The organism is Vibrio sp. 10N.222.55.B11 (assembly GCF_041473705.1).
Taxonomy (GTDB): Bacteria; Pseudomonadota; Gammaproteobacteria; order Enterobacterales; family Vibrionaceae; genus Vibrio; species Vibrio crassostreae_C.
Map to the genome: position 1 here is coordinate 1 of NZ_JBFRST010000058.1, position 57,671 is coordinate 57,671.

At 44.0% G+C, this 57,671-nt stretch carries 44 protein-coding genes; 22 read left to right on the plus strand and 22 right to left on the minus strand.

The features are described 5' to 3' along the window. Positions 1 to 107: 107 nt before the first annotated feature. From AB4503_RS19845 to AB4503_RS19860, 4 genes are all read right to left on the minus strand, one after another. Positions 108 to 1,250: an amino acid permease gene (locus tag AB4503_RS19845; RefSeq protein ID WP_372115634.1), complete on the minus strand. Its 1,143-nt coding sequence runs from the start codon at positions 1,248 to 1,250 to the stop codon at positions 108 to 110. 81 nt (positions 1,251 to 1,331) lie between these two features. Continuing rightward, positions 1,332 to 1,529, minus strand: a complete 198-nt coding sequence (locus AB4503_RS19850) for a hypothetical protein (protein WP_133146581.1) — start codon at positions 1,527 to 1,529, stop codon at positions 1,332 to 1,334. A gap of 265 nt (positions 1,530 to 1,794) precedes the next feature. Beyond that, on the minus strand, positions 1,795 to 2,625 hold the full coding sequence (gene fdhD / locus AB4503_RS19855; RefSeq protein ID WP_017091017.1) for a formate dehydrogenase accessory sulfurtransferase FdhD: 831 nt from the start codon (positions 2,623 to 2,625) through the stop codon (positions 1,795 to 1,797). Positions 2,626 to 2,696: 71 nt separating this feature from the next. Continuing rightward, positions 2,697 to 3,581 (minus strand): LysR family transcriptional regulator, encoded by an 885-nt coding sequence (locus AB4503_RS19860; RefSeq protein ID WP_004734714.1) that lies wholly within the window; start codon positions 3,579 to 3,581, stop codon positions 2,697 to 2,699. 600 nt (positions 3,582 to 4,181) lie between these two features. Here AB4503_RS19860 and AB4503_RS19865 point away from each other — a divergent pair. Next, positions 4,182 to 6,506 carry an FdhF/YdeP family oxidoreductase gene (locus AB4503_RS19865; RefSeq protein WP_372115622.1) on the plus strand — a complete coding sequence of 775 codons (2,325 nt, stop codon included), beginning with the start codon at positions 4,182 to 4,184 and terminating at the stop codon, positions 6,504 to 6,506. A 108-nt stretch (positions 6,507 to 6,614) separates the two neighbouring features. Here the strand turns inward: AB4503_RS19865 and AB4503_RS19870 are convergent, their stop codons facing one another. Next, positions 6,615 to 7,508 (minus strand): LysR family transcriptional regulator, encoded by an 894-nt coding sequence (locus AB4503_RS19870; RefSeq protein WP_017086468.1) that lies wholly within the window; start codon positions 7,506 to 7,508, stop codon positions 6,615 to 6,617. A 114-nt stretch (positions 7,509 to 7,622) separates the two neighbouring features. Between AB4503_RS19870 and AB4503_RS19875 the strand changes: the two genes are divergently transcribed. The 3 genes from AB4503_RS19875 to AB4503_RS19885 all read left to right on the plus strand — a co-directional run bounded on the left by AB4503_RS19875 (position 7,623) and on the right by AB4503_RS19885 (position 11,342). After that, the gene (locus AB4503_RS19875) at positions 7,623 to 8,048 is read left to right on the plus strand and encodes an ester cyclase (RefSeq protein WP_372115623.1); all 426 of its coding nucleotides are present in this window, start codon (positions 7,623 to 7,625) and stop codon (positions 8,046 to 8,048) included. Between the two features lie 312 nt (positions 8,049 to 8,360). Further along, positions 8,361 to 9,995 carry a methyl-accepting chemotaxis protein gene (locus AB4503_RS19880; RefSeq protein ID WP_029222142.1) on the plus strand — a complete coding sequence of 545 codons (1,635 nt, stop codon included), beginning with the start codon at positions 8,361 to 8,363 and terminating at the stop codon, positions 9,993 to 9,995. 109 nt (positions 9,996 to 10,104) lie between these two features. After that, a protein-coding gene (locus AB4503_RS19885) for an IS3 family transposase (protein WP_372115624.1) occupies positions 10,105 to 11,342 on the plus strand; the annotation gives its coding sequence in 2 pieces (ribosomal slippage) (positions 10,105 to 10,477 and positions 10,477 to 11,342; 1,239 coding nt in all). A gap of 106 nt (positions 11,343 to 11,448) precedes the next feature. Here the strand turns inward: AB4503_RS19885 and AB4503_RS19890 are convergent. Beyond that, positions 11,449 to 12,939, minus strand: coding sequence for a SulP family inorganic anion transporter (locus AB4503_RS19890; RefSeq protein WP_372115625.1), 1,491 nt, complete (start codon positions 12,937 to 12,939; stop codon positions 11,449 to 11,451). Positions 12,940 to 13,496: 557 nt separating this feature from the next. Between AB4503_RS19890 and asnS the strand changes: the two genes are divergently transcribed. Beyond that, a complete protein-coding gene (gene asnS, locus AB4503_RS19895; RefSeq protein WP_372115626.1) occupies positions 13,497 to 14,897 on the plus strand; it encodes an asparagine--tRNA ligase in 1,401 nt (466 codons plus the stop codon). A gap of 133 nt (positions 14,898 to 15,030) precedes the next feature. Here asnS and AB4503_RS19900 read toward each other — a convergent pair whose 3' ends face one another. Together AB4503_RS19900 and AB4503_RS19905 are read right to left on the minus strand one after the other, a co-directional pair. After that, complete coding sequence (locus AB4503_RS19900; protein ID WP_004734707.1) at positions 15,031 to 15,237, minus strand: hypothetical protein; 207 nt, start codon at positions 15,235 to 15,237, stop codon at positions 15,031 to 15,033. 127 nt (positions 15,238 to 15,364) lie between these two features. Beyond that, entirely contained in the window at positions 15,365 to 16,768 is a 1,404-nt protein-coding gene (locus tag AB4503_RS19905; protein WP_372115627.1) for a PLP-dependent aminotransferase family protein, read from the minus strand. 218 nt (positions 16,769 to 16,986) lie between these two features. Between AB4503_RS19905 and AB4503_RS19910 the strand changes: the two genes are divergently transcribed. The 3 genes from AB4503_RS19910 to AB4503_RS19920 all read left to right on the plus strand — a co-directional run bounded on the left by AB4503_RS19910 (position 16,987) and on the right by AB4503_RS19920 (position 20,468). Then, complete coding sequence (locus AB4503_RS19910) at positions 16,987 to 17,286, plus strand: hypothetical protein (protein ID WP_017060414.1); 300 nt, start codon at positions 16,987 to 16,989, stop codon at positions 17,284 to 17,286. Between the two features lie 247 nt (positions 17,287 to 17,533). Further along, a complete protein-coding gene (locus AB4503_RS19915; RefSeq protein ID WP_371725315.1) occupies positions 17,534 to 19,075 on the plus strand; it encodes an HD-GYP domain-containing protein in 1,542 nt (513 codons plus the stop codon). A gap of 202 nt (positions 19,076 to 19,277) precedes the next feature. Continuing rightward, on the plus strand, positions 19,278 to 20,468 hold the full coding sequence (locus AB4503_RS19920; protein ID WP_017065416.1) for an amino acid aminotransferase: 1,191 nt from the start codon (positions 19,278 to 19,280) through the stop codon (positions 20,466 to 20,468). Between the two features lie 123 nt (positions 20,469 to 20,591). Here AB4503_RS19920 and AB4503_RS19925 read toward each other — a convergent pair whose 3' ends face one another. Further along, positions 20,592 to 21,233, minus strand: a complete 642-nt coding sequence (locus AB4503_RS19925) for an outer membrane beta-barrel protein (RefSeq protein WP_372104086.1) — start codon at positions 21,231 to 21,233, stop codon at positions 20,592 to 20,594. A gap of 150 nt (positions 21,234 to 21,383) precedes the next feature. Here AB4503_RS19925 and AB4503_RS19930 point away from each other — a divergent pair, with 150 nt between their 5' ends. Beyond that, the gene (locus tag AB4503_RS19930; protein ID WP_017066062.1) at positions 21,384 to 23,273 is read left to right on the plus strand and encodes a DUF294 nucleotidyltransferase-like domain-containing protein; all 1,890 of its coding nucleotides are present in this window, start codon (positions 21,384 to 21,386) and stop codon (positions 23,271 to 23,273) included. A 5-nt stretch (positions 23,274 to 23,278) separates the two neighbouring features. Beyond that, positions 23,279 to 23,995, plus strand: a complete 717-nt coding sequence (locus AB4503_RS19935; protein ID WP_017060409.1) for a 3'-5' exonuclease — start codon at positions 23,279 to 23,281, stop codon at positions 23,993 to 23,995. A gap of 210 nt (positions 23,996 to 24,205) precedes the next feature. On the opposite strand, the gene AB4503_RS19940 is transcribed toward AB4503_RS19935, so the two are convergent. From AB4503_RS19940 to AB4503_RS19955, 4 genes are all read right to left on the minus strand, one after another. Further along, positions 24,206 to 26,095: a diguanylate cyclase gene (locus AB4503_RS19940; protein ID WP_372115635.1), complete on the minus strand. Its 1,890-nt coding sequence runs from the start codon at positions 26,093 to 26,095 to the stop codon at positions 24,206 to 24,208. A gap of 20 nt (positions 26,096 to 26,115) precedes the next feature. Continuing rightward, positions 26,116 to 27,264: an extracellular solute-binding protein gene (locus AB4503_RS19945; RefSeq protein WP_029235305.1), complete on the minus strand. Its 1,149-nt coding sequence runs from the start codon at positions 27,262 to 27,264 to the stop codon at positions 26,116 to 26,118. Between the two features lie 351 nt (positions 27,265 to 27,615). Next, positions 27,616 to 28,710, minus strand: a complete 1,095-nt coding sequence (serC, locus tag AB4503_RS19950) for a 3-phosphoserine/phosphohydroxythreonine transaminase (protein WP_017065411.1) — start codon at positions 28,708 to 28,710, stop codon at positions 27,616 to 27,618. 163 nt (positions 28,711 to 28,873) lie between these two features. Next, positions 28,874 to 30,136, minus strand: coding sequence for a DUF945 family protein (locus tag AB4503_RS19955; RefSeq protein ID WP_372115628.1), 1,263 nt, complete (start codon positions 30,134 to 30,136; stop codon positions 28,874 to 28,876). Positions 30,137 to 30,319: 183 nt separating this feature from the next. Between AB4503_RS19955 and AB4503_RS19960 the strand changes: the two genes are divergently transcribed. The 3 genes from AB4503_RS19960 to AB4503_RS19970 all read left to right on the plus strand — a co-directional run bounded on the left by AB4503_RS19960 (position 30,320) and on the right by AB4503_RS19970 (position 33,582). Further along, complete coding sequence (locus AB4503_RS19960) at positions 30,320 to 32,263, plus strand: ATP-binding protein (RefSeq protein WP_017060404.1); 1,944 nt, start codon at positions 30,320 to 30,322, stop codon at positions 32,261 to 32,263. After that, a complete protein-coding gene (locus AB4503_RS19965; RefSeq protein ID WP_017065410.1) occupies positions 32,256 to 32,753 on the plus strand; it encodes a response regulator in 498 nt (165 codons plus the stop codon). Before AB4503_RS19960 ends, AB4503_RS19965 begins: the two co-directional genes overlap by 8 nt. Before the next feature lie 286 nt (positions 32,754 to 33,039). Further along, positions 33,040 to 33,582: a hypothetical protein gene (locus AB4503_RS19970; protein WP_017065409.1), complete on the plus strand. Its 543-nt coding sequence runs from the start codon at positions 33,040 to 33,042 to the stop codon at positions 33,580 to 33,582. Positions 33,583 to 33,743: 161 nt separating this feature from the next. Here AB4503_RS19970 and AB4503_RS19975 read toward each other — a convergent pair whose 3' ends face one another. After that, positions 33,744 to 34,325, minus strand: a complete 582-nt coding sequence (locus AB4503_RS19975) for a TfoX/Sxy family DNA transformation protein (RefSeq protein ID WP_372115629.1) — start codon at positions 34,323 to 34,325, stop codon at positions 33,744 to 33,746. Positions 34,326 to 34,683: 358 nt separating this feature from the next. On the opposite strand from AB4503_RS19975, the gene AB4503_RS19980 reads away from it, so the two are divergent. The 5 genes from AB4503_RS19980 (at position 34,684) to AB4503_RS20000 (ending at position 40,240) form a co-directional block, all read left to right on the plus strand. Then, on the plus strand, positions 34,684 to 35,604 hold the full coding sequence (locus AB4503_RS19980) for an HDOD domain-containing protein (protein WP_017066065.1): 921 nt from the start codon (positions 34,684 to 34,686) through the stop codon (positions 35,602 to 35,604). A 54-nt stretch (positions 35,605 to 35,658) separates the two neighbouring features. Further along, a complete protein-coding gene (locus AB4503_RS19985) occupies positions 35,659 to 36,564 on the plus strand; it encodes a lysine exporter LysO family protein (RefSeq protein WP_017071961.1) in 906 nt (301 codons plus the stop codon). A 173-nt stretch (positions 36,565 to 36,737) separates the two neighbouring features. Then, complete coding sequence (locus AB4503_RS19990) at positions 36,738 to 37,265, plus strand: hypothetical protein (RefSeq protein ID WP_017065407.1); 528 nt, start codon at positions 36,738 to 36,740, stop codon at positions 37,263 to 37,265. A gap of 118 nt (positions 37,266 to 37,383) precedes the next feature. Next, on the plus strand, positions 37,384 to 39,027 hold the full coding sequence (gene panP, locus AB4503_RS19995) for a pyridoxal-dependent aspartate 1-decarboxylase PanP (protein WP_017060397.1): 1,644 nt from the start codon (positions 37,384 to 37,386) through the stop codon (positions 39,025 to 39,027). A 358-nt stretch (positions 39,028 to 39,385) separates the two neighbouring features. Next, complete coding sequence (locus AB4503_RS20000) at positions 39,386 to 40,240, plus strand: MurR/RpiR family transcriptional regulator (RefSeq protein WP_004734686.1); 855 nt, start codon at positions 39,386 to 39,388, stop codon at positions 40,238 to 40,240. 124 nt (positions 40,241 to 40,364) lie between these two features. Here AB4503_RS20000 and AB4503_RS20005 read toward each other — a convergent pair whose 3' ends face one another. Then, entirely contained in the window at positions 40,365 to 41,657 is a 1,293-nt protein-coding gene (locus AB4503_RS20005) for an iron-containing alcohol dehydrogenase (protein WP_372115630.1), read from the minus strand. A 406-nt stretch (positions 41,658 to 42,063) separates the two neighbouring features. Between AB4503_RS20005 and AB4503_RS20010 the strand changes: the two genes are divergently transcribed. Beyond that, positions 42,064 to 42,327: a GrxA family glutaredoxin gene (locus AB4503_RS20010; RefSeq protein WP_009847069.1), complete on the plus strand. Its 264-nt coding sequence runs from the start codon at positions 42,064 to 42,066 to the stop codon at positions 42,325 to 42,327. 249 nt (positions 42,328 to 42,576) lie between these two features. Continuing rightward, on the plus strand, positions 42,577 to 44,259 hold the full coding sequence (locus tag AB4503_RS20015; RefSeq protein WP_017060395.1) for an aspartate:alanine antiporter: 1,683 nt from the start codon (positions 42,577 to 42,579) through the stop codon (positions 44,257 to 44,259). A 306-nt stretch (positions 44,260 to 44,565) separates the two neighbouring features. Here AB4503_RS20015 and fabV read toward each other — a convergent pair whose 3' ends face one another. The 3 genes from fabV to AB4503_RS20030 form a co-directional block, all read right to left on the minus strand. Beyond that, positions 44,566 to 45,768 carry an enoyl-ACP reductase FabV gene (gene fabV, locus AB4503_RS20020; protein WP_017065406.1) on the minus strand — a complete coding sequence of 401 codons (1,203 nt, stop codon included), beginning with the start codon at positions 45,766 to 45,768 and terminating at the stop codon, positions 44,566 to 44,568. A 210-nt stretch (positions 45,769 to 45,978) separates the two neighbouring features. Then, on the minus strand, positions 45,979 to 48,261 hold the full coding sequence (locus tag AB4503_RS20025; protein ID WP_017071963.1) for an acyl-CoA dehydrogenase: 2,283 nt from the start codon (positions 48,259 to 48,261) through the stop codon (positions 45,979 to 45,981). A gap of 55 nt (positions 48,262 to 48,316) precedes the next feature. Further along, a complete protein-coding gene (locus AB4503_RS20030; RefSeq protein ID WP_017065403.1) occupies positions 48,317 to 48,946 on the minus strand; it encodes a TetR/AcrR family transcriptional regulator in 630 nt (209 codons plus the stop codon). Between the two features lie 755 nt (positions 48,947 to 49,701). On the opposite strand from AB4503_RS20030, the gene AB4503_RS20035 reads away from it, so the two are divergent. Next, positions 49,702 to 51,009 carry a TolC family outer membrane protein gene (locus tag AB4503_RS20035; RefSeq protein ID WP_010441480.1) on the plus strand — a complete coding sequence of 436 codons (1,308 nt, stop codon included), beginning with the start codon at positions 49,702 to 49,704 and terminating at the stop codon, positions 51,007 to 51,009. Continuing rightward, on the plus strand, positions 51,009 to 51,620 hold the full coding sequence (locus tag AB4503_RS20040; protein ID WP_010441482.1) for an OmpA family protein: 612 nt from the start codon (positions 51,009 to 51,011) through the stop codon (positions 51,618 to 51,620). Before AB4503_RS20035 ends, AB4503_RS20040 begins: the two co-directional genes overlap by 1 nt. Positions 51,621 to 51,895: 275 nt before the next feature. Here AB4503_RS20040 and nhaA read toward each other — a convergent pair whose 3' ends face one another. From nhaA to AB4503_RS20060, 4 genes are all read right to left on the minus strand, one after another. Next, positions 51,896 to 53,062: a Na+/H+ antiporter NhaA gene (nhaA, locus tag AB4503_RS20045; protein WP_010441484.1), complete on the minus strand. Its 1,167-nt coding sequence runs from the start codon at positions 53,060 to 53,062 to the stop codon at positions 51,896 to 51,898. A 275-nt stretch (positions 53,063 to 53,337) separates the two neighbouring features. Beyond that, the gene (locus tag AB4503_RS20050; protein ID WP_017068753.1) at positions 53,338 to 54,486 is read right to left on the minus strand and encodes a lipocalin-like domain-containing protein; all 1,149 of its coding nucleotides are present in this window, start codon (positions 54,484 to 54,486) and stop codon (positions 53,338 to 53,340) included. Further along, positions 54,476 to 56,929 carry an ABC transporter permease gene (locus AB4503_RS20055; protein WP_137001714.1) on the minus strand — a complete coding sequence of 818 codons (2,454 nt, stop codon included), beginning with the start codon at positions 56,927 to 56,929 and terminating at the stop codon, positions 54,476 to 54,478. The genes AB4503_RS20050 and AB4503_RS20055 overlap by 11 nt, the downstream gene beginning before the upstream one ends. Then, complete coding sequence (locus AB4503_RS20060) at positions 56,910 to 57,581, minus strand: ABC transporter ATP-binding protein (protein WP_017060385.1); 672 nt, start codon at positions 57,579 to 57,581, stop codon at positions 56,910 to 56,912. The genes AB4503_RS20055 and AB4503_RS20060 overlap by 20 nt, the downstream gene beginning before the upstream one ends. Between the last annotated feature and the right edge of the window lie 90 nt (positions 57,582 to 57,671).

The following is a 57,671-nucleotide window of genomic DNA, read 5'->3' on the forward strand; positions in this document are numbered from 1 at the left end:
CTCTTAAGTGAACGGCATTAACGCCGATGCGTTCCTTTTTTGTATCTGAATTCCGGCCACTTATATCTAAGATGCTCGATTCGCATCTTAGATAATGGACCAAAGAACTAGATCACTTGTGAGATAAGCAAGAAGCAACCAAATAGCAATGAGAACAACATCATTGGTCGGCCACCTTCAGCGCTGTATCTGTCTTCCGCTACTTTCATGAAGCGCTGCTTGTGAACCATAACCAGAGGAACAAACACAGCTAGGAACACTAAGATGATACCTGCGTAGTTCAACACTTGTAGGAACTTGTCAGCTGCAAGCAATGAACCCGCCAACGGCAAGATAAAGCTAATGCAGTACGTTACTGTGGTGTTTTGGTTGAACATGTCCTTGTTCTGGTTGAATAAAGACATCGCCACACCAAAGAAAGAGGTCAGCAACGCCAAGCCAGTGAAGGTAGACAGAACGTTACCCACCCAAGGAGACTGAGCCTCAAACGCCGCCATCAAATCTGATACGTTCTTGAAGCTTCTGAATTGCTCTTCGCTCAAGTTGCCCACTACCGCAAACAACCAACATAAGTAACACACTAATGGGATCAGAGAACCGACGATCACCATGTTACGCAGCTGTTTGTCTGTCGCTTCGTGGTTGTAAGAAACCAAGGTTGGAATCACAACCATAAAGCCAAAGCTCGTAAACAGGATGGCACTGGTTTTGATTAGATCAACGTGGTCATGGCTGGTTACCTGCATCAAGTTTACTTGAGTCATGCTCGGCGCTAAGAACACCATGGTTGCAAACAAGCTTGCTAGCATCACAAAGAACAATGCGCGGTTGAGCTTATCAATCACTCCTGTGCCACTCGCGACAACTGCACCCGCAAGTAACGTAAACACGACTTGGCTCGTGGTCGCGGTGAGTTCAACGCCAAAGTTAGACAGTAACTTACTCAGCAAATCACCTGCGCCTAGAATGTAGGCCATCAATAGGCAAATCAATAACGCGTAAAGTAGGCCGTTAGTCAGTAACTGACCTTGTTTACCCAAGGTTTTTCGGGCAATTGAGTTTAGTCCTAGACCACCACCCGCTTTGATGGTCGCTTCTAGAAGTAATAATGCTGCGTAAGTCGTACCGAAGCAGATCAGTACCATCAGCAGTGTGCCGTAAAGCAATCCGAATTGAGCTAATACCATTGGGATCGCAAGCATACCAGCACCGAGAGCGGTACCAGCGATAATTAGGGAGCTACCCATCATTTTAATATTCATTGTTTTTAACTTATTTGTTTAGTTTTTATAGATATGAGTCTTCGTACATCGAGCGGATGACAAAGGAGTTCAGATAGAAATAGAGTTATAAAACGAATAACAATAGGAGCGATAAACGGTAAAGAAGCGTGCAGAGGCGTGGTCGAACAAGGTGTTCAAAGGGGAGCTTGTCTTAAAAGAGGTAAAACGAGAAGCGTGAGTTTGCGTTAACTGATGTGGTGAACCTTCCGTAGGTTCAATAATCGGTGATGTAATCTTGAATTTCATGTATGTGTCCAATAATTAAGTCACATTCCATAGTATTTGAAGTAGCGTATCCGTTGCTGCCCTACCTCTGTCGTTAGAGGTGTTTTCATCTTATCGAATGAGCTTTGAAACACAACGCTATAACCACATTTTTTGCTATTAAATTGAACAAAATAGCCATTTGGATACAAATTAACCACCAAACCGCGTAAAACAATAATCATTTATAATAAAAACCAAAGAGAGACACAATGGTCTCTCTTCTTATCCAAACGAAAACATGACATTAAGGCGCAGGGCTATATAGACGAGGTGGACTGCTGTTGGGTAAGTGAATCAGATTTAAGCGATTACGTCTTGCCCATTCGACCGTCAATGAGGTCGGAGCCGACAAACAAACCAAGGTTGCGATTTCGGCACGCACGGCTTTATGGATAAGCTCTAAACTGCAACGGCTCGTCATAATCACGAACCCTGACTTAGGGTTGATCTCGTTCACAGCCATCGCCCCTATTAGTTTATCCAGTGCGTTATGGCGGCCAATGTCTTCACGACAAAGTGAAATTTCACCTTTCGAATTCGCAAACAAAGCGGCATGTAAAGCACCGGATATTTTGGCTGCTTTTTGATGTTCAGCAATTCGCCCTCTCAACCCCTGAAAAACCAGTGGACTGGGTGGTAATGACGATGGCAATGGAACCAAATCCGGAAGTGCTTGTTCAAGCGCCTCAACACCGCACAAACCACAGCCTGTGGTTCCAGCCAAGTTACGCCGCTGAGTTTTCATGTCCCAAAAAGCGCGATTGTTAATTTCTACTTGCGCGAAATGAGATTCACCATTACCACCAATCTCAATATCACGAATTTCACTGAATCTTTTTATGATGCCGGTGCTTAAACTAAAACCGCGCACAAAGTCTTCCATGTGGCCGGGCGTCACCATCATAACCGCCTGACTGATCCCATTATAACTGATCGCCAATGCAGATTCGTTTGCCAGAGGTGCATCCACCACCATGCTATAGCCCGTAAGCTCTCGATAGCTCATAGCATTGGGCTGTGGAGGCGCTTGATTAAAATCAGGCAGTTCAATATAGGATTGAGTTATACATCTCATAAAATCACCCGGTAAGACGGTCAGCTTGACGATATCGACTCAGACTGAAAACGTTACTGATTAAATAAATATCACTGGTTAAACAAGTGTTTTGCTTCAGCAAAGCACTGATCAGTGAGTGCCGAATAAGGTTCTTGTTTACGCTTAAGTAGACCGAGAGGCGAATGCACCACGGCTTTTTCTATCGGTACGATACGCAGTTGTTCGTTGAGCTCTTCCAATCCTGAGTTAAGCGGCATAACAGCACAGCACAGGCCACTGGTGACAGCTTGGATCAGGTGAAACGTAGAGTTACTTTCAATCAAAGTCTGCGGAACTAGGCCTTTACTACCGAAACTCAAATCAATCGAATGACGATAATGCATACCTTTAGACAAAAGCCCCAAAGGAATGCTATTGAGTGATTCCCATAAGACTTCCGACTCAGCAAAATCAAAGAATCGGCTATCATACAGAATGCCTAAATCCGTCGAGTTCATTTCTATAACGTCAAAATAAGCCGTATTGATCTGGTCGGTGTAACACATGCCTAAATCAAGTTGGTTACGATTGAGCTGGTCTATGATCTGCTCAGATGTCATCGACAAAATTTGAAATCGAAGTTCAGGGAATTTTTCTGCTAAAGGTTTAATCAACTGCATCGGGTTTTGACTGGCTAAAGGCACCATGCCAACTCTTAGCGAGCCGACCAGTTGACCACGGCAGTTAGCCGCTTCGGCTTGTAAACCGTCATGAGCCGCTAAGACGGTCTTTGCCCAAGCCAATATACGTTCACCCGCTTCGGTAAACCCTTCAAAACGTTGACTTCTTGAAATCAACTCGAGGTCTAACTCTTCCTCTAAACGCCTTATCCTCATCGACAACGTAGGCTGAGTAATATGACAAAGTGTCGCAGCCTGACCAAAGTGTTTCGTTTGATCTAAAGCGATTAAATACTTAAGTTGTTTAATATCCATGAATGATTAGTAAAACCTTGAAATGAAGCGTCTTCTTCGCGTTCGTCGTACATTAACGGTTCTCTGTGATTGAAAATACCTATCACGGGAAATGGCTCAATCTGTAAAGCAACGGCTAAAATAACAACGGTATTTTTGATTTAAATCAAAGTATGCCTAATTTAAATATAGGTCAAATCTAAATTATCTATAGCGTGATAGACAGCAACTATCATGGAAGACTCAGCCATATCAAGGCTGAGCAACAAATCTATCGTAAAATAGAGCTCACATCGCACTGGCTAATAAATTTTATTTATCACAGTGACAGGTCTGTTTATCACTGTGACACAAGCAACACTTTCCATATTTACTCCGCATGATAGATTCTATTTATCACTTAGTCGGCAATATCAATTGGACGCACCGCCCCTTAACGGCATAACCTTTGATTTAGATCATGGCAAACAATTAGCCAGTCTATTTCTAAATATTCAAAGCAGTAAACAGGTATCGATACCAAATAATCAAAACCGTTTTACTCCCGCCTTATTTTTATAACGCGCCTGTTTTTACCGGTTCCCTTGTTTACTGCCGTTCCCACGAGTGAGGAGTGCAGTTGTGAGCCAAAAAGAACAGATAAAAAAATATAAAGGTCCTGCTGGTGGTTGGGGGGCGTTAAAAGCCGTCACTAAGAGTTGGTGGGGCAGCGAAAACGCCATCAAAAACATTCGAACAATGCTTAAAACGAATCAAAACGATGGTTTTGATTGTCCGGGATGCGCATGGGGTGAATCCCCACACAGCAGTAAAGTGAACTTCTGTGAGAACGGTGCAAAAGCCGTGAACTGGGAAGCCACAAATCGATTTGTGGATCCTGAGTTTTTCGCCGAACACAGCGTAACATCCTTGTCATCACAAACAGACTACTGGCTGGAATACCAAGGCCGAATAACCCATCCGATGAAGTACGACGCTGCATCCGACCACTATATTCCTATCGAGTGGGACGAAGCCTTTTCGCTCGTAGCCAAGCATTTGAAGCAACTCGACTCACCGCATCAAGCCGAATTTTACACTTCGGGTCGAGCCAGTAATGAAGCGGCGTTTTTGTACCAACTCTTCGTCCGTGCGTTTGGAACAAATAACTTCCCTGACTGTTCAAACATGTGCCACGAAGCCAGTGCAATTGGCATGAAAGATACGGTAGGTGTGGGCAAAGGAACCGTGATTTTTGACGACTTTGAACAAGCAGACGCGATCTTTGTGCTCGGGCAAAACCCAGGTACTAATCACCCCCGCATGCTTGAACCATTGCGTGAAGCGGTAAAACGCGGCGCTCAGGTGATCTGTTTCAATCCATTGAAAGAACGTGGACTTGAACGTTTCCAAAATCCTCAAGTTCCAGTTGAAATGTTAAGCAATGGTTCAAAACCAACCAATACCGCGTATTTAAGACCAGCATTAGGTGGCGATATGGCGGTATTTCGTGGGATGGCTAAATATTTGCTGCAATGGGAACGTGATGCGCTCGCAACCGAAGGAAAAGCCATATTTGATCGTAAATTCATCAGCGAACACACCACAGGTATTGATGAATACTTAGCAGAAGTTGATGCGACAACATGGGAGCATATCGCTGAACAATCGGGGTTAGCTTTAAGCGAAATAGAAATAGTCGCAGACATGTACCGCCGTTCAGAAAAGGTGATCATGTGTTGGGCTATGGGGCTAACACAACATCGTCATTCAGTACAAACCATCAAAGAAGTAGCCAATGTGCAATTGTTGCGCGGTAACGTCGGTAAGCCAGGTGCTGGGCTATCACCGGTTAGGGGGCATAGTAATGTCCAAGGCGATCGTACGATGGGTATCGATGAAAAACCCTCAAACCAATTTCTAGATAGCTTAGAACGCCGCTTTAACTTGAATGTCCCACGAGATGTAGGACACAACACCATACAAGCGATTAAAGCTATGGAGGAAAAACGCTCGAAAGTCTTTATTGGTTTAGGTGGTAATTTTGCGCAAGCTACACCCGATACTCCTCGCACACATCTGGCGATGAAAAATTGTGACCTTACCGTTCATATCTCAACCAAACTCAATCGCTCTCACCTTGTTACTGGTCAAGATGCCTTGATTTTGCCATGTTTGGGACGCACGGAAATCGATACACAAATAAATGGGCCACAAGGCATCACCGTTGAAGATACCTTCAGCATGGTTCACATCTCTTACGGACAGCTCGAACCTCGATCAGAGCATTTACGTTCTGAACCAGCCATTGTCGCGGGTATTGCCAATGCCACACTGGGCAGCCATCCAATCGATTGGAATTGGGTCATTCAAGATTATGGGCATATTCGAGACCTCATTGCAGATACGATTCCGGGCTTTACTGACTTCAATCAGAAACTGGAAAATCCGGGTGGATTTCATTTAGTCAATCCTGCCGCAAATCGTCAATGGAACACCCTCAGCGGCAAAGCGCAATTTGGCTCCAATGAACTACCAAAACAGCTGATTAATGAAGCGGTGTTGCAAGGTGGTAATAAACCCGATCTGATCTTGCAAACCATGCGTTCCCATGACCAATACAACACCACGTTATATGGCTTGAATGATCGTTACCGCGGTGTCTTTGGTATGCGCGAAGTTTTGTTTATCAATGAAGCCGATATATTGAAGCTCGGTTTTAAACCCGGTGACAAGGTCGATATGGTGTCGCTTTGGGAAGATGGTGTAACGAGAAAAGTGAAAGGGTTTACCCTGGTAGCTTATGACGTTCCACAGGGTCAGGCGGCGGCTTACTATCCTGAAACCAACCCTTTGGTTCCTCTAGACAGCTATGGTGAGCGAACCTTTACCCCTACCTCTAAATTTATTGCCATCAGATTAGAGAAATCAATCTCTGACGCCATTCCCCTTTCAACCGTCAGCTAACTGGCAATCGGCAATCGGCAATCAAAAGTAAACGTAAAAGTAAAAGTAAAAGTAAAAATCCACTTGTTTTAACAGGTGGATTTTAATAATGACGCTTGGCCAGTATATTCAACAGCAAGAGAAGTGCTCACATAGTTCATCAATAAACACCTTCACTTTGCGCGGCGTATTCACTCGCTCGCGGTAAAGTGCGTAAACCGTTCTTTCTTTAAGCGCATACTGCGGCAGAATTTCCACAATTGCGCCAGACTCTATATCTTCTTCGGCCAATTGCTTTGGTAGCATTGCAATACCATAGTCTAAACGAACAGCGACCTTCACTGCTTGCACGCTGTTTACCGTGAGGGTTGGCTTCAGATTTACATCATGAAAATGCCCACTAAGCTCAAACCTCCACACACCATCATTCTTAAGGTTTGGATCTTCAATTATGGTGTGATTAGCTAAATCAATTGGCGTTGTAATCTCTGTATTATTTTCTAGGTATTTAGGTGAAGCACATACCAAGTTCTGATTTACAAAGATAGTGCGCGCGATCATTCCTAAGTCTTTCGAAACTAAATCACCAGAACGAATCGCAATGTCATAACCAACCGTCGCGAGATCTTGAACACCATCTGAAAGCATGAGATTTAACGCCACATCTGGGTATTTGTTTGAAAATGTCAAAATGAAGGGCATCAACATAATCTCAGTGAGACCTTTAGGCGCCATAACACTCAAAGAGCCAACCATTTCTGAACTATCAAACCTCAAAGAATCATTTAAATCTTCAATGCCGTCGACCAATCCATGAGCCTCATTAAAATAGCGACGACCAACCTCAGTTAAGGACAGTGACTTGGTAGAACGATTCAATAAGCGAGTATTTAGGTAAGCCTCAAGCTCTCTTACATGGCGACTAACCAAAGACTTCGACACTCCGATCTTCTTAGCCGCACCTGTAAAGCTGCCCTCCTCAACAGTCACAATAAATGACTTAATAGACGTTAATACGTTCATGACCTCACCCCACTGTTTACATATTGTCGACAGATTATCCACAAAATGGGCTCTACTCAAGACAGTAACGTTCCATTAGATTGTTGGCACTCAACAAACATAAGGATAGAAACTATGACAAGCAAACAAGTTCAGGTTGTAAAAGACTACTTTAAGCATTGTGTAGACGGTAAACAAACTCACCGTATTGACGAATATTTCGCTGAAGATACAATGATCCATCGACCTGATTGCAATAAGATAATTAATGGCCTCTCTGAGTTCGAAGCCATGTTAAAAGTTCACGTTACTGACCGATATGAATCACTGGAAACGACGTTTCAAAAAATCGTAGAAGACGGCCATCAAGTTGTTGTTGCGCTCACTCACAGAGCTAAAGGTGCTGATGAGTGGAAAGGCTACCAACTGAATGGCAAAAACGTTACTTGGACTAGCCTTACTTACTTCCGATTCAATGATGAAGGCAAAGTTGTCGAGGAGATTGTTGAACGCAATGAGCTAAGCATGGCACTTCAACTGGGCTTAAACCTAACTAGGTAAAAGCTCACTGGAATGATACTGACTCAGCAGTTAAGCCAGATTGAATAATACGAAGAAGAAGGCATCTATTAGGTGCCTTTTAGAAAGTGATTTTTGTTTAAGTCATGTACGTTTATTAGGCTTTTCATGCTCTTCAAATTTAACGATAAACTCCCTTTCATTCGCCCAAAGAACATCATCACAAACTCGCTACATCACAGAAACATAACCACAACCGGAGTGTGGTCACACAATCGGTTATACCTCATAGGTGGTAGGGTCTCTTACACGTAAAGTATGCGCGTCATTATAATTAATAAAAACAAACACCTTATGCGCTCAACAATCACCTTTAAAATCCTAGTGGCCCTCGCCATTGTGTTCACTTTTCTATTAGCAATATCGACCTACTTTCAATATTCGCAGCAAAAGCAGCTTGTAAACTCAGTGTTAAGTGAGCAGCTTCACGATAAAGCGAGCAACTATTTCGATAGCCTCAATATGATGATGCTCACTGGCACCATGGCACAAAAAGAGACCCTTCGTCAGAAAGCGTTAGCTCAAGAAGGCATTGAAAATGTTCGCGTATTGCGTGCTGATGCGGTGAGTAAGTTATACGGGCCTGGCAATGACAACCAAACACCTGTGGATGATATTGATAAACGAGCGCTAGCGGGTGAAACCGTTATCGAACCCTTTTCTGCCGATTGGGGAAAAGGCTTGGTTATTGCTCTGCCAATGAAGTCGAGCGAGAACTATCGCGGCACCAATTGTGTGGCATGTCATATGGCGCCAGAAGGGGAAGTATTAGGTGCAATTCGACTTGAATATAACCTTAGCCATGTCAACTCGCTGATCAATACTCAAACGATGACAGCGATCGGTATCATGGCAGTGATCTCCTTTGCCGGATTCGTTCTTACTATGGGATTGATTCGTAAGATAATCGTTCGCCCGCTGCAACAAACCTCTCGCTTTATGACCCAAGTCAGCAGTGATAAAAACCTATCCACTCGGCTGCCAGAGCAAAGCAAGGATGAAATTGGCACGCTTGCTAACTCCATCAACTCGTTCATGGGCACCGTTTCCGACAGCTTAGAGAGGGTACAAGACACCTCGCACAAACTGAATGCGTCTGCCAACCAACTGACCAGTGTTGCACAAATTACCGAGCAAGCCGCCAGCGATCAACAAAACGAAACCGCTGAAGTACAAAACAATATCGAAGGAATACAGGCGCAGCAAGTCAATGTAGAACAAGCCACTTTAACCGCGTCAGAACTCATCAATCATACCGCTGATGTGGCCTGTAAAAGTGCGAACCAAGCACATGATGCAAGCAGTGAGATAAAGAACCTAGTCAGTAGCATAGAAGAAGTGAAACACAAGATACTGACACTTAATGAGCAAACCGGAGAGGTTTCTTCAATATTGAGTGTGATTCGTGGCATTGCCGACCAAACCAATCTTCTAGCCTTAAATGCGGCGATTGAAGCGGCTCGTGCGGGAGAACAAGGTCGGGGCTTTGCGGTAGTGGCAGATGAAGTTCGAAATCTTGCATCACGAACGGCAGAGGCAACTGGCAGTATTGAGTCTATCATTCATCAGTTCCAGCAAGGCAGTGAAGAGTCGCTGACTTCTGCCGATCGCGTTTGCGAACAAGCACATCAAAGCTCAACAGATATCGACGCACTGTCCGTTGAAATGAATGGTGTCGTTGAAGAGATGAAACAAGTGCTGGCTCATGCGAAAAATATTCAACAACAGACGCAATCCACTACACACGCGACCGAAGATGTTCAACAAAAGGTTGAAACCATCACTTCTCACGCCGACAACACATCGCAGTCTGCAGCTGAGACTCGTGGAATCAGTAATGATTTAGAAGAGCTGTCTGATCACCTTGAATCTCTTATCAACCAATTCACCTTATCGAACTCAAAGACCAACGATAAAGGTCAGTCATAGGTCGCTAGAACTCCCCTACCGACATCAACAAAAAAGCGCTCAAAGATGAGCGCTTTATCTTCATAACAATGTCCCGTCCTGAAATGTGTTTACACATTGAGGACGAATTATGGCTACTTCAAATAATACCTACGTTAAGCGCACTCAGCGTGATTACACACTAGGCTTTAAATTACAGGTCGTCGCCGCTGTAGAAAGAGGCAATATGACATATAAACAAGCCCAAACCATTTATGGTATCCAAGGCCGTTCAACTGTTTTAACTTGGCTTCGAAAGCACGGTAAGATGAATTGGGCGCAAACTCCAAGGATGAATACCATGCACCAATCAACTAAGCCTAAAGAGTCACCAGCACAGAAAATAAAGCGTCTTGAGAAAGAGCTGGAAGACGAAAAAATCAAGAATCTCTTTTTAAATAGAGTGGTTGATATTCTTGATGCTGAACACGGAACTAGCCTCAGAAAAAAGTATCTCACCAAGGAGCAAGAAGCCTTCAAGAACAAGAAGGAATAAGTTTAGTTCGAGTATGTAAGCTATGCGGGATAACGAGACAAAGCGTTTATCAACGAGAAAAGCGAGCTGTTCATCGCCAGTTGGAACTTAAACCCATCAAACAAATGGTGTTGGATATTAGACGTTATATGCCTCGGGTTGGCACTAGAAAGCTCTACTTTTTACTTAAGCCAAAGTTGCAAGAACAAGGTATCAAGTTAGGTCGGGATGCTCTTTTCAACTACTTACGTGATGAACGGTTATTGGTAAGACCTAAACGTAGTTTTACGAAAACGACAAACAGTAAGCATTGGATGAAAAAACATCCGAACTTATTAAAGAACTACAAACCATGCACTCCAGAGGGTGTGTTAGTAAGTGATATTACCTATATCCAATCAGATGAAGGCATTCACTATCTCTCATTGGTAACTGATGCGTTTAGTCGGAAAATTATGGGCTACGAGCTGAGCAACGAAATGAAGGCGACGGATGTTGTGAAAGCGCTAGATATGGCTATTAAGGGGCGTCAATATCATCGTTCGTGTATCCATCACTCTGATCGTGGTCTCCAGTATTGCTCCGGTGTTTATCAAGATAAGTTGAAAAGTAGCGGCATAAGCCCCTCGATGACAGACGGTTATGACTGCTATCAAAATGCATTAGCAGAGAGAGTAAATGGAATACTGAAACAAGAGTTCTTACTTAATAAGTGTAAAAACCTCGGAGAGCTTAAACAACTAGTAAAAGAGTCTATAAGTACCTATAACAATATGAGGCCGCACCTTAGTCTCAGGATGAAAACTCCAAATGAGGTGCATGAAAAAAGCCAACAGCTGATGCTGTTGGCTTAGTAGAAATACTGTCAACGTATTTTAGGACGAGACACAATGTCTAGTTCCGAGTTTCAGGCTTTCAGGCTTTCAGGCTTTCAGGCTTTAAAAGTACCTTAAACCAAGATTAGTGCGTAATGGAAACCGCGGTTAAGTCTTTATGCTTGTGATACATCGCGTGTTTGACTATCAGGTTCGCACTCACGCTATCCATTCCTGACACTTCAACGTAAGCCCCTTTTTTACGGAACTTGAACACAACCTTATCAAGCGCCTCGACCGAGGTATTATCTAAGAATGACGCATCCGATATATCGATGGTCACTAAAGAGGTCGCGTTGTCATAATCAAATAAGTCGACAAACGCATCTGACGAAGCAAAGAAGACATGGCCTTTTACTCGGTGAATGGTGTGCATTTCGTTTGTCACGACTTCATCGGATATAAACACCATGGATTTGCTGGCATGTGCATAAAACAGAGCCGACAGCACCACGCCAACCGCAACACCTATTGCTAAATTATGAGTAAACACCACCAACGCCACGGTTGCTAGCATGGTTACATTGGTTGGCAGTGTGTGATCTTTAAGCTCAACAATGGAATGCCATGAGAATGTGCCGATAGAAACCATGATCATCACAGACACTAAAGCGGCCATCGGTATCAGCTTCAACCAATCAGAAACAAACACCACCATTAGCAACAAAACCACCCCAGCGATCATGCTGGACAATCGGGTTAAGCCACCTGATTTGATGTTAATGATCGACTGACCGATCATTGCGCAGCCCGCCATTCCACCAAAAAGGGAAGCCACGATGTTCGCAACGCCCTGCCCTTTACACTCATTGTTTTTATTGCTTTCAGTATCAGTCAGGTCATCGACTATGGTCGCTGTCATCAAGGATTCCAACAAGCCAACCAGAGACAGAGCAATCGAATATGGCAGGATGGTTGCAAGCGTCTCAAACGTGAATGGAATATTAGGAATCAAGAACACAGGCAGTGAATCGGGAAGCTTGCCCATATCGCCAATCGTTCTCACATCTAAGCCGAAGAGCAAACTAATGATTGTCAGGGTAACAATCGCGACCAGTGGAGAAGGTATTGCGCGACCAAACTTGGGGAAATAAGGAAGCAGATAAATGATCGCCAAACCCAAAGCGACTAACACGTAAACGCTTGAAGGGACGTTGATTAATTCAGGAAGTTGGGCCATGAAAATTAGAATGGCGAGCGCGTTAACAAATCCAGTAATCACCGATTTGGAAACGAAATTCATCAGGTTACCAAGCTTGAGATAACCAGCTGCGATCTGAATGACGCCAGCTAGAAATGAAGCGGCGAGTAGATATTCTAGTCCGTGCTCTCTCACTAAAGTGACCATTAGTAGCGCCATAGCGCCTGTTGCACCGGAAATCATTCCCGGACGACTGCCAACCAAAGCAGTGACGACACAAATACAGAACGAGGCATAGAGCCCTACTTTAGGGTCAACGCCTGCAATAATTGAAAATGCGATGGCTTCAGGGATCAATGCGAGTGCAACCACAATCCCAGATAATGAATCTCCTTTAACGTTTGATAACCAGTGTTTTTTTAAATAATTAAGCATGTAATTCTCTTTTACTTGTACAGCCAGTCCTGCCTTGTTGAGACATAATTTGATCGACTGTTTTTCTTGAATGAGCGAGCGCTCGAAAAGTGCGGGTGTAGAGAGAATGCAGGGGTTAAGGCGGCGTAATTAACACGTAGATATTAAACTCCTCTTGTACTTTAGTGGGAAATTAAGAAGGTGATCAAGTCCAAAATGACTGAATCCGCGCCAATATAGAGTGAGTCTCAACACAATCACACTCCCATTATTGAAAACAAAGGTTTCGATTACGCCATGCTCGTTCAGCAGCTCACATAGGGTGAAAGGTAAGGCTGACGCTAAGATCGAACAAAAAACACACCCTCAAACCTATTTATCGTCAGTAGACACAATATTTCTTTCTCCAAGCAAGAATAAAGGTTGAAGCTGTCGGTATGACAGGTAATATGTTCAATCGATTTAAAAAGTTTATACAACTTAATGTTTCGGCTAATTATTGTGCAAATGTATATTTATTTGCAGCAATGCCAGAGACTTTGAGTTGAATTTGTCCCTCAATGGAGAATGAAATCAACATGACTTACGCGCCTGTAACAGACGTACTTGGCGGCAAGCTAGCGGTAGACAGTGAAGTAACTGTTCGCGGCTGGATCCGTTCACGTCGTGATTCCAAAGCTGGAATCTCTTTCCTTGCCATTTATGACGGCTCTTGTTTCGACCCGATTCAGGCCGTGGTTCCTAATAATCTTAATAATTACGAAAACGAAGTATTAAAGCTAACAACTGGCTGCTCTGTTGAAGTAACGGGTAAGATTGTTGAGTCTCCTGCGAAAGGTCAAGACTTCGAACTAGCAGCAACTGACGTTAAAGTTGTAGGCTGGGTTGAAGACGCTGACACTTACCCAATGGCTAAGACGCGTCACTCTATCGAGTACCTTCGTGAAGTTGCTCACCTACGTCCACGTACAAACGTGATTGGCGCAGTAGCACGTGTACGTAACTGTCTATCTCAAGCGATTCACCGTTTCTACCACGAGCAAGGTTTCTTCTGGACTTCTGCTCCGCTTATTACTGCATCTGATGCAGAAGGCGCTGGTGAAATGTTCCGTGTTTCTACGCTAGACATGGAAAACCTACCACGCACTGAAAAAGGCGACGTAGACTTCAACGAAGATTTTTTCGGTAAAGAGACGTTCCTAACAGTATCTGGCCAACTTAATGCTGAAGCTTATGCTTGTGCACTAAGCAAGGTTTACACGTTCGGTCCTACGTTCCGTGCTGAAAACTCAAACACAAGCCGCCACCTAGCTGAGTTCTGGATGGTTGAGCCTGAAGTTGCGTTTGCAGACCTTAACGATGTAGCGAAACTGGCTGAAGACATGCTTAAGTACGTTTTCGCTGCTGTTCTTGAAGAGCGCCGCGACGACCTTGAATTCTTCGCTTCTCGCATCGACAAGCAAGTAATTACTCGTCTAGAGCAATTCGTTGACGCTGACTTCGCACAAGTTGACTACACTGACGCAATCCAAATCCTACTAGACTCTGGTAAGAAATTTGAGTTTGACGTTGAGTGGGGCATCGACATGTCTTCTGAGCATGAGCGTTACCTAGCTGAAGAGCACTTCAAAGCACCTGTTATTGTTAAGAACTACCCGAAAGACATCAAAGCTTTCTACATGCGCTTAAACGACGACGGCAAAACAGTTGCAGCAATGGACGTACTTGCACCAGGCATCGGTGAAATCATCGGTGGTGCACAACGTGAAGAGCGTCTAGACATTCTAGACGAGCGTATGATTGCTATGGGTATCGACCCTGAGCACATGAGCTGGTACCGCGACCTACGTAAATACGGTACAGTGCCACACGCTGGTTTCGGTCTTGGTTTCGAGCGTCTAGTATCTTACGTAACAGGTATGGGTAACGTTCGTGACGTGATTCCATTCCCACGTACACCACGCTCTGCAAACTTCTAATTCGAAACCTATTCGATATTAAAAGTTAAGAACAAACAAAAACCTCCGCACTTGCGGAGGTTTTTTTATGTTCGGAATAAAACGAGTCCAGATGCTTCTGCGTGCCACTATCTGAGACTCATTATTTCAACAGCTAATCCACATCTTGGTCGATAGCGTATTTTATTGCAAGACCGCAAATTGCCATCATAACGAATGGGATCGCGGCAGTGGTGTATTCCGCCCACGCCATATCAGCGAATGCTTTTGCCAGCAGTACGTGGCCGAGAATAAGCAGAAGCGCACACACAATAGCGACAATAATCAGCTTAACTTCATTTCCCATAGTCATTTTCAACATAACGGTATCTCCAATATTTGGTCTACCGTTATTGAATCACAACTCTTTGGTCAATTAGGCGTACAGTTACCCCACAAACAACCCGTACAGTTGGAATGATTGTCTTTTTTATGAGGGACTTAAGGTTTTACGAGTGCGTAAGTTGATGTGCCAGTTTGCCAAGCCAGATGAGCGCCTGTTCTTTCTCTTCTGTCAGTTCATAAGAGAAGTTCAATCGTATCGCGTTATCCACTCTGCCATGCTCACTAAACAGATCGCCAGATGCAACGCTAATACCTTGTTCGATAGCCAGTTGATGAAACTGTTGGCTGTCGAATTTTTCAGAAAAGCGAATCCATATCAAGTAACCACCAGCCGGCTCTTCAATCTCTATTGAATGCGGAAAGTACTGCTTAATGACATCGATAAATCGCTCTTTCCTGACGACAAGGTTTTTACGCAGTTTACGAAGGTGATTGTCGTAGCTTTCATGCGTTAAGAAATGAGCGACACCAAGTTGAACAGGAGCGCTACTCGATAACGTAGAAAGAAGCTGTAACTTTTGAATCGCGTCGTTAAAACGCGTGTTCACAACCCACCCTACTCGATAACCAGGACACAAACTTTTTGAATACGACCCACAAAGCAAGACGGAATCGGTCTTATCGAAGGCCTTTAGTGGCTTCGGCTTATGCCCTTCGTAATAAAGATCGCCATACACGTCATCTTCAATAATGTAGGTTCCATGCTGTTCTGCAATCTCTACCAAACGGCGCTTTGCCTGTTCCGACAAACTGGTTCCCGTTGGGTTTTGAAAAGTCGTCATCAGCCAACACGCTTTAACATCTTGGTTTTGTAGCGCGTTTTCAAACTGCTCTATATTCAACCCATTGATTGGGCAAACGTCCACTTCGATAGGGTTAAGCCCGAGCCTCTCGACAGCCTGCAGAGCACCATAGAAGGCGGGAGACTCAATCACGACGTTATCACCCGACTTGGTGACCGTTTGCAGGCTCAAGTTGAGCGCTTCCATAGCACCCGACGTAATCACGATGTCTTGATGATTAACCGTGATCCCTTGCTGCAGATAACGCTGTGCGATTTGCCTTCTCAAGGACTCACTGCCCGGTGGTAAATTATTTATCACACTCGCGCCAGTCATCTTCCTACCCGCGCTGGCAAGGTTTCGAGTCAAGGTAGGTAACGGGAAAAGGTCGGGATCTGGGAATGCAGAGCCGAAAGGAATCACACCTTCGGCTGAACTCGACTTCAAGAAATCAAATAAGCGGTCATTAATGGCTTTCTTTTCACTAACGAGTGGCTGTGCGTAATCAACGCCGTCCAACCTTGGCGCTACAAAGTAGCCCGACTGAGGTTTAGCGATGATCCTCCCTTCGCTTTCTAGCAACTGGTAGGCTTGTAAGACAGTACTGTTGCTGACGTTGTAATTTCGACAACTCATGCGTACCGAAGGGATCTTCTCTCCGGATCGCCACGTATTGTTGGCTATCTGAGTTCGAATATCCTTTGCAAGCTCTTCATAACGCGCCATCTAATTGTACTACCTAGAGAAATTCTGTGAGCCGGTGATTTTATCACTTACGCCAACAACTATTGCTGCTATCCATATGATCGCACCTAATTTCCACAATAGTGTGAATTAGTTCACAGATAACTTTGTAAGCTTTGCTAAGTTTGTACCCAAGGTAGGAGCTAAGTTGGCTTTCTACCTCAATAATTTGATGTAACCCAAAAACATGCGAGATAACAATGAAAAAAATAGAAGCAGACCAATTAAGTTATAAAGGAGAGTCAAACGGTGTTCACAGTTGGACAACACCGAGCGGTCAGCCATATTACTGGCACCCAGATTGGCTCCATATTGCTGAAGATGCGACAGGCTCACATCCAAAGCAAAAGATCGATGTCGAACAAGACCAAGCACCAACGGAAAAACACGCGGTGTCTGCTATTCTGAAACACATCAACCAATGGGCTGCAGACAAACTAGCGTCTCACCCTGAGATTGAAACCGGCTCAATCGAAGCTGAAATCAATCTCAAAAAGTAACGGGGTAAAGATAGCGAACTCAATCACGCGCGATTCTAACCCAATACACAGACTGAATAGCCTCGACCCTCGACCGGGGCTATTCAAGTATCTTCATAAAAATGCTGCAATAACCCCCACCTAGCTAACAAATCTCTAACACAAACCAATTTCTTGTATCAATCCACGAAAGCTATCGATAGAATTTCCGGTCTTATTCACGTCACTTATGCTAATCATTCGCAATTCTAAAGTCGTGAATCAATGAATGCGTAAATCTAATAAGAATGAGAACAAAGGCTTACCGATGGATACTTCAAATTACAATCAATCGCTAACGACTAAGTTATACGTCATTGCTGGCGTGCTGTTTGGCACCTATGGCAGTCGGGTGTGCCCTATGCTCGATAGCTTAACGACGTTAGAGATTTTCACACAAGTCAGTATTGTGTTTATCTTATTATGGCTCGCACGTCGTTACCCATTGGCGCAACATACCTTGGTCAAGCAAGGCCGATTCGCGCAACTCGATACCCTGCTATTTTTTGCTGCAAGTGTGCCTTTCGCGCTCTACTACAACTTAAGCTATGAATTCACCATAGATAGTAATTTGAAGGTGCTGTTTGGCATGAGTCTATTCGGCTTCTTTACCGGAACCATTCTTCAATTGAATGCCAAGCTCAGCCAAATGGATAAAATGGAGACGACTGGACAATTCGACTTCCAACTGGTTGGTGAAAGAAGTTCACTGGTCAAGCAGATGATAGGCTTGGTTATCGTGCTTCTGGTAACACTGACGACTATGTTGACGATGATTGCTGTCAAAGACATCTTCTGGTTAGAACATAACCCTGACCGCTTATTGGATGGCACCGGCAAGATCAGCGTGATCAAAGAGTTTATTTATTTGGCTGTGGTACTGGGTGGCTACGCGATAACCATCATGACGCTTTGGAGCAAGCTAATTAAGCGTATTCTCCTAAGCCAAGAGCACGCATTAAACAAAGTCACCAATGGCGAGCAAGGCGTTCGCTTACCTATTTTCGGCTACAACGAGCTTGGCTCAATGGCATCTATGACCAATACCATGCTTGATAGCCTTGAAACCGCGCAAAACGAAGTCAAAACCACACGTGACGTGGCCATTGTGAGCTTATCGGCATTGGCTGAATCTCGAGACAATGAAACGGGCGCACATATCCTAAGAACTCAAGAGTACGTCAAGGTGCTCGCACAAGAGCTCAGCAAATCAGAAACCCACTCAAGCTTGTTAACACCAAACTACATCGAGTTGCTCTACAAATCTGCGCCTTTGCACGACGTGGGCAAAGTAGGTGTTCCTGATAGTGTGTTATTGAAGCCGGGCAAATTGACGGACGAAGAGTTTGAGATAATGAAAGGTCACCCCGCGATTGGGGCTGAAGCGTTATCTATTGCAGAAAAGCAGTTGGGAAGTAGCTCTTTCTTAAGAGTCGCAAAGGAGATATCTCTGACTCACCACGAGAAATGGAATGGCAGTGGTTATCCTAATCAGTTGTCTGGTGAAGATATCCCGTTATCTGGCCGTTTAATGGCATTAGCTGATGTTTATGATGCGCTCATCTCGAAGCGAGTCTACAAGCCAGCCTTTACTCATGAACAAGCTAAACAGATCATCTTAGAGGGCAATGGGACGCATTTTGATCCGCAAGTTGTCCAAGCTTTTCTGGTCGTCGAACAAGCGTTTGTTTCAATTGCTGCGACCTACAAAGATGGCAAAAATGTAGCGAGTGAACTCGAGCGCGAAAGCTTTATTGCTCAACCAGCGTAATCTATTCAAAATCCACTAACTTCTTGCACCCTATAGGTTAATCCGTAGGGTGTTTTGTTATCAAATATCCTCTTTAGTCAATAAATCTGATTGAAATGGATTTTTTTTGGTCTTTCTGTTCACTTCGTATTGTCTTAAAAATTCCATACAGGTATAACTACCCATAGATACTATCCCCTCTCAATTGACATGGATGAAGATTATGTTTGAAAAAGTGTTAGCTGCTCCCGCCGATCCTATCCTCGGCCTTACTGAAGAGTTTAAAAAAGACTCTCGTGCAGAGAAAATCAACCTTGGCGTTGGCATCTACAAAAATGAAGATGGTCAAACACCAGTACTTAAAACAGTAAAGAAAGCAGAAGCTGCACTTCTTGAAAACGAAAAAACCAAATCTTACCTAACGATTGAAGGTACAGCTGAATACGGTCTAGCGGTTCAGAAACTTCTTTTCGGTTCAGACGCAGAGATCGTTGCATCTCAACGCGCTAAAACAGCACAAGCTCCAGGTGGTACAGGTGCACTTCGCGTAGCGGGTGAATTCATCAAGCGCCAACTGGGCGAAGTGAAAATCTGGATCAGTAACCCAACTTGGGCTAACCACAACGGCGTTTTCGCAGCTGCGGGGATCGAAACTGCTCAATACAGCTACTACAACGCTGAAACTAAAGACAAAGACTTCGCTGGTATGGTTGCTGACCTAGAGAAAGCTTCTGAAGGCGATATCGTTCTTCTTCACGGCTGCTGTCACAACCCAACAGGTATCGACCCAACAACTGAAGAGTGGGAAGTACTGGCTAAATTGGTTGCTGAGAAGAAACTGCTGCCTCTATTCGATTTTGCTTACCAAGGTTTTGCAAAAGGCGTTGAAGAAGATGCTGCTGGCCTACGTATTTTTGCTCAATACAACAAAGAGATCCTTGTTGCTAGCTCGTTCTCTAAGAACTTCGGCTTGTACAACGAGCGTGTTGGTGCATTCACTCTGGTTGCTGAATCAGCAGACGTAGCAACGACAGCATTCTCTCAAGTTAAGAGCATTATCCGCTCTATCTACTCTAACCCACCAGCCCACGGCAGTGCTGTCGTTACTCACATCCTTGGTGATGCTGATCTACGTGCTGAATGGGAAGCAGAAGTGGCAGAAATGCGTGACCGTATCCAAGAGATGCGTGAACTATTCGTAACGACACTGAAATCAGAAGGTGTTGATGCAGACTTCACATTCATCGAACGTCAAAACGGCATGTTCTCGTTCTCAGGTCTAAGCAAAGAGCAAGTAACTCGCCTAAAAGACGAATTCGCTATCTACATTGTTGGCTCTGGTCGTATCAGCGTTGCTGGTATGACTAAGTCAAACATGGGTCCTCTATGTAAAGGTATCGCTGCGGTTCTTTAATCGAAAAGCGAAACCTGTATTTGCAGACCACAAGCTTGCACTTACAGACCAATAGATGTGTAAAAGCCAGCAATTAAGCTGGCTTTTTTGTGTCTCCACTTTCAGGTTTAGATACTTTGTAAGTTAATACTCTAGGAAAAATTCCACACCTAGCTCATTAGTACGCTCGCTACGAATTTTACCTTCACCATCTCGATGTTGGTATGACCCACCAATCGCAAACTTGTTAGTCACTAGATAGCGTAAACCTAAGTGATAGATCTCTTCATCAAACAGGTCACTTCGATTCACTTGCACGCTGCCGTTGGCAATCCAACGTTTCGCAAAGCCATAGTTAAGCTCAGCTTTTACCCCTTGGATGAACTCAGTGTCTGAAGATTCAGTTCGGTTGGTGTCATTATTTTCAACCTTACCTTTAGTGATACCAAGCAGGTAGTAAGCCACTATATCTAAATCTTTCTTAATGCTGTAACGGTAACCAACACCTGGCATCAGCGTATCAATTCGAGTTGTGGTGTCATCAGGGTGAATAAAGCGTGCGCTGTAGTCTCCCAGCAACAACCAATCATCCGTCATCGCGTAACTGACGCCTAATCCATACGACGAGGCGTTATTATTACTGCCTGCATCTTCATTTAAACTGCCCGAATGCGCCGTGGCATAAATATGGTCGTAATCTAAAATATCCACCGCGTTAGTGTCCGCCCACAAACTTGGAGAAAACATAAAAACCGCAGATACAAAACTAAGCTTCCACTTCGACATTCCTATCATCCTTAAACTGTCACTCCATTAATTGAAAGGTTAGTCTATCCATAAGACTTTAAAAAGGTTTTAGCTCACAGATTGATTTGTGACGGCAAAATATTATCAAATGTTGTACCATGAAATCATACAAACCAATGGATGATCATTATGGATGCTGAGTTATTAGAGATTCAAAACTTTCTGGCACAATACCCCCCTTTCACAGAACTCCCTGAGGAGATGTTGGCGAAAGTGACCAGTAGCGTGGAAATTTCTTATTACCGCCAAGATACCCCTATCATTCACTTTGGTGATCAAATACATGACTTATACATCGTTCGAAGTGGCGAAGTCGAAGTCTACCGTCGTAAAGGCGAACTCTATAACCGCCTTGATGAAGGCCACTTGTTCGGGCAAATGGGTCTACTGACCAACAACAAGGTTCGTTTCCCAGTAAAAGCGACCGAAGATACTCTTCTCTACTGCATTCCTGAGCCAATTTTCCAAGAGCTCTACGACAACTACGACTCCTTTGCAGATTTCGTAGAAGTAGAAGACAACGCCCGTCTTCGCCAAGCAAACTCAAGTAATAACGATGCCAACGATCTCACGACATCCAAGGTAAAAACGCTACTGACTAGCGAAGCGCCGATGATCGAGAAGACTCGTACGATACAACAAGCCGCGACAATGATGGCCGAAGACAATGTCTCTTCCCTGCTGATCATTGATCCAGAAATCGTTGAAGATGATGAAGATGACTCAACACCCGTGATTGGCATCATCACCGACCGAGATTTATGTACTCGCGTTTTAGCTGAAGGGCTTGACCCATCGGATGAAGTCTCTAGCGTAATGACACCTGAGGTTATCTCTCTCGATCACAATGCTTACGTATACGAAGCTATGATGACCATGCTTCGCTATAACGTGCATCATTTACCAGTGCTTAAAGATAAGAAGCCGATTGGTATTATCGAAGCGACCGATATTGTTCGTTATGAGTCTCAAAACTCGCTGTTATTGGTAAGTAGTATCTTCCAGCAACAAAGTATCGAAGATCTGAAGGTGCTTTCCGAGCAAGTAAAAGACAGCTTTGTGCGCTTAGTTAACGAAGATGCCAACGCCCACATGGTGGGTACTGCAATGTCGGTAATTGGTCGTAGCTTTAAGCAGCGAATTATCGAACTGGGCGAAGAGAAATTGGGCAAGTCGCCTATTCCTTACTGTTTCCTCGCACTGGGCTCTATGGGGCGTGATGAGCAGCTGCTGGTTACCGACCAAGATAACGCAATCATTCTTGATGATACCTACGACGAGAAAAAGCACGGTAAATACTTTGAGGAGCTGTCGACCTTTATTTGTGATGGCTTAGATCAGTGTGGCTATGTTTATTGTACTGGCGATATCATGGCGACTAACCCAACGTGGCGTATGACTCGTCGACAATGGGAAGAGTGCTTTGCCGATTGGATTGATGATCCAAACCCGAAAGCACTGTTAAATGCTTCAATCTTCTTCGACTTAGATGGCGTTTATGGTCGTCTGAAATGGGCCGAGCAATTGAACAGCTTTATTGTTCGACGCGCACGTAAGAACAATCGCTTCTTGGCGTGTCTTGCACGTAACGCACTCAACCGTACACCTCCGCTCGGCTTCTTCAAAGATTTCGTGATGGAGAAAGATGGCCGTCACAACAACTCTATCAACCTTAAGCGTCGTGGTACTGCGCCACTCGCCGATTTGATTCGTGTTCACTCGCTCGCGGTAGCGTCTCGCTCTAAGAACTCGTTCGAACGCTTAGATGACATTATTGACGCCGGTATTCTGCCAAAAGGCCGAGCTCAAGATTTGAAAGATGCGATGGAGTTTATCTCTCTGGTTCGTATTCGCCACCAAGCACACGATGTCGACAACAACATCGAGCCTGATAACAACATCGAGCCAGAGAACCTGTCTGACTTCGAACGACGTAACCTAAAGGATGCATTCCAAATATTAAGTAATGCGCAAAACTTCCTTAAGTTCCGTTATCAAGCCAGCAACAAGTTTAAGTAGGGCCTATGAACAAACTATTCAGATCACCTGCGGTCGATTGGCCATTTAAGTTTGCTCAGAAGCTTGAACGAGCGAGAGACGAGCGCTTAAAGCACTTTTATAGCCAGCCTCTTCCTGCGCCTGATACGCCACTTTCAGAAGTGATGTTTTTGGCTGTCGACTTTGAGACAACGGGGTTAAACCCAAACAAAGACGGCATCATTACCATTGGTTTAGTGCCATTTACGCTCAATCGCATCTACTTGCGACAAGCCAAACACTGGACTCTAAGACCAAAACAGAAACTTGAAGAAGAGTCTGTCGTGATTCATGGCATCACTCACAATGACATCATTGATGCGCCAGACCTTAGCGAAGTGTTGGGCGAGATCTTAGAATCAATGGCGGGACATATCCCTGTGGTTCACTATCGTCGTATCGAACGTGACTTTTTGGACAATGCATTGAAAGTGCGACTCGGTGAAGGCATTGAGTTCCCAGTCCTCGACACGCTGGAGATTGAATCTCAGATCCAAAATAAACTGGCTGGCGGCTTGTGGAACAAGCTGAAAGGTAAGAAGCCAGCTTCAGTGAGACTGGGGCAGAGTCGTCGTCGATACCATCTGCCCGACTACACGCCGCATCATGCATTAACTGACGCTATTGCGACCGCTGAGCTACTCCAAGCGCAAATTGCTCATCACTTTGACTCTGAGATGCCTCTGAAGAGTTTCTGGCTCTAGCTGAGTTACGTAAGCTAAATACAAACACAAAGCCCATCAACTTCCATTGGTGGGCTTTTTCATTTTTATCGTCTGTGTTTAAGCAACGGTTGGCCCGACTAAGCGCATTTCCCATAAGCGTTTAAACATATTATAACGTCACACCGCAGCAGTTCCGCTCTAATGGACGTCGAAAATCGTGATCGCTATTTGTCAGCGTGATTGGCATTATTACTTCCCAACCACAGACAACGTTTGGTAATAAAGACGCTTTTGCTGATACATATTCTCATCAGCGACTGAGAACAATTGCTCAACGTCTGTTGAATCACTAGAGGCTGCACCAATCGAGAATCTGACAGGAATAGAGATACCCGCTTTAGTCTCGATTGCCTGTTGCTCTTGAGCAATGTACAACTGCTCAGTCATCTTTGCGACATTGAGCGAACTCGACTCACCAGACGTTAAGGTAAGCACCGCAAATTCATCTCCACCCAAACGGTATAGATTACTGGCAGGTGTCAATTCGTGGCTGATTACGTCTACGCAGCGCTGTATCAGCTCATCCCCGATCTCATGCCCATGAACATCATTGGTCGTTTTCAAGCCATTGATATCAATAATGATCAAAGAAATCTGATTTTGATTGTCGTTAATGCTGCGTTTACTGAATTCGAGATCTTCATTAAAAGCTTTACGATTCAAACAGCCAGTCGGCATGTTAATCCGTGTAATATTTTCGAGCTCTAGCCAACCAGCTAACTGTTTTTGGTACATGTCAAAAATCAGAAGATCTTCTTCACTGAGGACATCAAATGAACTTGAACAAAAATACCCGATCGCCGTCCCCTGTGAGTCACAGAGTATCAGGTCAGCCTCGCCAGTCCGGTTAAAATGAAACTGAATCGAATGTTGAACAAGTAATGTCTTTAACTCTTGATCGACCATTTGAGGAATCAACCGATATTCAGCCGCGTGTCTTGATGATGCAAACTGAACGATCTTCAAAAGACGATGCTTCTGGGATTCTTCACGCGCGAGCGAATACGTTAACTTGCTGGTTTTCTCTTCAACTAAGTCCTCTAGCAGAACATTAAACCTTTCGAGTTTATCGTTGCTTTCGGTCAGTTCACGGACTTGGCATTGTATACGACCCCACATGGTTTCCAATAAACGACTCAGCGTGACGAACTCTGTAAAACGATGTTCATCCACACTATGAGTCGGTGACTGGTTATGCGAATACGACGTAACAGATTCAGCCAACAAGTTTAACTGCCCTGAGAACCAGCGGCTTAGGAACAGAGCAAACACAATCGAGATGGCAAGCGTCGCCACCAATATTCTGACAAAGACCACCTGAGCTTGTTGCATCTCTAATAAACGCTCACTGTCGGAAATATGATGTTTGACGTTCAGTACCAATTTGTCGGTAAAGAATGTGCTGTCGATAGAGATAATGTTCGCACTTTGTTCAGAAGATTGAGCATCCGTTGAATCAATATAGTTAAACTCAACCGACTCATTTTGATAAAGGAAAGGCGTCACTTTAGTCTTAAGTCTGTCATACCCCATAAGAACCACAAGATAACCCTGCGGCGTGTATGTAGAACCTTCTATCAAACGATAAGGTAAAATCGGCGCGACAAAAGCGATACCTGCAGCGGCATTATCCGCCACTTCAGTTTCGGTAAACTCGGTGTGGAACAATTTCCCTTGCCCATAAACCGATTGAGGACGCTTCAAGCTTTCTAATAACTGGCTCTGCTCAAAATGGTACAAGCTGCCTTTGCTGTCATAAATGGGCTTCCAGTTTTGGTCCAGAATATAAGTCGCGGACACACTCTCCGCTAGCGCATTGAAGCTATCCATCTTGTCCCAAACAACACTCGAGAAAAAGATATTACCACCCGCTTTAATCAATGATCGGTCATGCGAATACCATTGAGTTAGGCTCGCCGTCAGCTTAATTTGCTCTTGTACGGTTTGACGAATACCGGTCGTAGAGTTGTCCAGCTTGGTTTCTTTTTGCTCTAAAGAACTTTGGTTTTGTTTATTGAGAATCAACTGTCCCGCTAGGTAAACAGGAAGCATTGAGCAAGCCAGCAACACCAAGCCCATGGTGTATTTTAATGATAGCTTCAATCTCTTACCCTCATATTCGCCGAGTAATATTGAACAAAATCATTGTAAAACTTATGCAGTTCACTCTTTGGCATCCCTGACTTGTAACGCTGATACGCCCGAGCCGATGCCTCCCAAACGATCGCCATCTTGTAGTCACTCGACATCATTTGCGATGCTTGAAACTCATCGTACATATTTGAAAGTGTCTGGTTACCTTCCTCAACACGGCGTTGATTAACCTCATAAAACGGCGAAACCATGGCACTCGAGTGAGCTAAATAGGTGAAACTGTTTGATTGCAGGTATTGAACGACTTCTTTCAAAGCCAATTTCTTATCTGGGTTTTGCATGCCTTTTTCCGTGACAGCAAAAACCTTTGCGCCACTAAATGAAGACATACTTTCACCACGATAGGTCGGCAACGAATTGATGTACAAATCTCGACCAAAGGCGGCATCGAGTTCGCTGAACGCCCAATCACCGTCAATCAAAAACTCGACTTCCCCATTGATGAACCTCTGCCTCGCGCAAATATCACTGCACGATGATTCGATGACTTTTTTCTGCTGCAACATGTCGATGAAATCAAAGATAGCAACTAACCCTTCACCATTAACATTCTTCGACGATAATAAGTCTTCAGAAAAAAGCTGATAGAAAGCTAGATAGAAATACATGTTTGGATTGGGAAAAAGCACGCTCACTTGATCGGACTGAGCAGAGCGTTCAATTAGGCTCTCCCATGTCACGACTTGCGCTTGAGGCTTGCTCGAATACAGAACGACTTGGTTTCCAATACCAACCGGTAACGCCTTAAGCTCACCGTTGATGACCACTGCATCAAGCGCTTTTTTCTCATAGCGTTGGGTATCGACCCAAGCATCAGGAAGCGTCGCTAAATCGATATATTCAGTTAGACCTAAGAAGTCAGAAGGAACCCAGATGGCGTCGGGAAAGGTATTGTCTCTAGGATCAGCAACAAGCAGTTCAGAACGAATACTGTTGACGTCAAACGAACGAATTTCTACACGATGATCAGTCATCGCTTCGATATGTTCTTTTACATAATCGGCCGTTTCATAATTAATACCAGCCCATATTTCAAGTGTGGACGAACAAGCAACGGCCGGAAATAGCATCGCAAATAGACTCAATAACCTCACACTTGGTTCCTTGTGGTAAAAATTAGACGTTGGATTTTAATCGCCCATCAATAAACCGGGCGATGCGGCTTATCGCTCACTGCTCATGATTAGAGACCTAGCTTTGGGCGACACGTTATATAGTAAAAAGTGCCTAAATAACAGTTGATACTCTCGCTTTAAGAGAAAGGTCTGCTCATTCTGATACATCCGTCATATCTCTGGATGACTGTTCTTACAATAAATCAACATATCATACCCTTTATTATTAACGACAAAAAAAATGCCGCAAAAGCGGCATCTATCTCGTTCGGTGCATTCGACACAATAAAAATCAAATAAGCAATTTATCAGTCAAAGCCCTATCATCGATTAAGCGTATTTCTCTTCGAAATCTTTCATGAAGCTAACCAACGCTTGAACGCCTTCCAGAGACATTGCGTTGTAAAGTGAAGCTCTCATTCCACCTACTGCTCTATGGCCTTTCAGTGATTTCAGACCTGCAGCATCAGCCAATTCTAGGAACTTGCCATCTAACTCAGGTTTCGCCAGTTGGAACGGCACGTTCATTCTAGAACGGTTTGCAGTGTGAACATCGTTTTTGTAGAAAGCTGAGCTATCGATTGCATCGTAAAGCAGCGCTGCTTTCTCTTTGTTCACCAACTCCATCGCTTCAACGCCACCTTGAGCTTTCAGCCACTTGAACACAAGGCCTGATAGGTACCAAGCGTACGTTGGTGGTGTGTTGAACATTGAGTCTTTTTCAGCAAGTACTTTGTAGTTCAGAATACTCGGCAACACGTCGTTTGCGAGTTCGAGTAGATCATCACGTACGATTGCAATGCAGATACCCGCAGGGCCGATATTCTTTTGCGCGCCCGCGTAGATAACACCGTACTGAGACACATCAATCTTACGAGACAGAATGTTAGATGACATATCCGCTACGATTGGTTTATCCGTTTGAGGAAGCTCGCTGATTTCAATACCATCGATGGTTTCATTCGGACAGAAATGTACATACGCAGCTTCCGGGTCAATTTTCCAATCTTTAGCTGGAACAACCGCTGCTTTACCATCAATTGACGTCTTCGCGTTGAATACATCGATTTCGCAATATTTGCTCGCTTCAGTCACTGCACTTTCTGCCCAGTAACCCGCATCAATGTAAGTCGCTTTCGTCGCATCACCTAAAAGGTTTAGAGGAACAGCAGCGAATTGAGCACGAGCGCCCCCCTGACAGAAAAGAACTTTGTAGTTGTCTGGGATGTTCAGAAGATCACGTAGGTCCTGTTCGGACTCGTCAGCAACTTGAATAAATTCCTTGCTGCGATGGCTGATTTCCATCACGGAAGTCCCTAAACCATTCCAATCAATAAAGTCCGCTTGCGCTTGTTTCATTACCGGTTTAGGCAGTGCAGCTGGGCCAGCACTGAAGTTGAATACGTTATCTAATGTAAGTTCCATGGGGATGATTGCTCCTGCTAAATAATAACTATGCAAGTAATACCATGTTTTACCCAACATAAAAACAACAAAAGAGGTCTTAAGACCTCTTTTGTTTTGTACCGTATAAAATGTTTAAGCTTAACCTGCTAAATCACCCTATCAGTATTCACGCCTGCTCTGTTTATTGAACAAAAACCGGCATAAGTAGAGCGATTAATGGAATTTCTTGTCCATTTTCGAACACTAGGTTTCCATTTTCTAAGTCAGCGCTGATTTCATAACCACTGTCTGTTTCCTTGATCATTTCCATCACAAGCAATTCATCGATACCTTCACGGATGAATGGATACTCTTCAACAAGTTCATTTGAGAAGCTAGAGTGAACGTTGCCCGTTAATGCAGGCATGATCATCGAAGGGTTGCTGCTGATGTTTTCGGTCCCTTCCGGCACGCTCACCAACCACTTAGATTCGAACTGTCCCTTACCTAACTCTAACGACATGTTGTTCATTGAAAGGTCGAAACCTTTAGCAAACAGGATATCGATAAATGGAATGATCTCTGCAACGTCTTCTTGCGTCATCACAGGATTAGATTGGTAAATCTCAAAGATTTTCTCAAACGACTCGCTATCCAACTTCGACATTTCAAAATCGACGTTTAGGTTGTTCAACTGGCCTTCACTGGTCTCGATGTTTGCGATATCCAGCTTGAGGTTGCTGCGCAGACGCTTAGTTGCTTCATCTAGATGTGATTCAAAATCGTACTTAGAATTTTCAATGGTCATGAAAGGCTGCATTGCAGAATCTGAAACCAAGAAGCTATCGATAGTAAAATTCTGAGTACCTAACCAGTAGCCTTTCGCTTGTTGGCCTGAACCCACACCTTTCAGATTAGACAGCGTTACCTCTTCACCGGTTTCAAAATCAATTTGAACTGAAGGGATTGAAAGCTCGTAATCAACTTGGCCTAAAACAGTCGCATGGCCAGAAAGATTCGATTTAGTGATCGAGACCGAAATCCCATTCTCATCAGAACCTTGGTGATTGAACTGGCTTAACTCAAAGTTAAAGTCAGTGTTGCCGTTTAGCTCAGTACTAGTGGTCAGAGTTAAAGGCAGAATATCGGTATTCTCAAACGTCGACAGTGCATTTAGACTCACCAAACCATGGCTAACCGCACTATTTATGACAAACTCACTCGGCAACCCATCAATCGCAAGTTGCTCTTTCAGGTTTTCATCCATCACAGTTAAACGAGTGGTTACGTTGGAAGACAAGTAACCTCTATCGTATTCCACGATCTCAGCTTGAATGCTTGAATTGTTAAGCTTTGCAACGCCATCGGTAATCGCATTTTGTCCAATTTGCCCAACCGCTAGCGGCCAACAAAGTGCCAGTGAGATTGCTCCGCCAATAGCACCAATTTTTCTTAACTGTTCCATGAGTTCTCTTTCTACACGTGTCTATTTTTTTTAGTCTAACCCATCAGTAGCAAACAAGAAACATTGAGTTAAATCAGTCTATTGCTCGATACTTCGATTGCCTCAATAAATTAACGGCTAGCTCTCATCCTTATTCGGCGGTTCTTGCTAGGCTAAAGACGTCGCTACTATTAAGGTTGAGCTGTGAATCAATACGCTGTTATCTGTTTGGACAATAATCCGGTTAGCATTGAAAGAATACGTTCGGAGCTGGCTCCGTTGGCTTCTGTATTCGATATTTATACTGCCGAGAACATAGAAGACGCACATCACGCATTAGAAGATATTCATGATCACAACCAAACCGTTGCTTTGGTGATCACTCATCATCATTCTGAATTTAATGGCGTGCAATTCCTGATTGAACTTCAACAGCTGCCCCATAGTAATACCGCAAGAACGATATTAGTCAGCGCTTCGTCAGACATTCAATCCATTTTAACCGCTGTGAATGAAGGTAGGCTCAACCACTGTTTAACCAAACCGGTTCAAGATCAGGTTCTGTTCAAATCAGCGCAAAAAGAGCTGACCTCTTTTGTTATCCAATACGACTCAGAAAACCTGCTCTCTTACAGCGATGCATTGGATCAACAACGCTTACTCAGAGCGCACATTGAGCAAAAGATTCACTCTTTCCAATCGGGTTTCATTCACGACTACCACCAGCTTTCTGATAATGCCCTTGCAGAACGTGTCGTCAGTGCCTTACAAGATGTGTTTTCAAAAGATGACAAAACTAAGGCCATTCGTGACTATTCCCCCGAGCATCTACTCACTGTGGAAGGCGAAGACAATCGCTTTTTATGGCTGATCATTGAGGGTGAAGCAGCTCTTTATAAGAAAGATGAACTTGGGCAACAGCGGGAAGTGGTACGTCACTCCAAAGGGAACATTGTTGGCGGGATGTCATTTGTAACAGGCGAGCCTTCGTTTTCTACGGCGATCACCCTAACGCAGACTCGCGTTATCAAACTGGATAAAGATAGCTTTGCTCAGGTGATGCATTCAAACAATACCCTGCTGCCTTTATTTACCAATCTATTGCTCCGTCATTTTAATCGACGTTTGCAACGCAGCATCACCAATAAGATCAAACTGCAGCAGACACTAGAATCATTAGAGTCTGCACATCAACAACTGATCGAGAAAGAGAAAATGGCGATGCTCGGGCAGCTAGTCGCGGGAGTCGCACATGAGCTGAATAACCCGATTGCTGCCATATTAAGAAGCATCGAAACTCTGTCAGACCATCTCGACCAAATATTGGCAAACCTATCCGTTCCAGAGTCCAATAAAGGGACTGACGTACTGGCACATTCAAAGTTAGCTAAGCCACTATCAACAGCCCAAGAAAGACAGCTCGTAAAGCATCTTACGTCGACGATTAATGACCGTGCTTTAGCAAAAAAAGCCGTGAGACTAAACCTAAGCCAAGACTCTACGGTTCTAAACACATTAAAGGCGTCCCCTGTCGCAGGCAAAGAGCTGCTCAATGACTTAGAGCATTACCATTATGTTGGAAACTCTATCCGCTCAATTCAAGTGTGCAGCAAGCGTATTGCCGATATGGTCAAAAGCTTAAAAAGCTATGCTAGAGAAGATGAAGAAGTTCGCCACTACACAGATATCCACGAAGGGCTTGAAGATACCTTAGTGATCTTCGAAAACAGGCTTAAACACCACCAACTCGAAAAGCATTACGATACCGACTTACCGCCTTTATTGTGCCAGTCGCTCTCGCTGCAACAAGTGTGGACCAACCTTATCTCCAATGCGCTCGATGCCCTATCTGAACGAGGAAAAGTGACCATCACCACTTCTCAACAGACAAAAGGCGACGACGCGTTTCTTGTGGTGCAAATCTCCGATACTGGCCACGGCATTGCCAAAGAAGACATCAACACCATTTTCAACCCAAATTTCACGACTAAAAAAGAAGGCAACTTTGGTTTAGGGATTGGGTTATCCATTTCTCAACAAATCGTTTCGGCTCATCAAGGGTTTATTTTGGTGGAGTCAGAGGTAGGCAGCCATACAAACATGCAAGTGTGGCTTCCATTCAAACAAGAAGGAGCACCTCATGAATAAGTACCTAATTTTATGTGTCGATGATGAACCTGAAGTTCTCAATAGTGTCCTTCAGGACTTGGCGATATTTGAAGAGAACTTTCTGGTTGAAGGTGCAGAGTCGGTCGATGAAGCCAAGCAAGTAATCAAAGAAATGGGACAAGATGGTATTAAGCTCGCGTTAATCTTATGCGACCACATCATGCCAGAAGAAACCGGCATTGATTTTCTGATCGAACTCAACCAACACGACGCTACTAAACCAACGCGTAAGCTGTTGCTCACCGGGCAAGCTGGGCTAGAAGATACCGTCACAGCCATTAACAACGCAGCACTTGATTTCTATATTTCAAAACCTTGGCAAGGCGACCAACTGAGAGACACGATTACTCAACAATTGACTGACTATGTCATTGCCAACGACAAGCAATTGCTAAACTGGACTTCCATCTTAGATACCGAGCGCATACTGACTTCAATGGCGGATAAACGCACCAGTTTTGGTGAATAGCACTGATTGGTTAATGGATACTGAGAATAGCGTCATCCGATATAAGAACCGTCCGAATGCATACAAATTTTGGATAATTCGCTCGTCTATTTTTCTCATTCGCCCTAAACATGAGATCTCCGTTACATACTGATCCTTAATTTGCTTGTTTTTTAACTAAATGAGTAAGGTTTTACATTTTAAAGGATTACTTTTCCGTGAGTTAGATTAAACTGTCTCAATGTTTATGGTTTGCCGATTTGTCTCAAACCAAAGGAATTAACACTAATATAGGTTTACAGTCGTTATGCGCAAAATTCTACTTACTACCGCTATGCTATTGGCTTCTGGTCAAGCACTAGCTGTTGATGAACAACCACAGGTAATGAGCAACTTTAACTATGATTACTTTGAAGCACGTATCGGTGCTAGCCCAGTAACATTTGGTGGTGCGTTCAGTAAGTCCATTCACCCGAACGCTCACGCTATAGCACGTATCGATTCAGAATTTGAAAGCGATTACGACTCAGCTGTAGGTCTTGGTTTCCACGCTCCATTAAACAACTGGGCAGACCTAACAGGTGAAATGCTAGCTCGTATCGTTCAACCTGAGAACTCAAGCTCTACTGATATCGGTATGGAAATCAACATTGGTGTTCGCCAATGGCTTGGTCCACAACTAGAAGTTGGTGGTAAAGGTGGTTACGTTTCTATCGATGACAACGATGATTGGACAGGTTCTGTTTACGCGCGTTTCCACTCTACAGAGCTTTTCTCTTTAGGTGCTGAAGCTCGTATTAACGACTTCTACGGTGACCAACTTATGTTCACTGCTCGCTTCAAGTACTAATACTTAAAGCTCAAGCCCTAGCAAATAAGCTCTCTATGAGCACTTAGCCTTTTGATACTTAGTCTTTTAAGAAATCCGGCTAAGACAGAAACAAAAAAACCGAGGACATTCCTCGGTTTTTATTTATTAACAGTAATCTTAAGCATATAAGGTAAACTTCTTTAGTGGCAGCTCTTTAGTAATTGCTGCTTGCGTGGCTCTTGTAATAGTTTCCAGTGAATACCATCAATTGCACCCGCAAATTTCCAAAGTAGTTTTAGGTCAACATCGTTTCCGTACGCTTCGCGAACCTTATTAAACACTTCAGGTGCGCCCAACTGCATAAACATTGAAACATCATCCACACCCGCCTTTTTAACCATGCGCTCTAACGTAAGCTGCATGTTTGGTAGATCTCTTAATCTACGGCTAGCTGATGACTTCTTGAAGCTACGCTGCTGAATTGAATTATCGATTGAAATACGAATAATACTATCCAATTCAGGATGTTCACAGGTAAACAGATCCGTAATGTCGTAATAGTTTACGGTTGCTGTTGTCTGCTTCTTTACATGACGATACTTTTCACAATCAAGATCGGTCAGTTTTTTATCTAATGATTTTCCACCTCTAATGAATAAACAACCTTCACTCAATAAAGCGAACATAGCGTCATTTTGAAAGAGGCCAATACCTCCGAACATAGAACGTTTTTGATGCTCACCAAATTGATTCACGTAATTAATAAATGCTGTCTCGGTCATATCCGTTGATCCTTAATCAAATTACCCCGATTAGGTTGATCACCAGACAAGCAGCTTGTTATGCGAAAAATTTTAAATCTATTTTTTTATTCTATAGGTGAATATTATGGTTTCGTTTTCCACCTTTAAATAAATGATACTTCGAAAAGAAAAATAAGTCTGGACTTAGTTCACATCAATCAATTGAGTATTCCGGTTTTTCATGATTGACTTCACAGTAAACTATCAAACCATGCTTGAATTTGGACACCTAGTGATACACCGGTTCAAATTATTAAAGGTTATGTAGACGGGTGAGTATTGCCTCGCAGCATCGTGGCTTGTAAAATGGCAGGACAGACCTGTTTTTACTTTTTATATGAATCATTTATCGTTTTTCTGGCTACCTCAAAATAAGACTCTTCTCTTAAAGGGTCTAGAATCAGAGTTTGCCCAACTTGTTGGACATTCTATCTCAGCGGGAAAAATAACACTTCCTCCTATCCCTAACGTTGTACTGAAGATTCAATCGCTTTGTACCCTTGAATCAACTGGGATTGCTGACGTTGCCGAGTGCTTACTCGAAGACCCAGGCCTCGCTGCTATTGTCATTCGTGTGGCTAACTCTGTCGTCTTTAACCGACGTAATATTACTTGTGTTGATATTATGACGGCGGTGTCGCGCCTTGGCATATTAAGAGTACGTGACATCGTGACGGCTCAGGCTATTGAGCAACTCAAACACTCAGTCAACCTCAGTAAAGAATGTAATAAGGTATTGGTTCAGAGCGCTTCTGTATCAAAAGAGCTGGGCGCTACTATGGTGCTTGTTACCAACAGCTTCAAAGAGCTCTCCCCTACTGAATACCGTTACCTTGAGCATGAAAAATCGCTGCTTGTTGGATTACTGGCTGATATTGGTTTGTTCTGTTTGGTTAGCGAATACCACCTCTACCTCGAAAATGGCAATTACCTAGATCACGACATCGCTCTACAAATCTTCCAAGGCCAATGTTCTGCTACCAGTAAATTGGTGCTTAACCGTTGGGGCTTCGACAGCGACTTTATTGATGTGTGCAGCAATACCATCAATAACCACGAACAGCGTGAAGTCTCTTACTTAGATATCGCTCGAATCGCTAACCACCTGCTGATGTTCAGAAACAAGGATGAGAACATCGATGATCACGAAGTTGAACTTAACGTGACAGGTGCAGAGGTGCTTTATAAATTAAGCAACTTGAGCAAGCATGATTTTAATGCAAAGCTAAGCGACGTGATCAATACTAGCGGCTTCTAAGTCACTGTTAAATTACAAGTAAGTGTAATATGAAGTAAATGCAATGGGGAAAGCATGTTTACAGGGATGATCTTTATATTTGCGCCACTCGTCGTGGGGTATCTTTTTGCAATTTCGAACGCTCAGACATTAGAATTTATCAACCGCTCAACATCGCGGTTGATCTACGTGATTCTGGCGTTAATGGGACTAAGCTTAGCCGCCCTCGATAACCTAGGCAGTAACCTGCAGACAATCCTTCTATATACCGTCACTTTCTTTGTCTGCTTAAGCGTATGTAACCTAATGGCACTGCCCGCTATTGATAAGTTATTGCCACTCAAAACCGACAGTAGCAAGAAGAAGCTTCCCCTCTCTTCTATGGCGATGGAATCTGCAAAACTCATCTTAGTGGTAGGTTCAGGGCTAATCGCTGGCTTAGTGCTGCCTATTGGCCTTGATTGGGTTGATACCGCAAGCGAATGGATTCTGTTTGTTCTTCTATTCTTTATCGGCATTCAGCTGCGTAATAGCGGACTCACACTTCGTCAGATCTTACTCAACAAGCACGGTATGGTTATCGCAATCACCATTATCATCACCTCAATGTTAGGTGGTGTAATCGCGGCTTACATCCTAGATATCCCTCTGTTCAAAGCCTTGGCAATGTCTTCTGGATTTGGTTGGTACTCTCTGGCTGGTATCTTAATGGGTGACGCCTTTGGTCCTGTCTATGGTGGCGCTTCTTTCATGCTTGAGCTGTTAAGAGAGTTAGTTGCCTTGGTACTGATTCCAGTGCTAATTCGCAGCTACCCATGCACTTCCATTGGTTATGCTGGTGCGACTGCGATGGACTTCACCTTACCGGTCATTCAAACAACAGGCGGCGTTAGATGTGTGCCTATCGCTATCGTCAGTGGCTTTATCCTCAGTTTGCTTGTTCCGATATTGATGTTGTTCTTTGTATCTCTTGCTAACTAGATCGCAGGAATAGCGTTTGTTTTAGATTAGAATGCAACTCGAATACCAATACCCAGACACCGATACAGTTACCGAAATAAAAAGACACTAAGTGTCATTGCTCAACAAATAACGATCACGGTAACCTGTAACGACAAAGTTATAAAAAGAATAAACTTACAAAAGGAACCACTATGAAACGCCTTTGCGTCGCATTACTGCTAGCTTCAACTTCTACTTTCTCTTTTGCAGCAGATTCAATGTCTGAGACAAACCAGTGCCAAGCAAAAAAATATGATGCGTACATCGACGCTTCTTTGAATTGGTATGCCGACCTTGCTGCATTAACCTCTGAGCAATATCCAGAGCTAACAGAAGTGAGTGAGTGGTTCCTAGAAGGTCGTAAGCACCACTTTGAGCTGAATCGTGCTGCGGTTAACTACTACCTTGTGAACGATTCAAGCAAAGTGGCAACAGAGCAGCCTGTAGAAGGCTGGTTGCAACTTGAGCAACACGACATTAAAACGCTATCAACACGTGATGATGAGCTTGGTAAAATCGCGAAAACAACGTTCGATGACCGCCAATCAACGCCTCACGCTCAAAACTACGAACTACGTTCTGCCTTTGCAGAGCTGCTTAGTCACCCTAAGCAAATCGACTCAGCGCTACAGCGTTACAACCAGTCGATCAGTAAACTTGAAGCGATTAAGTGTAAATAACCCCGCATTTAATATGCTTTTTTGAGAAGTTGGATTTCATAATTAAGACGGGACATTGTTCCCGTTTTCGTTTAGATTGTCCCGGTCGCGTCAATATTAGAAAAATAACTCGCTTGCTATGGTTACGGAACAAAAAACAGCAGATGTTAGCTTCGACAGTCTTCTACGTATCTTCACGGTACCTGAAGGCCCAGATTCAACACTCACTCAAATTGAAGACAAACTTTCACGAAACCTGAATCAATTCTTACGTGAACATATTGTGGCTGAAGAAAAGCCGCTACGTGAAATTGAGAAAGATTTTTCAAATGCTCATATCCCAGAGCAGCCTGAGTTTGTTTCTGAACATACTGAGCATCTCCTCGATTCTCTTGTGTCTCATTCGGTTCACACGTCTTCGCCAAGTTTTATTGGCCATATGACCTCTGCGTTGCCGTACTTCCTGATGCCGCTTTCAAAAATCATGATTGCGTTGAATCAGAATCTAGTAAAAATCGAGACCTCAAAAGCTTTCACTCCCCTAGAACGTCAAGTTCTGGGCATGTTACATCGCCTGATTTATCAAGATAGTGACCAGTTTTATTCTCGTTGGATGCACAGCGCAAACCACTCTTTAGGTGCGTTTTGTTCTGGCGGTACCATCGCGAACATTACAGCGCTCTGGGTTGCACGTAACAACGCACTAAAAGCGCAAGGTTCGTTCAAAGGTGTAGAAAAAGAAGGCCTGTTTAAAGCCATGAAGCACTACGACTACGAAGGCCTTGCCATCTTAGTCTCTGAACGTGGCCACTACTCTCTGAAAAAAGCCGCGGATGTCCTTGGTATTGGTCAAGAAGGTCTAGTGTCTGTTAAAACAGATAACGACAACCGTATTTGTACTGATGATTTAAGACTCAAGATCGAGCAGCTCAAGCAGAACAAGATCAAACCTTTCGCCGTCATTGGTGTGGCTGGTACAACCGAAACCGGTAATATCGACCCGCTAAGAGACATTGCTGAGGTGTGTGCCGAATCCGATTGTCATTTCCACGTTGATGCAGCTTGGGGCGGTGCGACTCTGATGTCTAACAATCATCGTCACCTACTTGATGGTATTGAACTGGCGGATTCAGTCACGATTGATGCGCATAAACAGCTTTATATCCCTATGGGTGCGGGTATGGTTCTGTTTAAGAAGCCAGATGCGATGACTGCGATTGAACATCATGCTCAATACATTCTTCGTAAAGGCTCAAAAGATTTAGGCAGCCATACGTTAGAAGGTTCTCGTTCAGGTATGGCAATGCTGGTTTACGCCGCAATGCACATCATTAGCCGCCCAGGTTATGAACTGCTGATCGACCAAAGCATCAACAAAGCGCGCTACTTTGCCGACCTAATTAAAGATCAGAGCGACTTCGAGCTGGTTTCAGAACCTGAGCTTTGCCTACTGACTTATCGCTATGTCCCTGAGTCAGTCAAAGCGGCACTGCTTAAAGCTGAGCCTGAACATCGTGTCGAACTGAATGAGTTGCTCAATGAGCTGACTAAGTTTATTCAGAAGAAGCAGCGTGAAACAGGTAAGTCTTTCGTGTCACGTACACGCTTAAACCCTGAAGCATGGGTACATCAGCCAATCATCGTTTTCCGCGTGGTATTAGCAAACCCACTAACAGGCAATGACATTCTTTCGTCAGTGCTTGAAGAACAGCGTGAGATCTCTAAACTAGCACCAAACTTGATGGGCAAAATCAACAAACTGGTTACGCAAATCAACGCATAGTCATTCAATTTTAGTTGCATCAAATTGAAAATTTCTTTCTTTTTGATGTAACTAAGCTGTCAGTTCATACCCATTTTGCATTCTTTTTGCTCAAACTCTCTTCCAATTCTGTAGTTTTCTAAAATTTTGTTGAGGTTTGTCATATTCTTAAGCATTCATGCCCTGTTTTTGTATTAGTAAATAGTATGTTGGGTTTATACTGACTCTATGGTGCTAGTTAGCTTGATATCTATTTGACGCAGCAGTATTTACGAAACCGAATATACATCGGCTTTGTGTTTACTGATATTTGCTTCAGCCATACCCCCTGGTAAAAGATATTAACTAGCAAGTTGTTCTCTATACCCTTGTGAACACTATGAATACATTAGAAAAAATACAAAAAAACCTGGAAAATTTCAGCAAGTCTGAGCGCAAGGTAGCCGAAGTAATTATGGCTTCCCCTCAAACTGCAATTCATTCTAGCATTGCTACCTTAGCTAAAATGGCTGACGTGAGTGAGCCTACAGTTAACCGCTTCTGTCGTCGATTAGACACAAAGGGCTTCCCTGACTTCAAACTTCACCTAGCTCAAAGCTTGGCAAACGGTACACCTTATGTGAACCGTAATGTTGAAGAAGATGATGGTCCAGATGCTTATACGCATAAGATTTTCGAATCAACTATGGCTTGTCTAGACGTTGCTAAAAACAGTCTAGACGCGATGCAAGTAAACCGTGCTGTTGACTTGCTGACTCAAGCAAAACGCATTTCGTTCTTCGGACTGGGTGCCTCTTCTGCTGTCGCCAAAGATGCTCAAAACAAGTTTATTCGTTTTAATATCCCAATCACATGTTTCGAAGACATCGTGATGCAACGAATGAGCTGCATTAACTGCAGTGATAACGACGTTATTGTTCTGATCTCTCATACTGGCCGCACTAAAAGCCAAGTTGAGATTGCAAACTTAGCGCGTGAAAACGGTGCGACAGTTATTGCTATCACAGCAAAAGATTCTCCACTGGATAAAGCGAGCTCGTTGTCTATTTCTCTGGATGTTCCAGAAGACACTGACGTTTACATGCCAATGGCAAGTCGCGTTGTTCAGATGACGGTTATCGATGTGCTAGCGACAGGCTTTACGCTACGTCGTGGTTCTGGTTTCAGAGAGAACCTAAAGCGCGTCAAAGAGTCACTTCGTGATTCACGTTACGAGAAGTACTCTCAGTTCTAATCTGCTTAGTCATGAACTGAAAACAGATGACCAGAGAACAAGTTGAATTAAAAAAACGGAGCCTAGAGCTCCGTTTTTATTTGTCTGTATAAAATGACTTATACAACGAACAAGTTTAAGACCGTTAGATAGTCCAACTATTGCCCTTCTCAACCACGCTGTTTTCGGACGCATAAGAATTGATAATGGTAAAGCTCGACTCGACAGCTGGCTCTGGCCCAATTTGATTCATTGAAGCTCCCTCATGATGCCCTTCTCTACAACTGCACTTCTCGCATACTTGCTTCAAAATATGCACGAGCCTCTCTTGGTTAAGCGGCAAAGGGTTTCCTTTAATCGCCACTGATTTGAGCGCGTCGGCAGACACCTCATCAAACTGGGCTTCACAGACACCAAATTCCAACAAGTTGGGTAACTTAAGCGTATCAAGCACTTCCGATAACCAAGAAATTGCCTCCTCTTCTATTGCTTCTACGTTACCTGTTACTATCTGAGCGATTCGCTGATAACGCGCTAGGATGTCGCTTCTTTGCTGCTCTTTTGCAACGGCTATGTTCTCCAACATCACAAACGGCGCTAAACGCGCGGTAATCACACTATGAGGCGCAGAAATCTTACCTCCTAGTGCGGAGGCTAAACCATGGGCTGCGCCAAGCTTGGCATTAGTTATCGCCATACCACCGAGCATAGAAGCGAAAGCAAGATCAGAACGCGCTTGAGGCTCATCATAAACACACGCTTTAACCACAGAACCACTCAACTTACGCAGCCCTTCTTCACAAATCATATCGGTTAACGGATTCGGTTCACCACACACGTAGGCTTCCATTAGATGAGTAAAGGCATCCATCGCACCTCGCCCAGATAGATATAGATTGGTTCCATGAGTTAGGGTTGGGTCGACAATCGCAACGTCGGCCAGCATGTCTGGGCTTCTCAGGCTGATTTTTACTTGGTCTTGGCCTGATTTCAGCACCGCGTTTTTAGTGACCTCGGCGCCGGTACTCGCTGTGGTTGGAATTGCGATAAACGGAAGTGGTTTGGTTTTAAGAGGAACATTACGCCCGACCACTTCAACATAGTCATATAAATTGCCTTGATTAGGTAAAACCGCAGCCAACGCTTTGCCCATATCGATGGCGCTACCGCCCCCCATGGCGACAACCATATCTGGCTTAAATCGACGAGCAGAAATAGCCGCCTCTTCAACCATTTTGATATTAGGTTCACCGGAAACGGCAATGTGCTGATAACGCATACTCTGCGCATCAAGATAGTCAGTAACAATTGAAGTGCGCTCTAATGTATTGCCTGTAACCAATAGCACGCTGTAGCCATATTGATTAAAGAGAGACAATGAAGCGGAAAGTGCTCCATCACCAAAGATGATCTTTGTAGATGTCATAAATTGAAACATGGTGCCTCCTGCGCCTATGACCGAACAAAACTGCGAACTCTTGGTTATTGGAATTTAGCCTTTATATAGTGCATCAGTATTAAGATGCCTCGTTCTGTATGCGCTTTTTTTGACGAGGTGCAACTTGTCTCATTAAAGATGGATTAATGTCGTATTCTTAGGGGTAATTCACACTCTTAAATTAAGGGTAATCAATCTGAATACCCATCAGAAATCAGCATGGATCCTTTTTGTGACCATTATTTGCTCTGATAGACAAAACCTATTGTATTAAGAGGTAATTCCATCTTTATTTCCCCATGGCATTGAGGCATAGTTGGTTTTATGAAATTTTGAGTGGCATTCACTAAAGAATAGTTAACATAATCGAGTTAACGAGCCTCATCCCGTATTTAGGAGAAATTAAATGTTTGTAGTTATTTTTGGTCGCCCTGCTTGCCCATTCTGTGTTCGTGCAAAAGAGCATGCTGAAACTCTTAAAGCTAAACGCGATGACTTCAACTACCGTTACGTTGACATCCACGCTGAAGGTATCAGCAAAGCTGATCTAGAGAAGACTGTTGGTAAACCTGTCGATACAGTTCCACAAATCTTCATCGACCAAGACCACATCGGCGGCTGCACAGAATTTGAAGCATACGCAAAAGAAAACCTAGGTCTTTTCGACTAAGCTAGGATTTCTCAAACGAGAATCAAGACTAAAGCCTTAAACAGGTGACCCATTTAGGCGTTAGACTGTACGATTTATAGAAAGCCCGCTCACTGTAGCGGGCTTTTTTATGACCAGTTTTCATACGGAATAAGAATAAGGTCAAAATCAAGTAAATTAACAAAATATTGCTTATAATTTATTTATATTTAGATACAATTCACCTCTCAAACTTACCCTGTGTTCCACGCCAATTATTGAGCGACCACCGTGAATATCGACGTTGTTTTTCTGTTAGAACAAAACCCCATTCTCCTCATCTTTGTTGTTTTATCGATTGGATTAGCCATTGGTAAAATTCGTTTCGGTAGCCTCCAACTTGGTAATTCAATCGGTGTTTTGATTACTTCCCTTATCATGGGACATCTTGGCTTTTCTTTTAACGCAGATGCGCTCACCATTGGTTTCATGCTGTTCATCTACTGTGTTGGCATTGAAGCTGGACCAAACTTCTTCGGTATCTTCTTCAGAGACGGTAAGCACTACCTCATTCTGAGCCTTGTGGTACTTTCTACCGCAATTGCCCTAACCTATTTCAGTAGTCATTACCTTGGCCTAGGCTTTGGTTTATCTGCAGGCATGATGGCAGGTGCCTTAACAGCAACGCCGATATTGGTAGGTGCTCAAGATGCTCTGAATTCTGGGCTTGCAGAATTACCAAGAAACATGGACTTGAGCCTGATTATCGAAAACCTTTCAGTCGGTTACGCGATGGCTTACTTGGTTGGCTTAATCAGTATGATTATGTTTGCTCGCTTGATTCCAAAACTTCAAAAAGTGAACCTACACGACTCGGCAGAGCAAATCGCCCAAGAACGTGGGTTAGGCGCTTCAGGTCAGCGTAAGGTTTATCTACCCATTATTCGTGCTTATCGAGTGGGACCAGAGCTCATCTCTTGGACTGACGGTAAGAATCTGCGTGAACTGGGCATCTATCGCCAAACAGGCTGTTACATCGAGCGTATTCGACGTAATGGTATTCTTGCCCATCCAGATGGTGATGCAATTCTGCAAGAAGGCGATGAGATCGCATTGGTTGGTTTCCCAGATAGCCACGCTCGTCTAGACCCAAGCTTCCGTAACGGTAAAGAAGTTTTCGACCGTAACCTTCTCGATCTGCGTATCGTGGAAGAAGAGATCGTCGTTAAGAGTGACAGTATCGCAGGTAAGCGCCTATCAGACTTAAACCTGTCTGAATACGGCTGTTTCCTTAACCGCGTTGTACGTGCTCAGATTGAAATGCCGATGGACTTAAACATCGTCCTTTCTAAAGGTGACGTCCTACAGGTGAGTGGTGAAAAGAGTCGAGTGCACGGCCTAGCTGAGAAAATTGGTTTCATCTCAATCCACAGCCAAATGGCGGATTTGATGGCCTTCTGTAGCTTCTTCATTTTGGGTATTTTGTTTGGTTTGATCACCATGACATTCGGTCAGGTATCGTTTGGGCTAGGTAACGCGGTTGGCCTGCTTCTATCGGGCATCATGCTTGGTTTCCTACGAGCGAACCACCCTACTTTCGGTTATGTGCCTCAAGGTGCTCTGAACATGGTCAAAGACCTCGGTTTGATGTTCTTTATGGTCGGTATCGGCTTGAGCGCCGGTGGTAAGATATTTGAGCACTTAACCCAAGTTGGCCCACAGGTAATAGGTATTGCCCTAGTAGTGAGTGTGCTGCCAGTATTCTTCGCTTACTTGGTTGGCGCTTACGTATTGAAGATGAACCGAGCTTTGTTGTTCGGTGCAATCATTGGCGCGCGAACTTGCGCTCCAGCGATGGACATCGTAAATGACCACGCTCGCTCAACGATTCCGGCTCTGGGTTATGCGGGTACTTATGCGATAGCCAATATATTGATGACCTTAGCAGGTACTTTCATCATCATAATTAGCTAGCATCTGCTGCATTAAAAGCAGCCAAGCTTAGATATTTCGAATGCACTAATTCACTTTGGGTTAGTGCATTTTTTATAACCTGTTTTAAGCGGTTCAAGCCTTCTTCCCCACTCCTGCTCTTAACTCTCTTCATCCCTTATTTCTACTCTTGTCCCCCTTCGAATCGCGGTAGCCGTATCCGCTCTTAAATCTCTTCGCATCCCGCCACTCGAATCCCATATCTGCTCTTAATCTCTTGAACCAAATAGCAGACAAAAAAATAGGCGCTCAATGAGCGCCTATTTCGTTTAGATTCGATAACTTGAATTAGATGTCAGCTACATCAAATTCAACAGCTGGGTTAACGTCAGCTTCGTAATCAACACCTTCAACACCGAAACCAAATAGCTTCAAGAACTCTTCTTTGTACTCTACGTAGTCAGTCAGTTCTTTTAGGTTCTCAGTTGTGATTTGAGGCCATAGGTTACGACAGTGATCTTGAATGTCTTCGCGAAGCTCAAGGTCATCTAGACGTAGACGGTTCACTTCATCCACTTCTGGCGCGCTGCCGTCTTCTTTGTATAGACGTTGGCTGAACATACGGAAGATCTGTTCCATACAACCTTCGTGAATACCTTCTTCACGCATCTTCTTGAACACCATAGCGATGTAAAGAGGCATTACAGGGATTGCAGAACTTGCTTGAGTCACTACAGACTTAAGAACAGCAACGTTTGCAGTACCGCCAGTTTGGCCTAGCTTCTCGTTCAGCGCTGTCGCTGCACGGTCTAGATCCATCTTAGCTTTACCTAGTGCGCCATCCCAGTAGATTGGCCACGTTAGTTCAGTACCGATGTAGCTGTAAGCAACCGTCTTACAACCGTCCGCTAGAACACCAGCTTCAGAAAGAGCATTGATCCAAAGTTCCCAATCTTCACCGCCCATTACAGTAACAGTGTCTTTGATCTCTTCTTCAGTTGCAGGCTCTACGCTTGCTTCGATGATTGTGTCTTTGTTGGTATCAACCGCAGTTGACGTGTACGTTTCGCCGATAGGCTTTAGAGATGAACGAATTACTTCGCCAGTCTCTGGCATTTTACGCACTGGAGACGCCAGTGAGTATACAACCATATCGATTTGGCCTAGATCTTCTTTGATCAGGTCAATTGTTTTCTGTTTCGCCTCGTTAGAGAAAGCATCGCCGTTCAGGCTTTTTGAATATAGGCCTTCTTCTTTAGCAAACTTGTCGAACGCTGCTGAGTTGTAGAAACCAGCTGTGCCAGGCTTTTTCTCAGTACCGGCTTTCTCAAAGAAAACACCGATAGTTGAAGCGCCGCCACCAAATGCAGCCGCAATACGTGAAGACAAGCCGTAGCCACTTGAAGAGCCAACAACTAGTACACGTTTAGGTGCGTTTGCGATTGGGCCTTGAGCTTTTGTGTAAGCAATTTGTTCTTTTACATTAGCTTCACAACCGACTGGATGTGTTGTAGTACAGATGAATCCGCGAATTCGAGGTTTGATGATCATATTCAACTTCCTTAAAAAATCAGGTTAAGGATAAAAGTTTCGTACGCAAATGGCATCTAATTTCTGTAAAAATGTGGCGAAAATGCAAGTGGTTGGAGCACTCAGTGAATATTTGCTGACTAAGTCACCATTTGTTAACGCCTGTATTGCAACTTCTACGACAAAAACAAAAAAAGGCACCTAATAAGGTGCCTTTTGTCATTTCTTTATCTAAGCAACGCTATTTAGCTTAGGTTTTAACTCTTTTCGCGTCAAAGTTTCACTGTAATCATGACTGAAGTGGTCAACTTGAATCGCTGCGTAGCGAAGTTTGTCTGCTGCAATGATTTGGTCAACTTCGTCTTGAGTAAGAACATCTGCCGCCAGTGCTTGAGCAAGTTTATCTTGCAATAGACCTTTACGAGCCACTTTGCCCTCTTTCACTGCTTTGAAGATCTTACGTTCGAGAGGCTTGATGCTGTACATCGCATTGAACGCATTCTCCATTAGGCCAACACTGTCCTCTTCTTCTTTGCCTATGTAGCAAAGGTGAGTTAGACGTTCACGGTGTGCACCCGGAGTCATCAAGCTTTCTGCCAGTTGTACCGTTAGATTATCACTTGGTTTTTCAAAGTGGTTACCGACAGGGAAAACTAGACCTTTAAGTACTTTACCTACCATCTTGTTCGGGAAGTTTCTGTACGCTTCTTGTAGCGATTTAGCCGCGTTATGGAAACAGTGTTGAACCGCGTAGTGTACGTAGTCTAGGTCAGCTTGTTGACGACCTTCATCTTCATACTTCTTAAGCGCTGCAGACGCCATGTATAGGTAACTTAGACCATCGCCTAGACGTGCAGAGATAAGCTCTTTACGTTTCAGTTCGCCACCTAGTGTAAGCATTGCGAAATCCGCACTCACTGCAAGCGCACGGCTCAAGCGAGTTAAGTCTTGGTAGTAAGGCTTCGTTGGACCGCTCATATCCGCTTTAATGAACTTAGAGCCTGTCAATGCCGCACCGAACGCACCAAACGTGTTCTTAGTTGCGTGAGAGATATGCTTGAACAACAAGTTATCGAAATCCTTCGCACCTTGCTTCTCATCTGGGTTTGCTGCCGCTTCCATTTCGCTTAGCACGTATGGGTGACAACGTGTCGCACCTTGACCGAAGATCATCAGGTTGCGAGTTAAGATGTTCGCACCTTCTACTGTGATAGCAACTGGAATACCTAGGTAAGGCGCAGCTAAGTAGTTCATTGGACCATCTTGAATTGCACGACCAGAGTGGATATCCATTGAATCATTCAGGATAGTACGCGCCATTTCTGTCATGTGATATTTCGCGATAGCCGTAACGATACCCGGCTTCTCTTTCATATCGAGTGAAGTAGTTGTTAGTGTACGAGTCGCTTCTAGTAGATACGTTAAGCCACCAATACGACCTAAACTCTCTGCAACTCCTTCAAACTTACCAATCGACATACCGAACTGCTTACGAACATAAGCGTATGCGCCGGTCGTTTTCGCCGTTAGGTGGCCCATCGCCGTGCCAAGTGCGGGTAATGAGATACCACGACCTGCAGACAGACATTCCACCAGCATACGCCAGCCTTTACCTGCGTAATCGGCACCACCGATTAACCATTCCATAGGAATAAATACATCGTGACCGCGTGTTGGACCATTCATAAACGCAAGACCAAGTGGGTCATGACGCTCACCAATCACAACACCTTCGTGGTCAGCCGGGATTAGCGCACAAGTGATGCCAATGTCTTCTTTGTCACCCAGTAGCTTTTCTGGATCGTGAAGTTTGAAAGCCAGACCAAGTACCGTCGCCACTGGTGCTAGTGTAATGTAGCGTTTGTTCCAGTTAAGCTTGATACCTAGCGTCTCTTTACCTTCGTGCATGCCCATGCACACAGTACCGACATCAGGGATACCACCCGCATCAGAACCCGCTTCTGGGCCTGTTAGTGCGAAACATGGGATATCTGTACCGTCAGCAAGACGAGGTAGCCAGTAGTCTTTTTGGTCTTGAGTGCCGTAGTGAGACAGCAGCTCACCAGGACCAAGAGAGTTTGGAACCATTACTGAAACCGCAGTACTGATACTGCGAGTCGCAATCTTAGTTACGATAGTTGAGTTAGCGTGTGCTGAGAATTCACGACCGCCATACTCTTTCGCAATAATTAGCGAAAAGAAACGCTCTTTGCGTAAGAAGTTCCACACCTCTTCAGGAAGGTCTCGATCTTCTTTTACAATTTGGTGGTCATCAAGCATAGCGAGCAAGGTTTCAAGCTCATTATCCATGAACGATTGCTCTTCTGCTGTCAGCTGAGGTTTTGGGTATTGATGCAGCTTAGTGAAATCTGGTTTACCAGAAAACAGCTCTCCGTCCCACCACACGCTACCCGCTTCCATCGCTTCTTTCTCGGTGCTAGATAGTGGTGGTAGTACTTTTTTAAAGAGTTTAAAAGCTGGGTCACTTACCCATTTTTGTCTTAGAGAGCTCATAGTTCAGATCCTTTTGTTCACTATATTGGTTGTGAATGTTTCGCTTTTTATTGTTTTATTCTTCTGCTGACATGCCTGCGGCTAAATATGGAATAAGAATATCGACCACTGCCTTAGCATCTATCTTTCTGTCATAGTCATTCTCTGCAATTTCTACCAGAGCCTGACTTGATGCCATGGTGAATACACAAGTCCCTAGGGTGAAGTGTAATCGCCAAAATAACTGTTCTTGAGTGAGGTTCGGATTCGCCTTCATTACAGATGTCGTAAACAAAGAAAGTACTTCGCTGTAGCGAGTAGTAATGAACCAACGCAAGTGTCCTTGCACATCCGTATAGCCTCTTCCGATAAGTAACATGAATCGGCTTGTACCATTTGGCCTAACATCATTAAGTGCTCTTAGTGGCTGTCTCAACGACTCAAACACGTCACTCATAGAATACGTTTCGTTCAAGTTTAAGTTCACTAATGCATCTTGCAGTGCTGGCATAAATGCTTCTAAGTAACGATTGAGTACCGCACGAACCAGAGTCTTCTTATCGCCAAAGTGATAGTTCACTGAAGCTAAGTTGACATTCGCTTTACTCGTAATCGTACGTAAAGAGGTGTCATTAAAACCGTGCTCAGCAAATAAGCCTTCAGCCACATCTAAGATTTTGTCTTTGGTTGTACTTCTTGGTGCCATTTCAATCACTCGTATTAAACAACTGTTTGAAATATACGCTTAGTACATTTATTTAACAAGCAAGCAACATCACATTTTCACAAATTGGTCGTACCAGTTAATAAAACTCAGCACTAAACGATTGAATCGCTGTGTGTTTATAAAAAAAGAAAAAAATAATGAATTTTCTTGGAACTGAAATGGAAATGGAGAGTCCTAAATTAGGTAGAAAACAGCGTATTTAGAAGTTTAACAGGCCGTCAAACTTGTTCTTCTCACTGCTTTCTTAATTACTGCATTTTCCTTATTAACTCCTATACTTGTATCCGCCCAAACCACGTTGGTTTGGGCTTTTTTTTGTTTGTTGTTTAGGGTGAAACCTTACTTACCCTTCTTCACAGCTACAACTACAAACTAAACAGCGCGATCGATTCTTTTTATATTGTCATTTTTTACTAAAAATCGAACTACCACGCTTGGCACATTGCTATCACTGAGATACGTATTTCAAACAACCTCCTAACCAACGTTTACCAATCTCTGCCCAAGCCGAATTCTAGCCTTGCATTTATTTTCAACACATCTACTCGAAGCTTGCCACCTGTCACAACTGGTAAATTAATCAATAGCGATAGAGACTTACATTCGAAATAAAGCCAACAAACTTCGCAATTTCTAGCAGATGTCCTAAGCTTCGTTTAATACCCTTCTCAATTAAGTAGTTAAACGCTAGTTGGGAGGAGGCGGGAGCTTTTAAAAGTAGAAGGAGACCTACTTTGAGACTGTTTAAATTACCCATCATCTGTTGCTTAGCTATTGCAACCCCACTCTCTGCTCAGACTTTAGAACAGGCTGTTGCCATTACCTTGGCTACCAATCCTGAGATAAAAAGTATTTTTAATGAGTTTGTGAGTGTACAAAAACGAAACGATGCCGCAGGTGGTGCTTATAGGCCGAGTATCGATCTTGATGCTGGTATTGGCTATGAAGGCATAAACCCTGCGCCAAACAACGGTCCTGATACCGATCTCACACGAAAGGAAGCCACCATATCCCTCACTCAGTTGTTGTGGGATGGCTCGTCGACTCTCAATGATATTGACCGTACTGCCGCAGAAGCGGAATCGGTTCGCTTACAATTACTCGCGGATGCCGAAGACAAAGCGCTAGAGGTCACACAGATCTACCTGGATGCAGTCAAAGCAACTGAAGTTTTAGCCCTTTCGGAAAGTAACCTTGCTATCCACAAGAAAATCTATAAAGACATCAAAAAACGAGCAGCCTCAGGCATAGGCTCAACCGCAGATGTATCTCAAGTAGAAGCTAGGATTGCAAAAGCGCACGGCAATTTATTAGCCGCACAGAACAACCTAATTGATACCCACACTCAATTTAGAAGAATAGTGGGTCAAGAACCGCTTGGCTTGGTCTACCCAAGAGCCGATATTTCTATGATTCCTCTGTCATTGTCAGACGCCCTTGTTAATGCTCTGGACCAACACCCGGTAATCAAAGTCGCAACTGCAGATGTCGATTCGGCGCACTTCCAGTACAAACAATCAAAAGGGGTTAACTACCCTACTTTCTCTATAGAGGCATCTCAATCATGGCGCGATGATGCGGGAGGCGATGAAGGTTCGAGCCAAGAGACGTTGGCAATGTTAAGAATGCGATACAACCTCTACAACGGTGGTACCGATAGTGCTAATTCAGAAGCTGCAGCTTACCAACTTAATAAAGCGAAGGATCTAAGAGATCGTGCTTATCGACAAGTTGAAGAAGGCCTTCGCCTCTCTTGGAGTGCATTGGATCTGACGTTGCAACAAAAGAACTTCTTGTCTGATCACGTGGATTCGGCGTCAGAAACCGTTATCGCTTATGAGAAACAATATCGAATCGGTAAACGTACGCTACTGGATCTGCTTAACACTGAAAACGAATTGTTTGAAGCCCGCAAAGATTACTTAGATGCGCATTACTCTGAACAGTACGCTAAATACCGTGTAATGAACGCGACAGGCTCTCTATTGAACGCTCTACTGGTCGACATTCCAGACGAGTGGACAACGGCCGTGGAGTATTAATGATGAAAATACCTTACTTATTGCTTTCCGCATTAACGATAACGCTATGTGCATGCTCTAGCCAAAATGAAGAGCCCTATATAGAAACGCCAGAAGCGGAGCAAATTTCAGACCTGCAAGACGATGATAATGATGGGGTGGTCAATGCACGAGATACCTGCCCAAGTACACCTAGAGCGTCATTAGTTGATAATGAAGGTTGTGGCGAGACTATACGCTCAGAAGAAATCAGACAGCTGAACATCCTTTTCGCCAATGACTCTTATGAAGTTAACCCTATCTTCTCAGATCAAATCACTACCATGGCTGAGTTCTTAGAAACCTACCAAAGTGCATCGATAGAAATTCAAGGTTACGCCAGTAAAGTCGGCGCGAGTGAATACAACTTAGAGTTATCAAAGAAGCGCGCTCACCACGTTGAAGATGAATTATTGTCGAATGGTATAGACCCGAGCCGAGTAAGAGTTGTCGGTTACGGTGAAAACCGCTTAGAGAGCGATGGCAACGATGCTACTTCTCATGCACTGAACCGTCGAGTAACAGCAACGGTTGTCGGGCTGAATGAGCAGATCGTCGAGGAGTGGACCATATTTACCACGCTAGAAAAATAACATGACACTGTCACTCTGGTCATCCAAAACGATCCGCAATTCATGCCGATCAAAATAATGAGTTGAATCTAGGAGTTTTAGATCATCAATAACTAACCAAACTAAAAATACTAGCAGTTAGGATCAATAAAGCCGAGATAGGAAACCCTATCACGGCTTTTTTGTTCTTTGCTGTCACATGAATCGGGGAGGATGATTCTGTGACTCGTCTTGCTACTCAGAAGTTAGCTTGTTAATCAGTGAATAGGCTCGCCGTTAAACGAGCCTACCGCTGATTATAGTTTTACTTCTTGTTGCTTTGCTGTTTTCGGTAAAGAAACGCTTAGCAGGAAGTAACCTAGAATTGCAGCTGTTGTAGATCCCATCAGGATGCCTAGTCGAGCTAGTGTGTCAAACTCTACATTCGTTGGGCCAAATGCTAGTGATGAAATAAAGATAGACATTGTAAAACCAATACCACACAGGACAGATACTGCGAAGATGTTCATAAAGTTCACACCTTCAGGGAGCTTAGCAACACCCAATTTCACCGCACCCCAGCTGAATGCAAAGATACCAAGAGGCTTACCAATCAATAGACCCATAGCGATACCAAGCGGTAGCATACCCGTTAGGCTTGAGATTGAGATACCTTCCAATGAAATACCTGCGTTTGCAAAAGCAAAGACTGGCAAGATTGCAAAAGCGACGTATGGGTGCAGAGCATGTTCTAGATGCTTCAGCGGAGAATGTTCACCTTTATTGCCTTTCAGTGGGATAGCAAAACCAATCACTACACCAGCCAGCGTTGCATGAACACCAGACTTCAATACTGCAAACCACAGAATTGCACCAACAATGAGATACACACTCAGCTTAGTTACATGCTTGTTGTTTAGCATGAACAGCACACCCGTTGCGATGAAACCAACCGTTAACGCAAGCGTTGATAGGTCGCCTGAGTAGAACAGTGCAATGATAACAACAACGCCAAGGTCATCGATAATTGCTAAAGCCAATAGGAACACCTTCAAGCTAACCGGTACACGGTTACCAAGAAGCGCCATGATACCTAATGCGAATGCAATATCAGTTGCCGCTGGGATAGCCCAACCTTGAAGCGCTTCTGGGTTACTTGAGTTAAATAGCACGTAAATAAGTGCCGGAGCTAGCATACCGCCAACGGCTGCGATAGCTGGGAAGATTGCTGTCTCTTTAGACTTTAATGCGCCTTCTAAAAGTTCGCGCTTAACTTCTAAGCCGATAAGAAGGAAGAAGACAGCCATTAAGCCATCGTTAATCCAGTGAGACACAGACATACCAAGAACGTAACTATGCAATACGCCTTGGTACATTTCGTTCAGTGGTGAGTTTGCTACAAACATTGCGATCGCCGCAGCGATGACTAGTATGATGCCGCCAGCAGATTCCATTTTAAAGAAGTCACGGATGACGTCGGTCATGATTTCGCCCTTATATTTATTATTTAAATAAACGAATAACAAAGAATAACCATGAGTTTATATCCAAGCGTAATCGATAGATAATCACTTCTTCGGATGTTTAACTTCGGTTTTTCCTACAAATACTAAACAATACGTCGTATATTCCATAATGTTGTTATGCACCATGAATTAAGTATAGATGAGATCATCGAACCTGTATGCACAATTCATTGGGGGACGCTAAAAGGCGCAGGCATAAAAAAAGGCTATCAAATTATAGCCTTAGGTGTTTTTTAGTAGCCAGTTAACTGCATAAAGCCTGTCGCTTCATGGCTCCCGCTCGCCTTAATCGGCCCTTCCCAATATGGTATGACAAATGGAAGCCACATATCCCTGCGTATAATACGCGTTGTGAGGTTGATATCATGCTTAGGGACGTTAATGATCCACTGCAAAGGCATCCGTCTTCCATTCATCAACGTTGTATTTTGCAATGGTTGAATGGAAATGTCGGATTCCGTTAATTGGTAAACTTTGCCTGAGCGCGTTGCTAATGTCCCGAATATGTAAGGCAACTGTTGGTTATGACGATAGCGGTTAATGCTCAGCGCTGTGCCGTCATCGAGGTTAAATACAAACCAATCCCAACCTTGTTGGCCCACTCCAAGTAAGCCACTGCCCCACTCTTTATGTACCCACGCAGTTCCTTCCACTTCCTTGGTAACGCCGTCTAGGTTCAACACACCGCTCAACGATAAAAATGGAGCGCTGAAGTTATAAGACGCGACAGGTAATAAGTCGTGCTTTTTCTGATAACCGTTATCGCCGTTGAGCACATAGGGCCCTTTTGCAATGGTGTCGAGTTCTAGTCCAAACGTATCAGTTTGCACTTGAAGGCGCCCGGGGAATGGGGTGTTGCCGAGTGCACGCCAGTTCCAGTTATCAATCCAAAGTCTGAATGGACGATTAGTCATTCCCGCTTGGCCAATACCGCCACGAGCCATGCGCTGTTCTTTCCATACTTTGGACTTAGAAGAGACCACCACATTTGAGATATAGACTTGAGGGCTTTGCCACCCCGGTGTTTCACGTTCGTCCGTTGCGATACGAAAAAAACTCCACTGAACCGAATAGTCTTTACCATCATCACCTTTCAAAGATGCAAAGTAATGCCACCACTCGTGCTGAAACTCTGGGTGGAACTTAAAATCTTGTGGTAGCGAAACATTACGGTCTGGCAAAACAGGTTCGAACACATTGAAGTGTTCATTAACCAATATTGAGTTAACTTCATTCACGCCCTTTTCACCAGGATCGATGAAATAGGAGTAATAACCCCAAACACTTAAAAAGATGCCGAAGAAACTGATTAATAGCAGAGAAGACAGAATTCGTTGTCTTAACTTAGTTGAAGTATTCCGTAAAAACATACTAAAGCGCATCCCTCAGTGACTTCATCGGAGTGTTCCGAATCATTCTCATCACTGGTAAAGCACCAGCTAGCATCAATGCTGCCATGGCCCATGCAAATGTCTGCAAATAGTCCCAAGGAATCACTTGTAACTCGAGTGACCACCCAAAAGACTGCTTTATCACGATATCAACAATTAGGCTCGCTAACGCCAATCCGAGCGGAATCGCAATTAAGGAGGAAATAAGCCCAAACACAAACAACTGCAAACTACCTGTCAGGATCAGCTCTTTCGCCGAGACACCCAAACAGCGCTGCAAGGAAATATGCCTTTGGCGAGACACTTCTCCCGCAACCGTCGCAAAGAAAATACCGAAGACGGCGATAACCAAGGTGATGTTACCTAATGTATCTGCAATCGCGAACGTCCTATCGAACACCCTCATTGCTTGACTGTGAATATTGTTGTTATCGAAAACGCGCTCGGAGCCAAGCCTGAATACGCTTTCTAATCGGCTGCGAAGCCCTAATGAATTCACATCGTCTTTGAGTATTACGCCAAGGCCGACATTTCCCCGCCCTGCAAACCCATACAGCCAATTTCGATGCGACATCATGACTTGATGGTAAGGGTTACCGTAATCGTAATAGACACCGACAACCTGCCAACCAGAGCCGAGACTGTCATAGAGGTCGATGTAGTCGCCAGGGCGAATCCCCAGCTTGAGAGACATCGATTCACTGATCAACACACCTTTAGAGTGATGTAAGTGATACCAGTAATTCGGAATACCTAATTTGATCGTCAGCGCTTCTAGCTCACCTTCAGAAGGCCCCGTACTGACCACCTGAATACTACCGACTGGAGACGCCACATCTTTCTCCCAACGCCACCAAACCGAATCCACTTCAGGTTGGTCAGATAACCAATTACTCATACGAGCAGCGGCATTGTTGGTTGGGTAGATATACAGATCGGCAGCCAAACGCTGTGTTAGCCATTTATCAGTGGTATCTCTAAAGCTACCGACCATGGTTTCTACACCAATATTGGCTGTTAAGGCTAACATAAACGCCATCGTCGCCACGCCACGGTAGCTCATACTGGAAGCTGCATCAGCAAAGAACCAGCGAGCACGAACCCAGCGCAACGAATAAGAGAGGCTGTTAAATAACTTCCACATCAAAAACGGGGTAAATAGCGCCACACTGATCAGCATTAGCGCGATAATCGCAAAACCCGTTTCTTGAGTCTGAGGGGCTTGATACACAGCAACAGCAGCAACCAAGAAGCCACAGCCAATCAACGCTTGCCAAGTGAACTCGGTACCCGCAAAACGCATCAAAGACAAACGAGAAGACAGACGAATCGGTTGAGACTTAAGTAAACGAACCAGTGGCCACGCACACGCTAAGAAAGCACCAATCAATGCCATCAGTAAGCTGTAACCACTCCAACGCCAATTCCAGTCGATCGTTAAGCCGACGTTAGCGTCGTATAAATCGCCCAAGCTTGAAGATACGGCAGGTAACAATTGGTTTGCTAGCATCACGCCAAATACATTGCCGCAGATCCAGCTCAGTAAAACCAATAGCAGTAACTCTAAACAGAGCGCTTTAGTCAGTTGCCAACCTGACACACCCGTTTGTCTTAAAATCCCGACTAACGGTTGACGCTGAATAAAAGAAAGCGACATTGCTTGATAGAAAATGAACAAGCCAACCACAAACGACAGCATACCCATCGCTTTTAGGTTTAAGTGGAACGCACTGGTCAGCGACTCAAGCTCTGCCTTAGAGCTACGAGAGATCGTCAAACCATTAGGTAACATATTTTTAAGACGTTCAAACTTCTCAGTGGGCATGTCTGAACAAGCAATCACTGAAAGCCCAGCACTGCGTTTAAGCATTCGGAGCAAGGAGATATCCGCAATCAACCTTGTACCATTAATCATATTATTTTGATCAACAACCACAGGACCAAGTTCAGAACCATCCATCAAAGGGATGTAATCACCGTTGTGCCATTCCATGTGTTCAGCAAGATCATCACTGACAAGGATTGGATATGGTGGCTTCATGAGGTTCAAAGCGGTGAGATCTTTTAACGCTATACCAGGTTGTAGCTGAAGCATAGAAACAGGATCTATACCGACAACCATGAAGTTTGCGCCATTTTCATCAGTGATACGATGGTGATCAAGAGGAGAACACTGTTGAAAACCTTCACGGCGAAGTTGGATATAAAAGCCTTGCGGGATTTTATTGGCGTTGTGTTTTGGTCGAATACGGTAAGGAAGAGGATTCGAAAAGAGTTTTTCGCCATGCGCATAGCTTTGCTTGGCGTGTTGGTTGATAGCAGTAACACCAACCAAAAGTGATACGCCGAGGGTTAAACCAAGCCATACCAAAATAATCTGCAGTGGGTAACGTCGATAGTGACCGAGTAGTGCCTTAACTACGGGCCATAACATGCAGTTGCCCTCCTTGCAGACGGATCCTACCATCCATATGCAGAGCTACTTTTTCACTGTGTGTTACCAACAGCAACGTACATTCTAATTGACGAGCCAAAGAGGTCAGCAAACGCATTACCGCTTCTGCATTACGCTCATCTAAACTACCGGTCGGCTCATCGGCCAGCAATATTTTTGGTTCCATATACAGCGCACGCGCAATGGCCGCACGTTGTTGTTGGCCACCAGACGCTTCTTCAGGGTAACGGCCAAGTAAAGGCATAAGGTCTAAAGCAGAAAGAATTTGTCTCCAGAGTCCTTTATCTTCTGGTAAACCCTTTAATTGACGGCAAAAACGGATGTTATCGGCAATATTTAACGTTGGCAGTAAGTTGAATTGCTGAAAAATATGGCCAATGTTGTTTCTGCGATAAGCGGTGCGGTCACGCTCGGTTGAGTCGTGCATATTGAAGTGAGGAAAAGCGATTTCACCTGAGTCCGCTAGGTCTAAGCCCGCGATAAGATTCAGTAAAGTACTTTTACCTGAACCGCTTTCTCCCATTAATGCCAGCTGGTCACCTTGGTTTAATGTTAATTCAGCACCTTGCAAAACAGGGTGAAACTCCCCCCCATCGACATAGCCTTTACATAGGTCTGACAGCTTTAACATTAAACAGCTCGCATTAGTTAGAATTTGGAAGGAGAATCTACACTAATTCCCTGTTAGGAGGAAGTATTTTGAAAGATAGATCACACGCCA

Bases quoted from the DNA above. Each gene is read 5' to 3' on its own strand.
- AB4503_RS19845 (WP_372115634.1), bottom strand. From the start codon at position 1,250: ATGATGGGTAGCTCCCTAATTATCGCTGGTACCGCTCTCGGTGCTGGT.
- AB4503_RS19850 (WP_133146581.1), bottom strand. From the start codon at position 1,529: ATGAAATTCAAGATTACATCACCGATTATTGAACCTACGGAAGGTTCA.
- fdhD (WP_017091017.1), bottom strand. From the start codon at position 2,625: ATGAGATGTATAACTCAATCCTATATTGAACTGCCTGATTTTAATCAA.
- AB4503_RS19860 (WP_004734714.1), bottom strand. From the start codon at position 3,581: ATGGATATTAAACAACTTAAGTATTTAATCGCTTTAGATCAAACGAAA.
- AB4503_RS19870 (WP_017086468.1), bottom strand. From the start codon at position 7,508: ATGAACGTATTAACGTCTATTAAGTCATTTATTGTGACTGTTGAGGAG.
- AB4503_RS19875 (WP_372115623.1), top strand. From the start codon at position 7,623: ATGACAAGCAAACAAGTTCAGGTTGTAAAAGACTACTTTAAGCATTGT.
- AB4503_RS19880 (WP_029222142.1), top strand. From the start codon at position 8,361: ATGCGCTCAACAATCACCTTTAAAATCCTAGTGGCCCTCGCCATTGTG.
- AB4503_RS19890 (WP_372115625.1), bottom strand. From the start codon at position 12,939: ATGCTTAATTATTTAAAAAAACACTGGTTATCAAACGTTAAAGGAGAT.
- asnS (WP_372115626.1), top strand. From the start codon at position 13,497: ATGACTTACGCGCCTGTAACAGACGTACTTGGCGGCAAGCTAGCGGTA.
- AB4503_RS19900 (WP_004734707.1), bottom strand. From the start codon at position 15,237: ATGTTGAAAATGACTATGGGAAATGAAGTTAAGCTGATTATTGTCGCT.
- AB4503_RS19905 (WP_372115627.1), bottom strand. From the start codon at position 16,768: ATGGCGCGTTATGAAGAGCTTGCAAAGGATATTCGAACTCAGATAGCC.
- AB4503_RS19910 (WP_017060414.1), top strand. From the start codon at position 16,987: ATGAAAAAAATAGAAGCAGACCAATTAAGTTATAAAGGAGAGTCAAAC.
- AB4503_RS19915 (WP_371725315.1), top strand. From the start codon at position 17,534: ATGCGTAAATCTAATAAGAATGAGAACAAAGGCTTACCGATGGATACT.
- AB4503_RS19920 (WP_017065416.1), top strand. From the start codon at position 19,278: ATGTTTGAAAAAGTGTTAGCTGCTCCCGCCGATCCTATCCTCGGCCTT.
- AB4503_RS19925 (WP_372104086.1), bottom strand. From the start codon at position 21,233: ATGTCGAAGTGGAAGCTTAGTTTTGTATCTGCGGTTTTTATGTTTTCT.
- AB4503_RS19930 (WP_017066062.1), top strand. From the start codon at position 21,384: ATGGATGCTGAGTTATTAGAGATTCAAAACTTTCTGGCACAATACCCC.
- AB4503_RS19935 (WP_017060409.1), top strand. From the start codon at position 23,279: ATGAACAAACTATTCAGATCACCTGCGGTCGATTGGCCATTTAAGTTT.
- AB4503_RS19940 (WP_372115635.1), bottom strand. From the start codon at position 26,095: ATGGGCTTGGTGTTGCTGGCTTGCTCAATGCTTCCTGTTTACCTAGCG.
- serC (WP_017065411.1), bottom strand. From the start codon at position 28,710: ATGGAACTTACATTAGATAACGTATTCAACTTCAGTGCTGGCCCAGCT.
- AB4503_RS19955 (WP_372115628.1), bottom strand. From the start codon at position 30,136: ATGGAACAGTTAAGAAAAATTGGTGCTATTGGCGGAGCAATCTCACTG.
- AB4503_RS19965 (WP_017065410.1), top strand. From the start codon at position 32,256: ATGAATAAGTACCTAATTTTATGTGTCGATGATGAACCTGAAGTTCTC.
- AB4503_RS19970 (WP_017065409.1), top strand. From the start codon at position 33,040: ATGCGCAAAATTCTACTTACTACCGCTATGCTATTGGCTTCTGGTCAA.
- AB4503_RS19975 (WP_372115629.1), bottom strand. From the start codon at position 34,325: ATGACCGAGACAGCATTTATTAATTACGTGAATCAATTTGGTGAGCAT.
- AB4503_RS19980 (WP_017066065.1), top strand. From the start codon at position 34,684: ATGAATCATTTATCGTTTTTCTGGCTACCTCAAAATAAGACTCTTCTC.
- AB4503_RS19985 (WP_017071961.1), top strand. From the start codon at position 35,659: ATGTTTACAGGGATGATCTTTATATTTGCGCCACTCGTCGTGGGGTAT.
- AB4503_RS19990 (WP_017065407.1), top strand. From the start codon at position 36,738: ATGAAACGCCTTTGCGTCGCATTACTGCTAGCTTCAACTTCTACTTTC.
- panP (WP_017060397.1), top strand. From the start codon at position 37,384: ATGGTTACGGAACAAAAAACAGCAGATGTTAGCTTCGACAGTCTTCTA.
- AB4503_RS20000 (WP_004734686.1), top strand. From the start codon at position 39,386: ATGAATACATTAGAAAAAATACAAAAAAACCTGGAAAATTTCAGCAAG.
- AB4503_RS20005 (WP_372115630.1), bottom strand. From the start codon at position 41,657: ATGTTTCAATTTATGACATCTACAAAGATCATCTTTGGTGATGGAGCA.
- AB4503_RS20010 (WP_009847069.1), top strand. From the start codon at position 42,064: ATGTTTGTAGTTATTTTTGGTCGCCCTGCTTGCCCATTCTGTGTTCGT.
- fabV (WP_017065406.1), bottom strand. From the start codon at position 45,768: ATGATCATCAAACCTCGAATTCGCGGATTCATCTGTACTACAACACAT.
- AB4503_RS20025 (WP_017071963.1), bottom strand. From the start codon at position 48,261: ATGAGCTCTCTAAGACAAAAATGGGTAAGTGACCCAGCTTTTAAACTC.
- AB4503_RS20030 (WP_017065403.1), bottom strand. From the start codon at position 48,946: ATGGCACCAAGAAGTACAACCAAAGACAAAATCTTAGATGTGGCTGAA.
- AB4503_RS20040 (WP_010441482.1), top strand. From the start codon at position 51,009: ATGATGAAAATACCTTACTTATTGCTTTCCGCATTAACGATAACGCTA.
- nhaA (WP_010441484.1), bottom strand. From the start codon at position 53,062: ATGACCGACGTCATCCGTGACTTCTTTAAAATGGAATCTGCTGGCGGC.
- AB4503_RS20050 (WP_017068753.1), bottom strand. From the start codon at position 54,486: ATGCGCTTTAGTATGTTTTTACGGAATACTTCAACTAAGTTAAGACAA.
- AB4503_RS20055 (WP_137001714.1), bottom strand. From the start codon at position 56,929: ATGTTATGGCCCGTAGTTAAGGCACTACTCGGTCACTATCGACGTTAC.
- AB4503_RS20060 (WP_017060385.1), bottom strand. From the start codon at position 57,581: ATGTTAAAGCTGTCAGACCTATGTAAAGGCTATGTCGATGGGGGGGAG.